This is a genomic window from Nocardioides sp., from assembly GCF_050699375.1.
Taxonomy (GTDB): Bacteria; Actinomycetota; Actinomycetes; order Propionibacteriales; family Nocardioidaceae; genus Nocardioides.
Window position 1 is genome coordinate 1 of the sequence record NZ_JBOHDN010000039.1, and the last position, 56627, is coordinate 56627.

A 56627-nucleotide genomic window follows, 5' to 3' on the forward strand; every position below is an offset into this window, starting at 1 on the left:
GCGTACGCACCGCCGGCGAAGACCACGCCGGCCACCTGCTGCTCCAGGAGCAGGTCGACGTACTCCGACTCGGTCACGCCGCCGGCGGTCTGCGTGCACAGCACCGGGGTGAGCCCCTGCTGGGCGAGGTTGGCCCCGAGTGCCTCCGCGAGCGCCGGGAAGATCGGGTTCTGCAGCTCGGGCAGCACCAGGCCCACCAGCCTCGCCCGCTCTCCCCGCAGTTTCACCGGCCGCTCGTAGCCCAGCACGTCGAGCGCGGTCAGGACCCGTTCCCGGGTCGCCGCCGAGACTCCCGGCTTGCCGTTGAGCACCCGGCTGACCGTCGCCTCGGAGACCTTCGCCCGGACAGCCGCGTCGGCAAGACGTCTACTCATGCGCACAAGAATACAACTGATCTACGCAAGCGCCCCGCAAACTCTTCGTCGTCGCTCGTCAGCGGAGTCGTTCGGAGAGGTGAACCCTGACCACCTCACCGGTCTCCCTTCCGATCTGATGGAGCAGCTCGGCCTTCATCGGCAGCTTGTGGGTGCCGTCGCCGAGAGGCATGAAGGAGCTGCGGAAGGGCTGCCCGTCTACCGTCCCGGCGACCTTGACGAGGCCGCGGGTGCCGAAGAACTCGGCCGTCCAGTCGGTCACGAGGTAGGTCCATCCGCCCTTGGCGTCGCTCTTCCGTACGGCGGCGGTGAACGTCTTGTCCAGGACAGTCATCGTGACTCCTCGATGATCTCGAACCCGTTGCCGTCAGGGTCCCGGAAGGCGTACATGGTCGGGACACCGTCCCAGCGGAGCAGGTCGCCGACGTCGACCCCGCTCTCGCGCATGGCGGCGTGCTCGGCCTCGGCATCTGGCACCGTGAAGCGGACGCCGGTCTCGCCGGCCGCGGCGGGCGTGTCGTCACCGGCGATGAGGGCGATGGTCGTCGTCGCGCCGGGCGGCGCGACCTCGATCCACCGCATCGTGTCGCTGATCGGGGCGTCGAGCCGCTTCTCGAACCCGAGCGTCTCGACGTAGAACTCGACGGCTTCGTCCTGGTCGGCGACGTGCAGGCCAACGGTGTGGACATCGGTGATGGTGGTCGTCTGCATGCTGGTTCTCCTTCGGTGTCGGTGGTGCGTTCAGCGATCTCCGTACATCTGTGATCCGGGGGTGGTGAGCTGCTCGCCGGTCTCGAGCCAGGTCTTCAGGCCGGACAGGATCATCGGCCAGCCGCCGTAGAGCTCGTCGGGAGCGTCCGGCGAGAGCTGGTCATGGGTCACCGTGAGACGGCAGGAGTCGCCGACCGGTTCGATCTCCCAGGTGACGCGCGAAGTGCCGGCGGCGGAGGCGCTCTCGCCCCAGACGGCGTGCATGGACTGGACCAACCGCCTCGGCGGGTCGACCTCGAGGTTCTCGCCCTCGACCAGCGGGTCCTCGGTGGCCGGGTGCTTCAGCACGTAGGGCGAGCCGGGCGTCCAGTCGGACTCGACGCCGGCCCCGAAGTGGTATTTCGCGCGGATCGCCGGGTCGGTGATCGCTTCCCAGAGTCGCTCCGGGCTGGTGCGAATGTAGATCTCGAAGATCTTCTCCATGGTCTGCTCCAGTTCGGACTTCAGGTCGACCAGGCCGGCCGTCCATCCCTCGGTGTACTTGCTCACCCAGCGGTCGTGGATGAGGCGGATCGGCACCGCGTTGAGGAAGTGCAGCTTCTCCCGGCCCCGGCGTCGTGTCACCACGAGGCCGGCCTCCTCGAGGAGCCGCAGGTGCTTCGCAACGGCGATCCTCGTCATGTCGTGCGGCGCCGTCAGTGCCACCAGGGTCTGACCGTCCTCCCTGAAGAGCGCGTCGAGAAGCGCTCGTCGGGTCGGGTCGGCCAGCGCCCGGAACACGGTTTCCATTCCGCCACAATAGGAAACCAAATGGTTTCCTGTCAAGAACCTTGACCTAGCCGTTCCTTGACGACTAGATCAATAAGTGATTAAGTCACTTGCTGTGACCAGTACCACACCCTCTCTCTCTGAACGCATCGCCGACGGGATCGTCGCCATGATCGAGGCCACGGGCCTGGAGCCGGGCGACGCCCTGGTCTCCTCCCGCGAGCTCGCCAAGCGGTTCGAGGTGACCACACCCACCATCCGCGAGGCGCTGCGTCGCCTGGAGGCGACCGACGTGATCCGCTTCCGGCACGGATCGGGGACGTACGTCAGCGGCGGCGTGAACCGGCGCCTGCTGGTCAACCCCCATGTCTCCCAGTCGCGCAGCGAGTCGGTCCTGGAGCTCCTCGACGCCAGGCTCGTCCTGGAGCCGCCGGTCGCGGCAGCGGCGGCCGCGAAGCGTACGGAGCTCGACCTGGCCGCGCTGACGCGCTCTGCCGACAACTCCCTCAAGCCGCAGCAGGGCGACGAGCGACCGGAGCTGCACTTCCACGTCGCACTCGCCGGCGCCTCCGGCAACCACCTGCTGCGCGAGACCGTCGAGGCGCTGCTCCAGGTCAGGGCCCGCGACCAGATCGAGATCCGGCACCGCTACACCGACCGCGATCGCGACCACGCCGACCACGTCCGGATCGTCGAGGCCGTACGCGACGGGGACCCCGCCGCCGCCGAGACCCTGACCCGCGAGCACCTGCTCGCGATCCGGGAGGCGCTCGCCGCCACCATCGACACCACGCTCGACATCAACGACCTGGAGCAGCGCCGATGACCGCGAAGCTGGCCGAGATGACCACCCTCGAGGCGGCGCGGGCCGCCGAGGACGGGACGGTGGTGGTGATCCCCGTCGGTGCGTTCGAGCAGCACGGCGCCGGGCTGCCGATGGCCACCGACCAGATCCGCGCCGAGGCGCTCGCCGACGCCGTCGCCGAGGCACTGCCCGGCAAGGTGATCATCGGCCCCGGCGTCCCGGTCGGCGTCTCGCCCCACCACCAGGCCTTCGCCGGCACGGTGAGCCTGCGCCCGGCGCTGTTCGCCGCCGTCGTACGTGAGTACGTGGAGTCGCTGGCCGCCCACGGCTGGCGAAGGTTCCTGGTGATCACCGGGCACGGCGGCAACAACACCACGCTCAGCACCCTGGCCCTGGATCTGCTGCGCGACCGGCCAGACATCGAGTTCGCCTGGGCACCGGTGACCGCGCTCGCCAAGGACGCGGTGAGCAACATGGAGCTGAGCGCGATCTCCGGTCACAGCGGCGAGGCCGAGACCTCCCAGATGCTGCACGTCGCGCCCCGTCTCGTACGCCACGACCTGCTCACCCCGGGCACGACGACGCCCGACGAGCTCGACCCGTTCGCCCGGCTGGCCCGTTCGGTGAGCTATCCCGCCGTGGCCATCCCCTACGACCGCCTCTCCCCCACCGGCGTGCTGGGCGACCCCCGTCGCGCCACCGCCGAGGACGGGCGGGCGATCTTCGCCGAAGCCACCGACCGCATCGTCGCCTTCATCAAGGAGTGGCTCGACACCTAGGCCACCGGCCCACCCATGAGCTCGGGACCCGACCGGGACGCACACCGCGTCGCCGGGCGATCCAGCACACCCGAAATTGCCCCGAAAGGAGCACGACATGTCCCCCAGACACCTCCGCCTCCTGGCGCCGGTCATCGCCGTCACAGCCGTGGCCGCAGTGTCCATGGCCCCCAGCGCGGTCACCGCCCTGACTCCCGCCTCTTCCAAAGCCGGAGCCGAAGCCGGACCCGAGGCCACCGCGAGCAGGACGCCGTGTGAGAAACCCACCGAGCAGGAGTCCGACAGCAGCCAGAAGCACGAGCTGACCAGCGGCGACCTCGAGCGCAGCTATGTGCTCCGTCTTCCCGAGGGCTACGAGAAGCGTGACGACTGGCCGCTGATCGTCGCCTATCACGGCCGTGGCAGCACCGGGGTCGAGATCGAGGGCTTCTCCGAGCTCTCCGACCTCCCCGCCGTGGTGGCCTACCCGCACGGCGAGATCGGCACCGGGTCCGGCTATCGCAAGGCCTGGCAGGGCGCACCGTACGAGGCCCCGGGAGTCGACGACGTCGCCTTCACCGCCGACCTGCTCGCCGCGATCGAGGCCGACCACTGCGTCGACTCCTCTCGGGTCTACGCCACCGGCAAGTCCAACGGCGCCGGCCTGGCCGTCCTGCTGGCCTGCCAGCTGCCCGACACCTTCGCCGCCGTAGCCCCGGTCGCGCCCGCGCTCTACCCCGGCACCCGGACCGGCTGCGCCGAGGCGGATCCGACCCCGATCCTGGAGATCCACGGGGTCGCCGACGCGACCATCCCCTACGCCGGTGACCCCGATCGGGACCTGCCCGCCATCCCCACCTGGGCGCAGGAGTGGGCCGACCACAACGGCTGCACCGAGACCAGCGCCAGCACCAGACGTGACATCGAGACCACCCGCTGGACCGGCTGCGACCAGGACGCCGAGGTGCAGCACGTCGCCGTCGAGGGCGGCGGCCACGTCTGGCCGGGCGGTGACATCTACTCCGGTGGCGGCCACGTCACCCACACCATCGAGTCCGCGACTGTGATCTGGGACTTCTTCTCCCGCCACCGCCTCACCAACGAAGGATGACCCCATGACCAGCACCGCAACCACCACCGGACCAGGTGGAACAGGCGGCAGCCCCGACAAGCTGCCGTGGATCATCCGCGCGATGGGCGTCATCGAGCGCGCCGGCAACGCCCTGCCCCACCCGTTCTGGCTCTTCTGGATCCTCGCCGGCATCCTCGCGGTGATCAGCGCGATCTGCTCCGCCGCCGGGGTCTCGGTCATCTCCCCCGGCGACGGCGAGCGAGTCGTCGTGCAGAACCTGCTCAGCGGCGACGGCCTGGCGATGGCCGTCTCGACGATGGTCTCCAACTTCGCCGAGTTCCCGCCGATGGCCACCATCGTCGTGGTCATCATGGGCGTCGCGGTCGCCGAGCGCACCGGGTTCCTCACCGCGGCGATGAAGATCGGCATCTCCCGCGTGCCGGTCGGCTGGGTCGTCTTCGCCGTCGCGTTCACCGGCACGGTCTCCCACGTGGCCTCCGCCGCTGCGTACATCATCCTGGTCCCGCTCGGTGGCCTCGCCTTCCGTGCCGTCGGCCGCTCCCCCATCCTCGGGATCGTGGTCGCCTACACCTCGATCGCGAGCGGGTACGACGCCAGCCCGATCCCCACTCCCAACGACGCGATCTTCGCCGGCATCACGACCGCCGCGGCCCAGATCGTCGACGAGAGTGCGTACGTCTCGCCTGTCAGCAACTGGTTCTTCAACATCGCCTCCTCGCTGCTGCTGGCCACGGTGATCACGCTGATGACCAAGTTCGTCCTCTCCAAGCGGCCCGACCTCGACGCCGACCTGGACGCCGACGACGGCGACTTCGGGACCCTGGAGCTCTCCGGTCGCGAACGCCGCTCGCTGCGCTGGGCGATCATCACCCTGGTCGGCGCGATCGTGGTCCTCGCCGCCATCGTGATCCCGGGCGGCTCGCCGCTGCGTGGCGAGGACGGGTCGCTGACCGAGTCACCGTTCCTGACCGGCATCGCAGCGGTCGTCGCGCTGCTCTTCGGTCTGGCCGGCATCGTGTACGGCTCCCTGTCGGGGTCGATCACCAAGGCCGGTGACGTGCCGGCGCTGATGGGCCAGGGGATCAAGCAGATGGCACCGGTGCTGGTGCTGTTCTTCGCGATCGCCCAGTTCCTGGCGTACTTCGAGTGGTCCCACCTCGGCGACGTCCTCGCGGTCAACTCCGCCCAGGCGCTGGAGACCAGCAACATCCCGGTCTGGGTGGTCTTCCTGCTCGTCCTGGCGCTGCTCAGCGTCGTCAACATCATGGTGACCAGCGGCTCGGCGATGTGGTCGATCGCGGCGCCGGTCCTGGTGCCGATGCTGATGCTGCTCTCGGTGCCGCCGGAGACCACGCAGGCGCTCTTCCGGATCGCCGACTCCGGCTCCACCGCGATCACCCCGATGAGCCCCTACTTCGTGATGGCCCTCGGCTTCCTGCAGCGCTACCGCAAGGACGCCGGCATCGGCACCCTCGCCTCCTACACGCTGCCGCTGGCGGTCGCGATGACCATCGCCTGGACCGCGCTGTTCTTCCTCTGGTGGGCGCTCGGCATCCCGCTGGGACCGGGACCTCCGGTCCGCTGACCTTCCTCCTCCCCCACAAGCAGGGCCGGGCTCACCTCAGGTGAGCCCGGCTCTGCTCGCGCTCAGCGGATGCCGGTCTGCGCGACGCTCTGGACGATGCGGCGCTGGAGGAGCAGGAAGGCGGCGAAGAGCGGGAGGATGCCGAGGATCGAGGAGGCCATCGTCTCGGCGTACTGGATCGCGGACCCGCCGATCAGGCTGCTCAGCCCGACGGGGATGGTCTGCGACTTGGTCTGGGTCAGCACGAGCAGCGGCAGCAGGAAGGCGTTCCAGGTGCTGATGAAGGTCAGGATCGCGACCGCGGAGGTGGCCGGCCGGCACAGTGGCATGCAGATCTGCAGGTAGATACGCCACCAGCCGACGCCGTCGATCCGGGCGGCGTCGATGAGCGACTCGGGGATCTGGCGGAAGAACGCGCGGAAGATGAAGACCGCGACCGGCGCCGCGATGGCCGGCAGGATCAGGGCCCAGTACGTCCCGAGCAGATGGAACGCGCGGAGCTGCATGAACTGGGGCAGCACCAGCGACTCCATCGGCATCATGATCCCGGCCAGCACCACCGCGACCAGGACCGGCTTCCCACGGAAGTCGAGGTGTGCCAGAGCGAAGCCGATCATCGAGCAGACCGCGACCGTGAAGACCACCGCGAGCATCGAGATGAGCAGGCTGTTGACGTACCACCAGCCGATCGGGTTCGCGTCCCAGGCCTTCGAGTACGCATCGAGGGTCCAGCTGCTCCCCCAGAAGTCGACCGGGTTGGCCGTGATCTCGTCGTTGGGCCGCAGCGAGGTGATCAGCGCCCAGGCGAACGGCACCAGCCAGATCAGCGCGAACACCACCAGGCACGTGGTCGCCAGCCGGTTGAACGCCTTCGTGGCGAAGTCCGGACTGATCGTACGTCCCGCCCTCGGCGCGCTCAGTGCACTCATGCCTCCACCTTTCGTCCGCGGCGCAGCAACGCCCAGATCACCGCGACGAGCACCAGGGCGAGGAAGTAGACCATCGTCGCGGCCGCTGCGTACCCACCGCGATAGGAGGTGAAGCCGGTGTCGTAGATGTATTCGATCGCCGGTCGGGTCGCCTTGTCCGGCCCTCCCGCCAGCAGCAGGTAGATCTGGTCGAACACCTTCAGCGAGGCCAGCACCTGCAGCAGCACCACCAGGCTGATCGTCGAGCGCACCATCGGGATCGTCAGGTGCCGCATCTGCTGCAGCGGCGAGGTGCCGTCGAGCGCCGCGGCCTCGTAGATGTCCTCGGGGATGTCCATGATCGCGGCCAGGTAGAGGATGAAGTTGAAGCCGAAGGTCCACCACACGGTCAGCATCACCACCGAGAACCAGGCGCCGTTCACGCTGCCCAGGAAGTCCGGAGCGGTCAGGCCGACCCACCCGAAGGCGTGACTGATCAGCCCGGTCTCCGGCGTGTACATGAACGCGAAGATCAGGCACACGATCGAGGACGGGACGACGTACGGAGCGAAGAACGCCAGCCGGAAGAACCACTGGTTGCGGCTGACCCGGGCCGCGAGCATCGCCGCGACCAGCGGGAGGACGACCAACAGCGGTGTGGTCAGCAGCGTGAACAGGGTCGAGTGCCACATCGACGCCCAGAACTCGCCGTCGCCGAGCACCTCGGCGTAGTTGTCGAGCCCGACCCACTCCCCCAGCCCGGGCGCGACCGTGGCGGTGTTGAAGAAGCTCACCACCAGGCCGACCAGCACAGGACCGACCAGGAAGATCGCGTAGATCACGAGGAACGGCGTGGAGAAGATCCAGCCGGCGCGGTTGTGCTCGGCACGAGCCGATCGTGTGGGTCGAGCGACGGCGGAGGGCGCTGGTTCGGCCCGCGTGATCGTGGTCAACGACATTCCGTTCCTCCTCAGCCGACCGGCGGCTTGGCCGTGGCGTACGTCCTCAGGGAGGCGACCATGTCGCTCACCGCCGCGGCCGGCTCGGCCTGGCCGGCGAGGACCCTGGAGATGACCCCACCCATGGAGTTCTGGAAGTCCGAGCCTGCGCCGGTGTACCACCCCGGCGGGTCATAGACCGCGTCGAACGCGGCGCGTACGTAGTTGCTCTGCGGCTTCTTGCTGGTGAACTCCTCGCTCTCCTGGGTCGGCAGCCAGGCCGGTACGTGACCTCCGTCGGCCCAGGTCGCGGAATCCTCGAGCAGGCCCTTGACGAACGAGACGGCGTGGCGAGAACGCTCCCCCGAGCGGCCCTCGGCGCGCGGGATGACGAGCGCGTGCGAGTCGGCGTACGACCTCGGCTCCTCGCCGAGGATCGCGGGGAACGGCACCACGTCGAAGTCGAGCGGGTCGCCGGAGGGCAGCTTGACGCCGCTGTAGGTCGGGATCTGCCAGACGCCGTCAAAGAGGAACCCGACCCGCCCCTGGCCGAACAGCGTGGACGCCGTCGTGATCGTGGCGCTGCGCGGCATCAGCTTCTTGCCCACCGTCAGCTCCCGCATCAGCGCGAAGGTCTCCTCGGCCGCGTCGCGGTCCAGGGTGATCCGGGTGCCCTGGTCCTCGAGGATCGCTCCGGCCAGGCCCGAGTAGAGAGTCAGGAAGAACCGCCAGGTGGTCGACGGGTCGGCGGTGTTGGACGCGACGGCACCGAAGTCGCCGCCGACCTCCTTCATCGCGGTGAGAGCGCCGACGAACTCGTCCCGGCCGGCCAGCTGCCTCAGCTTTCCCTCGCTGTCCAGGAGGCCGGCCCTCTTCGCGAGCGTGCGGTTGTAGAACATGACGAACGGATGGGTGTCCAACGGGACGGCGTACGTCTCGCCGCCGACGGTCGCCTTCGACCAGGCGGCCGGAGTGAACCTGTCCTCGGTGACCCCGGCGGCGGTGAGCCCGGCCTCGTCGACCGTCTCGAGCAGCCCGGCCTCGGCGAGCAGCGGCAGCCGGGAGAGGTGGGCGACGGCGACGTCGGGCGGTCGACCGCTGGACGCGGCCAGGGCGAGCTTCGTGTAGTAGGGATTGCCCCACGAGAGCAGCGTCGACTCGACGCTGATGCCGGCCGAGGCCTGCACGTTCTTCACCATCGTGGCCATGTTGGCGCCGTCGCCGCCGCCGAACAGGTGCCAGAAGATGACGTCCGCGGTCGCGGGCTGGGCGCCGGTGAGGCTGGAGACGACGGGCGAGGCGCAACCCGAGGCCAGACCGGCCACGACGAGGCCGCTGGAGAGGCGGAGAAAGTCGCGCCGTGTGGGGGAACCTGCCACGTTCATCTCCTCCGGGAGTGACGGTGTGATGTGCGTCACCGAGTGACTGTGGCACAGTGTTTGCAACGATGCAAGAGATCGAGGGAGAGAACGTGAGAGCCACAGCCCCAGACGGCACCCACCCGCGCCCGATGATGTGCCGCGAGCACTGGACCAGCCTCGACGGCACCTGGGAGTTCGCCTCGGACCCCACGGACACGGGGCTCTCCGAGCGCTGGTTCGACAGTGCCGAGAGCCTGCCCGAGCGGATCGAGGTGCCGTTTCCACCGGAGTCCCCGGCCTCCGGCCTCGGACGTACGCAGTTCCAGCACGTCGTCTGGTATCGACGCGGTCTCGACGTCGATGCGATCGCCCCCGACGGCCTCGACGGTCGCCGTCTCCTGGTGCACTTCGGAGCAGTCGACCACCGCGCCCAGGTCTGGTGCGACGGCCGGCTGGTCACCACCCACGAGGGCGGCCAGACCCCGTTCACCGCGGACCTCACCCACACCCTCTCCGGAGGCGGATCCCACGTCATCGTGGTGCGCGCCGAGGACGACCCCGTCGTCCCCGACCAGCCTCGTGGCAAGCAGGACTGGCGCGAGCGCCAGCACGGGATCTGGTATGACCGCACCACCGGCATCTGGCAGTCGGTCTGGGCAGAGTGCGTACCCGAGGACCACATCGCCGAGGTCTCCTGGACCCCAGACCCGGCCAAGGGCATCAGCGGCGAGATCACCCTGTCGCGGGTGCCCCGCGAGACGGCGGCCGTGGAGGTCAGCGTCCGGCTCGGCGAGGAGCTGCTCGCCGAGCAGTCGACCCTGGTCAAGGCCGGGATGGTCAGCCTCGACATCCCCATCGACGCGCTGCGCAACGCCCAGGACCGGGACCGGCTGCTGTGGTCGCCCGAGCACCCGACCCTGATCGACATCGAGGTCCGGCTGCGCGAGCGCGCCTCGGGCGCCGAGCTCGACTCGGTCACGAGCTATGCCGGGCTGCGCAGCGCCGGGGTCGACCACGGCGTCTTCCGGCTCAACGACCATCCCTACTACGTCCGGTCCGTCCTCAACCAGGGCTACCGGCCCCAGACCCACCTGGCCGCCCGCGACACCGACGAGCTCCGCCGCGAGGTCGAGATCATCAAGGAGCTCGGGTTCAACAGCGTACGAATCCATCAGAAGTGCGAGGACCCGCGCTGGCTCTACTGGGCCGACCGGCTCGGCCTGCTGGTGTGGGGCGAGGCGGCCAACGCGTACGCCTACTCCGCCTCCGCGGTCTCGCAGTTCGTGCCGGAGTGGACCGAGATCGTGCGGCGCTACCGCTCGCATCCCAGCCTGGTCGTCTGGGTGCCGCTGAACGAGAGCTGGGGCGTGAGCGACATCGCCGCCACCCCCGCGCAGCGCAGCTACAGCCATGCCCTCTCCGAGCTCACCCGGGCGCTCGACCCGAGCCGACCGGTGCTCTCCAACGAGGGCTGGGAGCACGTCGACAGCGACATCCTGGGGCTCCACGACTACAGCGCCGCCGAGGAGATGCGCGCACGTTATGTGGACCGGGAGGCACTCGATGACGTCGTGCTCCGCGCGCGCACTCCCCATGGCCGCCGCCCGCTGCTCAGCGACGCCCAGGAGGATGCCTATCTGGCTGGGGACACCCCCGTCATGATCACCGAGTTCGGCGGGGTCTCGCTGGCGCGCGAGGGCGACGAGGCGGAGTCGTGGGGCTACTCGAGCGTCACCTCGGACCAGGCGTACGCCGAGGCACTGCGGGCGCAGTTCGACGCGCTGCGAGCGAGCTCGGAGCTGGCGGGGGTGTGCTACACACAGCTCATGGACACGGGGCTGGAGACCAATGGTCTGATCTTCGCCGACGGCACGCCGAAGCTTCCCGTGGAGACGATCCGCGCGATCGTGACGGGCGAGCCGCCGCGGTGAACGACAGGGCGGCGGAGAGGGCGGCGGAGAGGGCGGCGGAGAGGGCGCCGGAGAGGGCGCCGGACAGGGCGCCGGACAGGGCGGTCACGCTTCGCGACGTCGCGACGCACGCCGGCGTCTCGCCGCGCACGGTCTCCAACGTGGTCAACGGCTTCGCCCACGTCTCCCCCGCCATGCGCGCCAAGGTGCAGGCCTCGATCGAGGCGCTGCGCTACAAGCCCAACCTGCTCGCCCGGAGCCTGAGACAGGGCCGCACCGGCCACATCCTGCTGCTGGTACCCGACCTGACGGTCGCCTACTTCGCCGAGCTCGCCCACGAGGTCGTCGAGCGCGCCGGCGAGCTCGGCACCACCGTCATGGTCGACGAGACCGGCGGCGACGCCGAGCGGGAACGGGCGATGTTGGACGCCGCCGCCGAGTCGAGCTGGGTCGACGGCGTACTGCTGAGCTCCCTCGGCCTCGGCGGAACGGATCTGGCGGGCATGGATCTGACCTGCACGGACAGGCGGATGCCGATCGTCCTTCTCGGCGAGCGCACCGCCGGGTCCTCCCTCGACCATGTCGGCATCGACAACGTCGCCGCGGCCTACGACGCCACCACGCACCTGATCGAGTCCGGCCGGACCCGGGTGGTGGCGCTCGGCGGCAACGGCGGCCCGCTCGACGCCACCTCGGCCCTGCGCCTGGAAGGATTCACCCGCGCGATGACCGCGGCCGGGCTTGCTACCGAGGGTCGCCACGTCGGCACTCCGGACTACTCCCGCGCGAGCGCCCGGACCGCCGTCGCCGAGCTGATGGACGGCCCCGAGGCGCCCGACGCGCTGTTCTGCTTCTCCGACGATCTTGCGGTCGGCGCGCTCCGGGCGTTGTACGACCGCGGCATCCGGGTCCCGACCGACGTCGCGATCGCCGGCTTCGACGACGCAGCCGTCTCGGCGTACCTCACGCCTGGTCTCACCACCATCCGCCAGGACCGATCCGCGATCGCCCGAGGAGCTCTGGAGATGCTGACCGAGCGAAAGGCCGGCCGCGACCTACCGCCCCGAGACCTGGCGGTCTCCTACGAGCTCGTTGTGCGCGAGAGCACGAGCAGCGCACATGTAACACGTCGTTCGTAGGACTATCCGGTCGTTCAGATAGGGCGAGTAGTACTACGAACGACGTGTTACAGCTCGCGGCGGCCGCCAACTCCGACCACCTTCACGACATTTCAGAACTAAATTTGACACTTCCGCACATCTTTGGACTCTCGAGGGCTACCCTGCCGGTAGTTGTGTCCCAGGTCACATCCTGTGTCGGCTCGTTTGCCCGCGGCTATGGCGCGGCAGTCCTTGGTCGGCCAGCGAGTCTCAATGAGGAGTCAGCATGACGATCACACTCCGGTCCCGGTTCGTGGCGGCTGGTGCGGCGCTCGCGCTCGCCGGAACGCTAGCGGCGTGCGGGAAGAGCGAGGAGGCGGCGACGTCGCCGTCCGGCGGCGGATCAGCCGCCGCCCAGCAGGTGGCCGATCAGAACGGCGGCGACTGCACCCCCGACGCGTACGGCGCGAAGGAGATGGACCTGAGCGGCGCGACCGTCGGGTTCTCCCAGTCCGAGAAGGAGGCGAACCCCTTCCGCATCGCCGAGACCGAGTCGATGAAGGCCGAGGCCGAGAAGCGCGGGATCACGCTCGAGACCACCAACGCCAACTCCCAGCTGCCCAAGCAGATCGCCGACATCAAGACCTTGCTCACCAAGGGCGTCGATGTGCTGATCGTGGCGCCACTGAACTCCTCCGGCCTCGAGCCCGCTCTGGACGCGGCAGCCGCGAAGGGCGTTCCGGTGATCACCGTGGACCGCAAGCTGGAGACCGGCTTCTGCGAGAACTGGGTCTCCTTCATCGGCTCCGACTTCGTCGAGCAGGGTCACCGGGCGGCGAAGCTCCTCATCGAGACGACCGGCGGCGAGGGCAAGGTCGCGATCCTGCTCGGCGCCTCCGGCAACAACGTGACCACCGACCGCACCAAGGGCTTCGTCGACGAGCTGGAGGCAAGCGCTCCAGGTCTGGAGATCGTCGCCCAGCAGACCGGCGAGTTCGCCCGCGACAAGGGCCAGCAGGTCACCGAGCAGCTGCTCCAGTCCAACCCCGAGATCACCGCGATCTACGCCGAGAACGACGAGATGGCGCTCGGCGCCCTCACCGCCATCCAGGACGCGGGCAAGGAGCCCGGCAAGGACGTCCAGGTGGTCTCGGTCGACGGCACCCGCAACGCGGTGCAGGAGATCGTCAACGGCCGGATGAACGGCGTCGTCGAGTCCAACCCGCGCTTCGGTCCGCTGGCCTTCCAGGCCGCCGAGGACTTCCTGTCGGGCGAGACGCTGAAGGAGAACATCGTGATCAGCGACAGCCAGTACGACGAGTCCAACGCCAAGGCCGACGTCGGCTCCGCCTACTGACCGAGCGAGCACCGCAGATGACCACGACAGTGGCGAACGGAGACGAGTCCGCGCCGGTGGCCGACCACGGGTCGGTCACCGGTGTCCCCGGAAGGTCACCCGACGACGCACCGGTCCTCGAGGTCCTCGGGGCCAGCAAGTCGTTCGCGGGTGTGCAGGCCCTCGACGATGTCACCTTCCGGGCGCGGGCCGGCAGCGTACATGCGCTTGTCGGTGAGAACGGTGCCGGCAAGTCCACCCTGATCAAGGTGTTCACCGGCGTGCACCAACCCGACTCGGGACAGGTGCGTCTCCTCGGCGCGCCGGTCTCCTTCGCCGCACCGGTCGACGCCCAGCGGGCCGGCATCAGCACCATCTACCAGGAGGTCAACCTGGTGCCGCTGATGACGGTCGGGCAGAACCTCTACCTCGGCCGCGAGCCCAAGCGCTTCGGCATGGTGGACAGGCGAAGGATGTACGCCGACGCCCGCGGGCTCCTCGCCGAGTACGGCGTCGACATCGACCCGGCTCGCCCGCTCCGTACGCTCGGCCTGGGGCTGCAGCAGATCGTCGCCGTCGTGCGTGCGGTCAGCGTGGACGCATCGGTGGTCGTCATGGACGAGCCGACCTCGTCCCTGGAACCACGAGAGGTCGACCAGCTGCTCGACCTGGTCGCCTCGTTGCGCGACCGGGGCGTGGCCGTGGTCTACGTGAGCCACAAGATGGACGAGATCTTCCGGATCTGCGACGAGGTGACCGTGCTGCGCGACGGCCGCGTCGCCCACACCGGCCCCGTCGCCGGCCTGACCCGAGGACGGCTCGTCGAGCACATGCTCGGCCGTCAGGCCGAGGAGCTCCAGCGGCTGCGGGAGAAGGCGGCCGACCAGGCCGCCGACACCGAGCCGGTGCTCCAGGTGCTCGAGCTGTCCCGGCGCGCCCAGCTGGCCGGAGTGAGCTTCGAGGCCAGACCCGGCGAGGTCGTGGGCCTGGGCGGACTGCTCGGCAGCGGCCGTACCGAGACCCTGCGCGCTCTCTTCGGTGACCTCTCGCTCGACGGCGGCAGCGTCGCCGTCGGCGGCAGGACGCTGCGCCGGCACACCACGGGCGCCTCGGTGCGCTCCGGGATCGCCCTGCTCCCCGAGGACCGCAAGGCGGAAGGGATCGTCCCCGACCTCTCCATCCGCGACAACATCGCACTCGCCGCCCTCCCCCGGCTCAGCCGCCTCGGCCTGGTCTCGGAGCGGCGGATCGACGCCGTCGTACGCACCTTCATGGACCGCCTCAAGATCAAGGCCTCCGGCCCGAACCAGCGGGTCGGCGACCTCTCCGGCGGCAACCAGCAGAAGGTGGTCCTGGCCCGCTGGCTGTGCACCGAGCCGCGGGTGCTGCTCCTCGACGAGCCGACCCGTGGGATCGACGTCGGCGCCAAGACCGAGGTGCAGGCGCTCGTCGCCGACCTCGCCCAGCAGGGCCTGGCGATCGTCCTGGTCTCCTCGGAGATGGAGGAGCTCGTCGGAGGGTCCGGCAGGATCGTCGTCCTGCAGAACGGCCGCTCCATCGAGGAGCTCTCCGGTGAGCGGGTCACAGAGGGCTCGCTCATGGACGCGCTCGCCTCGGACCGGCCAGATACTCAGCCAGATGATGACGGAGAGGGTGATCCGGCATGAGCATCGCCTCCACAGCCACCCTGCGCCTGCGTACCGACTGGCGCGGCTGGCTGCGCGACAACGGCGTCTACGTGGCCATCGTGCTCGTCCTCGCCTACAACGCCGTGGGAACGGCCAACTTCATCACGGTCGACAACTTCCGCACCCAGCTGATCCAGGCCGCCCCGATCATCGTCGTGGCTCTCGGCATGGCGCTCGTCATCGGCACCGAGGGCATCGACCTCTCGGTGGGCGCGGTGATGGCCCTGGCCGCGGCGATGATCCCGTTGTGGCTGGGCTATGGACCGGTGGTCGCCATCCTCGTCGCCCTCGTCGGCGGTCTCGTCGCGGGGCTGGTCAACGGCACCCTGATCGCGGTGGTCGGGGTGCAACCCATCGTGGCGACTCTGGCTCTCTTCGTCGGCGGCCGCGGGGTCGCGCTCCTTCTCGCCGACGGCCAGCTCAAGGCCGTCCACAACCCGGCCTTCATCGGCATCGGGACCAACTCCCTGCTCGGGATCCCGTACGTCGTCATCATCGCCGCCGTCGCCGCGCTCCTGGTCCTCTTCCTGGTCCGCAAGACCGTCTACGGCAGGCGCCTGGTCGCGATCGGCGGGAACCGTCGCGCCGCCGAGCTCTCCGGGCTGCCGGTGCGGCGCGTGCTGATGACCACGTACGTCCTCTGTGCCCTGCTGGCGACCGTGGCCGGGGTCATGGCGACGGCGCGGCTCCGCGCCGGAGACCCGTCCAGCATGGGTCTGCTCTTCGAGCTGTACGCGATCACCGCCGTCGTGGTCGGCGGCACCCCGCTCTCGGGCGGGAAGGTGCGCATCCTCGGCACGATCGCCGGTGCGCTGCTCATGCAGCTGATCGACGCGACGCTGATCAAGCACAACATCGCGGACTCCTGGTCGCAGATGACCCAGGCCGTGATCATCCTGCTCGCCGTCTACCTCCAGCTGGGCCGCAACCGCAGACCGGGCAAGAGCCTGGGGAGCCTGTTGACAAGGAGCCGCCGATGACCGCCACGATCGCGACCGAGTCGGTCCGGACGCGACATCTCGAGGACGTCGCCGGAGTCCTGCAGCGCCACGGAGCGCTGGCGGTCCTGGCGCTGCTCACCATCGTCTCGAGCATCGCGTTCCCTCGGTTCGGCAGCGTCGACAACCTCTCCAACATCGTGGTCGACCAGTCGTTCCTGGCGATCGTCGCGCTGGGCATGACGTTCGTGATCATCAGCGGCGGCATCGACCTCTCGGTGGGGTCGGTCTTCGCCCTCGGCGGCGTCGTGGCGGCCTGGGGTTCGCAGTACGGCCTCGTGGTCGCGCTGGCCGCACCGCTCGCGCTGTGCGGGGCGATCGGCCTGCTCAACGGCCTGCTCGTCGCGCGGCTGCGGATGGCGCCCTTCATCGTCACGCTCGCCTCGCTGCTCGGTGCCCGCGGGCTGCTGCTGGCGCTGAGCGACGAGGGCCGGACGACCTATCAGGTGCCCGAGGGCAGCCTCTTCCGTTATCTCGGGCGCGACCTGGCCGGGCTGAACGTCTCGGTCTGGATCGCGGTGCTGCTCGTCATCGTGCTCGGTGTCGTGCTCACCCGCACCACCTTCGGCCACACCGTCTTCGCGGTCGGCGGCAGCGAGGACGCCGCCTCGTTGATGGGGCTCCATGTCGTACGCACGAAGACCGCCGTCTACGTCCTCAGCGGACTGCTGGCCGGGCTCGCGGGCGCGCTCAACGCCGCCTGGGTCTCCTCCGGGGTCACCATCCTGGGAGCCGGGATGGAGCTGGACACGATCGCGGCCGTGGTCATCGGCGGCACCCTGCTCGTGGGCGGCGCCGGGTCGGTGGTCGGAACCGCCGCCGGCGTACTCCTGCTCGGCGTGATCCAGAACGTGATCAACCAGGTCGGGTCGTTGAACTCCTCGGTCCAGGCGGTGGTCAGCGGCGCGTTCCTGGCCGCGGTGGTCGTGCTCCAGACCGTGCTCAGCCGGACCAGGCGCCTCTGAACCGGGCCGTCTTAGGAGGGATCCTCATGAGCGACCTCGGCGACGATCAGCTCCTCGGACGCCTCCTCCAGCACCGACCGCGCGTCGGCGGGGATGCCGGAGTCGGTGACGATCACGTCCGCGTCGCCGAGCGGGGCGATGCTGCTGAGCCCGATCGTGGACCACTTGGTGTGGTCGGCGAGCACCACGAGACGGCGGCCGGCTGCGACGAAGGCACGGTTGGTCTCGGCCTCGAGGAGGTTGGGCGTGGTGAACCCGGCCTGCACGTCCATGCCGTGCACCCCGAGGAAGACCAGGTCCAGGTGGAGCGACTGCAGCGAGGCCAACGCGATCGGGCCGACCAGCGCGTCCGAGGGCGTGCGCACCCCGCCGGTGAGAATGACGCTGGTGCCGCGCTTGTCCAGCTCCTCGGCGATGTGCATCGAGTTGGTCACCACCGTCAGGTCGAGGGAGGCAGGGATGGCGCCGGCAAGGGTCCAGGTGGTGGTGCCCGCGGAGAGCCCGATCGCGGAGCCCGGCGTGATCAGCTCGAGCGCCGCCTGAGCGATCGCGCTCTTCTCCTCGACCTGACGCACGCCCTTCGCCTCGAACCCGGGCTCGTCCGTGCTGGGCAGACGCTTGACGGTCGCACCGCCGTGCACCTTGTCGATGCGGCCCTGCGCCGCGAGCGAGTCCAGGTCGCGGCGGATGGTCATGTCCGAGACGTCGAGGAGCGTCGCGAGCTCGGCCACCCGTGCGGCGCCACGGCGCTCGATCGCCTCGATGATCCTGCTCTGTCGCTCGGCCGCCAACATGTTCAGAACCTTCTCACTTCCACAGCAGGGCGCCGCGTACGACACCGGGAGTTGTGGTCAAGGTTCGCACCATCAACGAATCAGTGTCTATATCTGTTCACTTTGTGCTCGATTCTGTTGACACTCGTTCGAGCATGTGTGTGAAATAGATCACTCGTCTGGGCTCGGTCTCCGTTTCGGTACGCCGGGCCGAGCCCGGAACGGGGAGTGCGGATCCCCTCCCGCGCGCTCGTCGAGAAAGGCTCAGACAGTGACACCGAAGTCTCCTCGCCCCGCCGCGGCCAGACCGCGCCCGGCACTCCGCTCCCTGCCCCTCAGCATCATCACCGCCCTCGCTCTGGTCACGACGATGGTCGCCGCGTTCGGCAGCCGCGCCGAGGCCGACGACGCGTCCCAGCCGGCCGGTCTGTCGATGACCACGCCGTGGACGGACGACGTCTCCCCCGACAACGCGCTGCCCGAATATCCCCGTCCGCAGCTGGCCAGGACCGAGTGGCGCAGCCTCAACGGCACCTGGGAGTTCTCCGGCGCCGCGGCCGATGAGCAGCCGCCCTTCGGCTCGGCGCTGGACGAGGAGGTGCTGGTTCCCTACCCGATCGAGTCGGCCCTTTCCGGCATCGGTCGCCATGAGGACCGGATGTGGTATCGGCGTACATTCGAGGCGCCGAAGTCCTGGAACATCGGCTCCAAGAGCAGGCTCGTGCTCAACTTCGGCGCCATCGACTACGACTCGACCGTCTACGTCAACGGCGTCGAGGTGGCCACCCACCGCGGCGGCTTCGACAAGTTCTCCGCCGACGTCACCGACGCGCTGCGCGAGAACGGTCCGCAGGAGCTGGTCATCGGCGTCACCGACCTCGGCGACCAGACCTGGCAGCCGCTGGGCAAGCAGCGCAACGTACCGGACCGCGGGATCTTCTACGAAGGCGCCTCCGGGATCTGGCAGACGGTCTGGATGGAGCCGGTCTCTGCTCAGGGCCACGTTCAGAGCCTGCGTACGACACCCGACATCGACACCTCCACGCTCGCCCTCACCGTCGACGCCGCCGCCGCGGAAGGTGCGACAGTCGAGGCGGTCGTCAAGGCGGGCAAGAAGACGGTCTCCGTCACCCGCGGAGCGGCCGCGAGCAAGCTCACGGTGCCGGTGCCGAAGGCACGGCTGTGGTCGCCCGACGACCCCTATCTCTACAAGCTCCAGGTCACCCTCAAGCGCGGGAACAGAGCCGTCGACACCGTCGGCTCCTACTTCGGCATGCGCGAGATCGGGACCAAGAAAGGAGCGGACGGGAAGCTCCGGATCACGCTCAACAAGAAGATCACCTTCCTGATGTCCACACTCGACCAGGGCTACTGGCCGGACGGGATCTACACCGCACCGACCGACGAGGCGCTGCGCTGGGACATCTCGGAGACCAAGAAGCTCGGCTTCAACACCATCCGCAAACACATCAAGGTCGAGCCCGATCGGTGGTACTACGCCGCCGACCAGCTCGGGATGCTGGTCTGGCAGGACATGCCCTCGATGAAGACCGGTGGCACTCCCCCGCCCGAGGCGCAGACGGAGTTCAAGCGGCAGCTGGAGACGATGGTCGACCAGCACGACTCGTGGACCTCGATCATCGGCTGGGTGCCGTTCAACGAGGGCTGGGGCGAGTGGGACCGCACCGAGACCGGTGAGATCGCGGACGCCGTCAAGGCCCAGGACCCCAGCCGCCTGGTCAACGCCCACAGCGGCGTGAACTGCTGCGCCTCCCTCGGCGACAGCGGGCGCGGCGACGTCATCGACTGGCACGCGTACACCGGGCCGGCCCAGAACATGCCGTCCGAGGACCGCGTCGCCATGGACGGTGAGCACGGCGGCTACGGCCTCGAGGTCGATGACCACATGTGGTTCGGCGAGGGCCACGCCTACCAGATGGCGGCGACCAAGGAGGAGTTGACCAGTCTCTACGTGGAGAACCAGGAGGCCGTGCTCGCCTCCGCCCAGCGCTGCGGCATCAGTAGCGCCGTCTACACCCAGACCACCGATGTCGAGCACGAGGTCAACGGCTTCTACACCTATGACCGGCAGGTCAAGAAGATGGACTTCGCCCAGGTACGCGCCGTGAACCGCTCGATCATCGACGGCGCCGACGGCTCCGGCACCCCGCCGGGCGAGGTCGACCCCGGCACCCCGGGCCTCGACGGCGTGCACGCCTACCCGTTCTCCGAGGGCAGCGGTACGACCACCGCCGACTCGGTCGGGGACGCGGACGCGACCCTCACCGACGCCGAGTGGGTGACCGGCGTGGAGGGGAACGCGCTCTCGTTCGCCGGGACCGGCGCGGCGGACACCGGAGAGACGCTGATCAAGACCGACGGCAGCTACAGCGTCTCGGCATGGGTCAAGCTCGACGAGGCCGGTGGCGCCTTCCAGACCGCGGTCAGCCAGGACACCGGCCGTGACAGCGCCTTCTTCCTGCAGTACAGCGGCGCCGACGAGCGTTGGTCGATGAGCTTCAGTGGCGTTCGGGCCCTCTCCTCCGAGAAGCCCGTCCCCGGCCAGTGGTACCACCTCACCGGGGTCCGCGACGCGGCCACCGGCAGCCTGGCGCTCTACGTCGACGGCCAGAAGCAGGGTGAGCAGCAGGTCTGCACCGCACCCGCCACGACCGGCCACACCGTCATCGGCCGCGGCCAGTTCGGCGGCAACCTGGTCGACTACCTCGGTGGCGACATCGACGAGGTCCGCGTCTTCGACCGCGCCCTCTCGCCGGAGGAGGTAGCCGAGGTCGCGGGGCGGTAACCCCCTCGCACCGGCCGGCGTGATTGCGGGGTAACACGTCGTTCGTAGTACTGGTCGCCCTATTGGAACGACCGGATAGTCCTACGAACGACGTGTTACCCCTGGCTGGCCGGCACGCCTGAAAGAATCGATCCGTGAACGTACTCATCAGCGCCGACGAGCTTGCGACCGCACTCGGCTCCGACCACCCGCCTGTTCTCCTCGACGTACGCTGGCAGCTCGGTGGCCCGCCGGGACACGAGTCCTATCTCGAGGGCCACGTCCCCGGTGCCGTCTACGTCGACCTCGACACCGAGCTCGCCGGCCACGGTGAGCCCACCGACGGCCGCCACCCGCTCCCGGCACTCGAAGACCTGCAGGCGGCCGCGCGCCGCTGGGGGATCTGCGAGGGTGACACGGTGGTGGCCTACGACGCGGTGGGTGACACCGCCGCCGCTCGCGCCTGGTGGCTGCTGCGTTGGGCAGGGATCGCCGACGTACGCCTCCTCGACGGCGCCCTCGGCGCCTGGACCGAGGCCGGGCACCCGCTGGTCACCGACGACGTCGTGCCGACGCCGGGCACCGTGACGCTGACGCCCGGGCACCTGCCGGTGCTCCCGTTCGAGCAGGTCGGAGCGTACGAGGGTGTCCTGCTCGACGCCCGCGCCGGCGAGCGATACCGAGGCGAGGTCGAGCCCATCGACCCGAAGGCCGGGCATATTCCCGGCGCCACCTCCGCGCCCACCGGCGACAACCTCGCCGCCGACGGCAGGTTCCTGCCGGTCGAGGAGCTCCGCGCCCGATTCGCCGCGCTCGGCGTCGAGGCAGGCTCCCCCGCCGCCGCCTACTGCGGGTCCGGGGTCACCGCCGCCCACCAGGTCGCCGCCCTCGCCGTCGCCGGCCACGACGCGGCACTGTTCCCGGGCTCGTGGAGCCAGTGGAGCAACCACGATCTCCCGGTCGCGACCGGCCGGCAGGCCGACGGGTGACACTCACCAGGACACGGGCCCGCTGGCGTCGACGAAGGTTCCCGTCGGCTCGTCGGTAGAGAGATTCGCGGCGCGGGCGATGACCTCAGCGGCCTCGTCGGGGGTGAGCGGTGCCTGCTCCATGTTCCCGGGAGCCAGGTCGGTCTGCACCCATCCGGGGCACACCGAGGTCACCTTGATCGCGGTGTCGGCCAACGCCTTGGACAGCACGATCGTGATGGCGTTGAGCGCGGCCTTGGACGACTGGTAGGCCGGGACCACCATCGAGTGCCACGGGGAGCTCGGGTCCGTCTGGTGAGCGAGCGAGCCCATGGCGCTCGAGACGTTCACGATGCGCCCCTCCGCACTCTTGCGGAGCAGTGGCAGGAACGCCTCGGTCACGGCGACCGGCCCCAAGACGTTCGTGGCGTAGGTCTGCTCGAACATGGCCAGGTCGAGAACCTCCTTGGGATCCTGATTGGTCGCCTCCGGCAGGATCCCGGCGTTGTTGACCAACACGTCCAGCTGCCCGTGCCGCTCGGCCACCTCGGCCGCGGCCGCACTCACAGACGCGGGGTCGGTGACATCCAGCTGCACGCTGCCCACCGAGAGCCCCTCGGCCGCGAGCTCGCCCGCGACCTCCTCGGCGGCCTCGACCTTGCGCGCCGCGACGATCACGTGCACGCCGTCACGGGCCAGGCGGCCGGCGGTCGCCAGGCCGATCCCCTTGTTCGCACCGGTGATGAGGGCAATCCTCATGACAGTTCCTCTCTGATGACTTCGCGGCCCTCCTGTTCGAGCCGCATGTGTGAATCACATCAGTTCGAGGCGGAGCTTTCTGGCGAGAATCAGACATCGCATGGAGGCGAGCGATCGGGCCCCTTGACCTCAAGTTCACTTCATCTTCAACCATGGTTGGACCACGACGACAGATGGAGTTGAAACATGACTGAGAGCACCGATCGGCCCGCCGTCACCGTGATCGGCCTGGGCAACATGGGCTCAGCGGTCGCACGGGCACTGCTCGAGCGCGGCTACCGGACCACGGTCTGGAACAGGACCGCGGACAAGGCCGACGCGCTCTTCGAGGCAGGGGCCGAGGTGGCGTCGACAGCGGGGAAGGCGGTGGCCGCCAGCCCGCTGACGATCCTCAGCCTCCTGGACAACACCGCCGTCGAGGACGTGCTCGAGGCCGTCGGCGAGGCGGCCGCAGGCCACACTCTCGTCAGCCTGACCAGCGGCTCCCCCGACCAGGCACGAGCCAACCAGTGCTGGGCACTCGCCCACGGGGCGGCGTACGTCGACGGGAAGGTCATGGGCGACCCGCCCGACGTGGGCACACCGAAGATGTCACTGGCCTTCAGCGGCGACCGCGACACGTACGACGCCGTCCAGCCGACGCTTCGAACCCTCGGCTCCGCCGCCTACTACGGCCCTGACGCCGGGCACGCGGCCGTCGAGTTCAACGCCCAGGTCGCGATGGGTTACGAGTTCCTGGTCGGCTTCCTGCACACGCTCAGCCTGGTCGAGGCCGAGGGTATGGACCTGGAGGCGTTCACCGACCGCCTCGCCGGGTCGCTGGCCGGCTACGCCGGGCTGCTGAAGATGATGGCGAGCGCGATCAAGAGCGAGACGTACGGCCCCGACCTCGGCTCGCTCGACGTCCAGGCGGCCCTGATGGACGATCTGATCGGACATCGGGAGTCGGCAGGCGTCGAGGCCGTACGGATGCGGGAGGTGAAGGCGCTCATGGACCGCCGCATCGCCGACGGCCACGGCGATCAGGGCTTCTCCAGCCTGTATGCGCTCCTACACCCCTGAGGGTTGCGCCTGGGCGGCGACCTCGGCCTTGGAGCGCAGCACACAGAACTGGTTGCCCTCGGGATCGGCGAAGATCACCCAGCCGGTCCCGGGACCATACTTCCCACGGTGATCGGCGACCTGGGTCGCGCCCTCTCCGAGCAGCCGCTCGACCTCCTCGTCCTGCGTCGCATCCCGCGGGCGTAGGTCGAGGTGGATGCGCTTGGCCGGCAGCGGGTCGTCGGAGACCTCGATGAACAGCAGCTGATGGCCGGTCTCCGGGTCGAGGATCATGCACTCCTCGTGTCCGGGGAGATTCGGGTCGCCCTCCACATCGACATAGCCGAGCAGCGCCTTCCACCATTCGGAGAGCGCGTACGCGTCATGGCAGTCGATGGTCGTGTGCGAGACGAGAAGGGTCATGCCCAACATCGAAGCCCATGGTCGCGTCCCCGTCCACCGGGTTACGGCCGGCTGGTCGGTGGACCTCAGGCCGGCTCGACGACCTTCTCCTCCATGAACTGCGGGAGCAGTTCGATCGCGATCGGCGCCGCGGCTTCGATCTTCTCCTGGTCGACGCCACAGATCCGCAGCGCAGAGGCCGCGATCGCCCACGCCTCCGCGCACGGGATCCGGCGGGACGGGTTCTCGGTGCGCATGTTGATCACGCCCTCGACCATCTGAATGAGCAGGTCACCCAGCTGTTTGTAGCTGATGGCCGAGCGCACGGTCTTCGAGGTCACCTCGCCGGCAAGGCGCGCGTAGTGACCGGCCAGCTCCTCGTGCTCGGTGCGGAACTCGTCGTAGATCTCGCACTTGGCCACATCGGGCAGCTGGTAGAGCATGCCGACGTTGTGCGGCACGTCCGCCAGCGTGCGTACGTCGACCAGCACCAGCAGGTACAGCGCCGTCTCGTAGTCGAGCGGCGGCACCTGGGCGAGGATCTTCTCCACCTTGTCCGTGGTCGGGCGGACCGACCTGCGGAGCAGCTCGGCGAGGATCTCGTCCTTGCCCGCGAAGTGGTAGTAGAGCGATGCCTGCCGGATTCCGACCATGTCGGCGATCTCGCGGGTGGACGTCGCGGCGAAGCCCTGGGAGACGAAGAGCCGAGAGGCTGCGTCCAGGATCTGATCGCGTGGAGAGGTCGTACCGGAGTCGGGAACATGCCTAGGGCGGCCGGGCCGAGAACGCCTAGTTGTCATGTGGCCCATCTAACTCCCGTCTTTCCTTTCAAGGAAGTCTTGAAAGGACTTTGTCCTCTACTTTTTTCGGGCACTATGGCCCGCTTGACATAGCTAGATCAGGCTATTGCCACGGTGCGCGCGTTTATGCCTGTTTGGACAGGTGCGCCAGCACCGGAAAGCCCCCAGGACGACATCGGTGGGCCGAGATCAGCCTCCACCTGCCGTCACCAAGGCCTAACGACGCTGTAGATGACAGGTCACGCATCTGTAGGTGTTTCGTGTCTCAGCTGCCAGGACCGGGTGCGCCTCGGACGGCACCTGCCTAGAGTCATCGCGTGGGAACACAACAGAGTCGCACCCGCGGCGACGCGGATCCGACCGGACAGCTCGGCACCGCGCTGCGGCACTTCGTGCACCTGGAGTCGACGAGCGCCGCACTGCTCGTCGTCGCCTCGCTGCTGGCGCTGGCCTGGGCCAACTCGGCGTGGTCCCACGGCTATGAGCACCTGTTGGAGACGGTCCTGTCGGTCCGGTTCGGTGACGTCGGGCTCTCGATGAGCCTGCACCACTGGGTCAACGACGGCCTGATGGTGGTCTTCTTCTTCGTGGTCGGCCTGGAGGTACGCCGCGAGCTCGCGGTCGGCGAGCTCACCGACCGCCGCCGCATGGTGGTGCCGCTCGTCGCCGGGACCGGCGGGCTGATCCTGCCCGCCCTGATCTACCTGATCTTCAACCACTCGGGCGAGGCGGCCCGCGGGTGGGGCATCGTGATCGGCACCGACACGGCGTTCCTGCTCGGCATGCTCGCGCTGGTCGGGCCGGCGGTCTCCACCCAGCTGCGCATCTTCCTGCTCACCCTGACCGTCATCGACGACATCGTGGCAGTGAGCGTCATCGGGGTCGCCTACACCGAGCAGCTGCAGATCGGCCCCCTGGTGGCGGCCGGGCTGGCCCTGGTCGGGATCTTCGTGCTCGACCGGGTCAAGGTGTGGCGGGCCGGGCCGTACGTCCTGCTCGTCCTCATCGCGTGGATAGCGACCCTCGGCGCCGGTCTGCACGCCTCGATCGCGGGGATGCTCGCCGGACTGCTGGTCCCCGCCGCGGAGCCGACCCGGGCCCAGATGGAGGTCGCGACCTCGCGGTTCCGGGCGTTCCGGCAGTCCCCGCTGCCCACGCTGCAGCGCGAGACGCGCGACGAGCTGACCCGTACGATCTCGGTCAACGAGCGCCTCCAGGAGACGCTGCACGTGCCGACGAGCTATCTCATCGTGCCCGTCTTCGCGCTCGCCAACGCCGGCGTCGACCTGCGTGACGGCGTCCTCGGGGAGGCACTCACCTCACCGGTGACCTGGGGCGTCGTGGCCGGGCTGGTCCTGGGCAAGACGCTCGGCATCGGCGGCGCGGCCTACCTCGCCACCCGGCTGCGCATCGGACGGCTCCCGCAGGGAGTGGGCGGCGGTCACGTCCTCGGCGGCGCCGCCCTGTCGGGGATCGGCTTCACCGTCTCCCTGCTGATCACGACCCTCGCCTTCGACTCCGAGACCCTGCAGCGCGACGCGATCGTCGGCGTGCTCATCTCCGTCGTCCTCGCCTCCGCGCTCGGCTGGGTGATCTTCCAGGTCGCCGCGCGCTATCTCGGCCAACGCGACGCGGCCCTGCCGAAGGTGCTCTCGCCACCCGTGGACCCGGCGCGCGACCACGTCTTCGGTGCCGAGGACGCCGAGGTCACCCTGGTCGAGTACCTCGACTACGAGTGCCCCTTCTGTGCCCGCGCCACCGGCACCGCCAACGAGGTCCGCGACTACTTCGGGCCACGGATCCGCTACGTCGTACGCCACCTGCCCCTCCCCCAGCACCCGCACGCCGAGCTGGCCGCGGTCGCCGCCGAGGCCGCAGCGCGGCAGGGCAAGTTCTGGGAGATGCACAAGCACCTCTTCGCCCACCAGAGCGAGCTCGAGCACAAGGACCTCGCCGGCTATGCCGGCGAGCTCGGCCTCAACATCGAGGAGTTCCTCCGCGACCTCGAGGACCCCGAGCTCGCCCAGCACGTCCGCGACGACATGGACTCCGCCACCGCGAGCGGCGCCCGCGGCACCCCGACGTTCTTCGTCGGCACCCACCGCCACGAGGGCCGCTACGACGCCCGCACCCTCATCGCCGCGCTCGAACGGACCGCCACCGGGGAGACCGCCCGGCTCGGGATGCGCTCGCGACGCTGACCGTGCCCTAGCCTCGCTCAGCGTGGAGCCAGGATCCGCAGCTGGAGCATCGCCGCGAAGCGCTGCTCCGGGTCGGAGAGGTCCAGGCCGCTGACCTGCTCGAGCCGGCGCAGCCGGTAGCGCAGCGTGTTGGGGTGGATGAAGAGGGCGCCGGCAGCGGAGCGTACGTCGCCGTTGGCATCCAGCCAGGCGTCCAGGGTCTCGGCCAGGCCGGAGTCGTTGCGCGCGTCGTAGTCGAGCAGCCGCGCGATCGGGCCGACCGGGCGCTCGCCGCGAGCGGCCGCGAGGTCGCGCAGCTCGAGAAGCAGCGACTGCGTGTAGACGTCGGAGAGTCGTGCCACCGAACGAGACGCCGTCCCTGGAGCGACGCCGTCGCGGAGCACCCGCAGCGCTCGGTTGGCGGCCTCACGCGAGGCGACGATCGCGCTGACGTCGGAGCCGACGCCACCGATACCGACGACGACCGGCAGCCGAGATCCGAGGCGCTCGCAGAACTCCCGGCCCAGCCTGGTCGCCCGTTCCTCGGGCTCGGAGCCGTCGCCGGGCAGCGGGACCAGGGCGTACGCGATGCCGCCGACGACCGCGACGGCCGAGGCCGGCACGGCGGCCGAGAGGTGCGCCGCGAGCGCGTCGGCCGCGCGCTCGAGGCTGCCGGCGCCGCCGGGGTCCGGCTCGTGCTCGTGCTCCGCTGAGACCTCGTGGCGCTGCGCCATGGCGAGCACCACCACCGGACGTCCGGCGAGGCCGAGCCGGCCGAGCGCGTCCCGCGCGCCGGCGCCGCCTTCGAGCACCGAGCTGACCAGGTCGGTACGCAGCCGCCGCTGCACGTCGGCACCGGCCCGCACGCGCAGCATGTGGAGCGCGACCAGGCTGGCGGCGTCGCGCAGGGCCGCGCTTCGCTCGGGCGTGACCTCACCGTCCATCGCGGCCCAGATCGAGCCGAGCACCTCGTCGCCGGCGCGTACGGCGATCGCCACGCGTTGCTTGCTGATCCTGTCCTCGTCGAGCCGGGCCGGGTCGACGACGACGGGCCGGTGCTCGCGGTAGAGCTCGCGGAAGACGCCGAGGTCGGTGAGCATCCGGGCGTAGCGTTCGGGCACCTGACGGCCGATGACCGTCTCGACCCGGGAGGCGTCGGCCTCGTCCTGGCGGCCCGAGAAGGCGAGCACCCGGGAGCTGCGGTCCTCGATCGTCACCGGCGCGTCCAGCAGCGCACCGATCGCGTTGGCGACGGCGAAGAGGTCGCCCGAGGGCAGACCGCCGAGCGTGTCGGCCTCGGCCGGGCCGATGTCGCCCTCGGCCAGCAGCGAGCGCAGCAGCGCGGTCAGCTGCGTCCAGGTCGCCCCGCGACGCAGCCCCAGCAAGGCGATCCCGGCCTCGTCGACCGCGGCGGCCAGGGCCGCGCTCAGCACGACGGGAGCGCGTACGACCAGCCCGACCGCGCCGCGCCGGCCTACATCGCCGACGAGCTCGGGCAGATCGCCCGGCGGCACCCCGACGGCCAGGACCAGCGCTCCGGCGGGATGGACCGGCTCGTCGTCGGGGTCGTGGATGACCGCTCCCCCGATCTCGCCCTCGTGGGCCGGGTCGCCGGCCAGCAGCTCGAGGAGCGAGTCGCCGAGGTCGTCGAGGACTCGGCCCAGGCTCGCGCGCGGACGCTGGCTCACGCCCGGAATCCTAGGCCGAGCCCGGGGCGAGCGGGATCCATTCGGTCGAGTTGGTGAACGACTCCAGGATCTCGGGGACGGGGGTGACCCCGAGGCCCGGTCCGGTCGGGACGGTCATGTGGCCGTCCTCGATCGTGAGCGGTTCGGTGATGTCGGTGCGGTAGAACCGGTCGGAGGCGGAGATGTCGCCGGGCAGCGTGAACCCCGGCAGCGCCCCCAACGCGGCGTTGGCGGCGCGGCCCAGGCCGGTCTCGACCATGCCGCCGCACCAGACCGCGAGCCCGTGCGCCGCAGCGAGGTCGTGGATGCGCACGGCCTCCAGATAGCCGCCCACGCGACCCGGCTTGATGTTGATGATCGAGCAGACGCCGAGGCTGATCGCGGCGGCCGCGGTCTGGGCGGAGACGATCGACTCGTCGAGGCAGACCGGGGTGCGGATCTGGCGGGCGAGCGTCGCGTGGCCGAGCACGTCCTCCTCCTCCAGCGGCTGCTCGATGAGCAGCAGGTCGAAGGGATCCAGCTTGGCCAGGTGGCGGGCGTCGCGCAGCGTGTAGGCGGTGTTGGCGTCGACCTGCAGCGGGACGTCACCGAACCGCTCCCGGACCGCGGCCACCGGCTCGACGTCCCAGCCCGGCTCGATCTTGAGCTTGATGCGTACGTAGCCGGCGCCCAGATAGCCGCCGACCACCTCCAGCAGCTGCGGGATCGAGTCGAAGATGCCGACCGAGACACCGCTCGGCACCCGCTCGTGCACGGCGCCGAGCTCACGGGCCCACGAGCGTCCGGCCGCGCGCAGCTCGGCGTCCAGCACCGCCATCTCCAGCGCCGCCTTCGCCATCCGGTGCCCCTTGAACGGATGCAGGACCTTCCCGACCGCGTACGCCCCGTGCCGTTCAATCTCGCCGGGGGCGGCGGCCAGGGCCGGGAGCAGGAATCGGCGGAGCACGTCGGCGGTCGCCTCGACGTACTCGGAGGAGTAGAGCGGGTCGGCCATCGCTACGCACTCGCCCCACCCTTCGCTCTGCGAGGTCACCGCGCGCAGCAGCAGGATGTCGCGCTCGGTCTGGGTGCCGAAGGAGGTCCGGAACGGCGACACCAGCGGCATCGACACCCGGCGCAGCTCCACGCCTTCCAGCTTCATTCGATTCCTTCCTCACGGTTCGTGCCGGTCAACAGATAGCCCTTGTCGCGGTCGAAGCCGGCCACTCGGCCCGATTCCAGGCCGCTCAGCAGCTGCTCGCGGACCTTCGTACGCCACTCCCTTGCCTGGGCGGGGTCGGAGATCCGCAGCGCCTCGATGTCGCGAGGCACCTCGACCCACGACCCATCGTCCACATCGGCGACCCTGGCCGGGTGGCCGTCGCAGGCGGCCGCCACCTCCGGCGAGTCCAGGTCCCAGTGCACCAGGATCCGGTCGCTGGCGTCCTCGGCGTCGTTGATGCCGTCGGCCATCGAGCCGTAGAAGTCGGTGAGATACTCCGCGCCGCGGGCGCCCAGCTTGCCCAGGTTGAAGTAGGCGTTGCGTGCCACCAGCGGGTCGAAGGTCCACTCCACCAGCGTGATCCCTCGCTCCAGGCACCAGGCCCGCTGGTGCAGCTTGAGCGCGAAGCCGGCGTGCCGGCCGGCCATCTCCGGGACCACGCCGGCGATGTGGCTGTGCATCGTCCGGGCCGCCGGCACCGAGTGGAACCCGACGCAGACGCCGACCAGCTCCCCGCCGGGCCCGTCGGCCGTGTCGAACGCCCCGGCGACGTAGCCCTCGGCCTTGCGCATCGCGAGCATCAGCTCGGACCCGAGCGGCGGGTTGTCGGATACGCCCCAGATCCTGCCGAGCACCTGCTCGGCGCGCTGCAGCTCGGCGATCCCGTCGAGCTCGCGGACGGTGATCCGGGCAGCCGCGGCGGCCCGCTCGTACGCCCCCCATGCCTTTGTCACGGCCGGCCTCCTGGAACGCCGGCCGGAAGATCAGCCAGCAGCTCTTCCAACAGCCCGTGCAGCAGCAGCGTGCGGTCGACGACCCGGTCGACCAGGACATGCTCGTCCTCGGCGTGGGCTCCGCCACCGACCGCGCCGAGCCCGTCGAGAGTCGGCGTACCCACCCCGGCGGCGAAGTTGCCGTCGGAGGCTCCTCCGACCGCCGCCTCCCCCGGCATCGGCAGCCCGAGCCGGGTGGCCACCGAGACGGCGCGCTCGAACAGCGCGCCCGAGAGCGCCTCCTCCAGCGGTGGCCTGTTGATGCCGCCGTGCACGACCAGCTTCGCGCCCGCGAGCACCGGCTCCAGCGCCCGGATCCCGGAGTCGACCCGCTCCTGCTCGGCCGCGCTCCAGGCCCGTACGTCGACCGTGAACCGCGCCGCGCCCGGCACCGTGTTGAGCGTCGTGCCCGCCGATGCGGACGTCGGCGTCGCCGTCGTCCCCGCGGCCGGGTCGGAGAGCGCGGCCACCGCCGGCACCTGATGGGCCAGCTCGAGGGTCGCGTTGACCCCCTTCTCCGGCTCCAGGCCGGCATGGGCGGCCCGCCCGACGACCTCGACCTCATACATCGAGGTGCCCTTGCGGGCCGTCTTGAGCGCGCCCCCGTCCGCGGAGGCCTCGAGCACGAGCACTGCCGACGCCTCGCGGGCCTCGGCCTCGATCAGCGCGCGTGAGGACGGCGAGCCGAGCTCCTCATCACCCGTGACCAGGAGGCTGACGCCATCGGGCGAGGGCAGCGCGGCGACCGCGTGGAAGGCCATGACCAGCCCGGTGAGCATGTCGAAGCAGCCCGGGCCGCGCAGGACACCGTCGGTGACGGCGTACGGGATCCGCTCCAGGGTGCCGTGCGGCCAGACCGTGTCGTGGTGGCCGAGCACCAGGACGCGCGGCCCGGGCCCGAAGCGCCAGCGCAGGTGGGTGACCCCGTCGACGACCAGACGCTCCGGCGCAGCGCCGAGATGGGCGGCGCCCAGGCGGGCCACGACCTCGGCCGAGCGTGCGACGGCATCCAGGTCGGCGGACGGTGACTCGATCTCGACCAGCTCCCGGACGTCGGCCAGGAGCCGGTGGAGGTCGATCTGAGGTTGACTCATTCAGGCCTTCTTCGGGGTCGCGCGGGCGCCGAAGTGGAGGTATTCCTCCCCGGTCGGCAACGTGTAGAAGCGTACGGGGAAGTAGGCCGAGGACTTGTCGGGCTTGACGGCGAAGAGCGCCTCGGCGACCGGCACCAGCTCGTGCACCTCCGGCTCGGAGGCTCCCTCGAGCTCGGCGACGGGTCCGGAGACGGTCGTACGCATCACCGGCCTGCCGTCGAGGACCAGGATCTCCGACAGGACCGACTCGCGTGAGTACTCGCCGAGGAACGGCGTGATGTCGACCTCGGGCGCGTCGGCGGGGACCTCGAAGCGGTCGGGGAGGCGTACGTCGGCGAGCTCGGCGAAGATCTCCTCGAAGAGGTCCTGGTAGAGCGCGATGGCGCTGGCGACATTGGTGTTGAGCGAGACCGCGATGCCTGCCTCGGGAAGCAGCCGCAGGAACGCGGCCTGGCCGATGGTGTTGCCGTCATGGCCGATCGCGCGCTCGCCGTGCCAGTCGCAGCGGAACCAGCCCAGGCCCCAGGAGTCGCCGAGCAGGTCCTTCTCCGGGCACTCGACCTGGAAGTCGGCCATCGCCGCAACCGAGTCGGCCGAGAGCACCCGGGCCCCGTCCTTCGCCAGACCGCCACTCAGGTGCATCCGGGCGAAGGCGAGAACGTCGGTGGCGGTCGCGGTGATCAGCCCGGCCGGTCCGCACGAGCGCGGCAGCCCCCAGACCGGTGCGACGACGATGTCCTCGCCGCTGCCCATGTGGCCCATCGCGTGGGCGAAGACCATCGCCTCCTCCGGCAGGGTGCTGGTGTGGGTGAGGCCGAGCGGGGCGAAGACCCGCTCCTTCATGGCCTGGTCCCAGGTCTGTCCGGTGATCGCCTCGATGACCCGGCCGAGCAGCACGTAGCCGGAGTTGCAGTAGGACCAGGTGGCGCCCAGCGGGTGGTTCTGGGCGGCCTCGCCGAGGCGGGCGACGTACTTCTCCAGCACGTCGTCACCACGTCCGGTGTCGGTGAAGACGTCGCCGTCGATGCCGCTGGTGTGGGTGAGCAGGTGGCGGATCGTGACCTTCTCGGTGACCCCGGGATCGCGCAGGTCGAGGTCCTCGAGGATCTCCTTGACCGGGCTGTCGAGGGCGAACCTTCCCTCGTCGACCAGCTGCATCACCACGGTCGCGGTCCAGACCTTGGAGATCGAGCCGATCTGCCAGACCGAGTCGGTCGTGGCGGGCTGGCCGGTGGCGGTGTGGAGCACGCCGGTGGCGGTGGTGAAGAGCTCGTCGTCGGCGCCGTCGCGGCCGACGCGGAGGATGCCGAGCTGGGCTCCGGGAACGCCGTGCTTCTTCGTCAGCTCGGTGAGCCTGGTCTCCCAGTGGGCGGTGTCGATGGTCATCGGATCTCCTTCTCGAGGGTGTGCGGAGCGCCGCCCCCGCATGTTTAAACCGTAGGGAGTCTCGGAGGCGTCCGTGCTCGTCCCATCGGACAGTCAACCGACCATGCTGTTGTCCGATCTCACAATGGCCCGCCGTGGCTGGGGACGGTTTGATGGCGGAGTGCTGATTCTCCGTGGTGGCCTGGTGACCGACCCCCGAGCAGGGACAGAGCAGGTGGCCGACGTGGCCGTCTCCGACGGGTCCGTGGTGGCCGTCGGGAGCGTGCCCGAGGGCCCGGCGGACGAGGTGATCGACGTGACCGGATTCGTCGTCGGCCCCGGGTTCGTCGACCTGCACAGCCACGTCCACTCGATCGCCGGGCAGCGGCTCCAGGCGATGGACGGGGTCACGACCACCCTCGACCTCGAGTCGGGCCTGCTTCCCCTCGACCTCGCCTACGAGCGGGCCGCGGCCGACGGCCGGGTGCTCCACTACGGCTTCTCCGCCTCCTGGGGTGACGCGCGCGCCGTCGCGCACCTGGGGATGGTGCCGGGCGCCGACCTGGAGGCCTCGCTGTCGATGCTCAGTGACCCTGCCTGGCAACGTACGTCCTCGGCCGCGGAGCGGCACGCGTGGCTCGAGCTGCTCGAGTCCGAGCTGGCCGCGGGGGCGCTCGGGATCGGCGTGCTGATGGGCTACGCCCCACGATCCGACCCCGCCGAGTTCCTCGACGTCGCCCGACTGGCCGCCACAACCGGCACCGCGACCTTCACCCACGTGCGCGAGATCGTCGAGGCCGATCCCACCACCCCGGTCGACGGCTCGGAGGAGATCACTCGCGCCGCCGCCGAGACCGGCGCGCGGATGCACCACTGCCACGTCAACAGCACCTCCCGACGCCACGTCGACCGCGTCCTCGGCCTGCTGGAGGACTCGCGCACGGCCGGTTCCGACGTGACCGTCGAGGCCTATCCGTACGGCGCCGGCTCCACCGCGGTCGGCGCATTCTTCCTCGCCCCCGAGCGGCTGGGCGCCTGGGGTCTGGTGCCGTCCTCGATCACGATGGTGACCACCGGCGAGCGGATCGGCTCGGTCTCGCGCCTGGCCGAGCTGCGGGCCACGGATCCCGGCGCCGTCTGCGTGGTCCACTTCCACGACGAGGACTCCCCCGCCGACAACGCGATGCTCCAGCGCGCCCTGGCCTTCCCGGACGCGATCGTGGCCAGCGACGCCATGCGGGTGGAGTGGCCCGGGGGCATCATCGACACCCGCGAGTGGCCGCTTCCGCCCGGTGGCCACACCCACCCCCGCACCGCGGGCACCTACGCCCGTTCGCTGCGCCGGATGGTCCGCGAGAGCGGCGCCTGGACCTGGCCGGAGGCCTTCCGCCGCTGCGCCTATCTGCCGGCTCAGGTGCTCGCCCCGTTCACCCCCGCCATGCGCACCAAGGGCTATCTGGCCCCGGGCGCCGACGCCGACCTCGTCGTGCTCTCCCCCGACCAGGTCACCGACCGGGCCACGTACGTCGACCCGACCCGCCCCTCGGCCGGCGTCGTCCATCTCCTGGTCGACGGCACCTTCGTCGTCCGCGACGGTTCTCTCGACCCGACCGCCTATCCCGGCCGGCCGGTGCGTCGCTGAACGCGGGCCCTAGGACTTCGCCAGCACCATCGGCAGCAGCCCGACCACCTGGGCACGCAGATCCTCCAGCGCGTGGTCGCGGCCGGTGAGGTGGCCCAGCAGCCCCTGCTGGAAGATACCGTCGAACATCCCGTAGGCCACCGGTGAGTCGATCGCGGGCTCGGACCCGGCGAGCTCGGCATAGCGGCCGAGGACCCGAGCGACCATGTCCTCGAGGCTCTGGTCGATCTGGGTGACCGCCTCGCGCAGGCTCTCCTCGAACATCGACTGCGAGCGCAGGTCGTACCAGAGCCGGTGCATCGGCGCTTCCTCGACGATGGTCTCGACGAGCTTGTCGCCGAACCGCTCGGCCAGGTCGTCGGGCGAGGTCGCCTCGGCGACGACGCCGTCGTAGCGGTGGACGCAGGTCTCCTTGTAGTGGCGCACGCAGTAGACGATCAGCTCGAGCTTGTCGTTGAAGTAGTAGTGCACGACGCCATGACTGAACTCGGAGTTGTTGGCGATCTCGCGAAGGCTGGAGCGTGCGTAGCCCAGCTCCCCCAACGTACGCAGGGCCGACTCGGCGAGCGCCTTGCGGCGTTCGTCGTGCTTGTCGGCAGGCGTGCGTCGAGGCGCTCTGGCAGCGGCGACCTGGGTCATGGGCCGAAACCATACCCCCTCCCGTGCACGTATCGGCGTCCGTCGGATCATTTTTTGGTCAATCGTCAAGAGAAATCTTGACAGTCGTCAAGATCCGCGATTACCTGTGGTCCACATCACAGCGACGAAGGAGTCACAGATGACAGATCTGAGTGGACGTACAGCACTCGTCACCGGCGGAGCCCAAGGGCTGGGTGAGGGCATGGCCCGTGCGCTCGCCGCGGCAGGGGCGAAGGTCGCTGTCGCCGACGTGCAGGACGACCTGGGCACCAAGGTCGCCGAGTCGATCGGCGGCGTCTTCGTGCACCTCGACGTCACCGACGACGCCGGCTGGGAGTCCGGGCTGGCGGCAGCGGTCGACGGTCTCGGCGGGCTCGACGTGCTGGTCAACAACGCCGGCGTGGAGATCACCAGCCTGATCACCGAGCTCGACCCCGCGCACGTCAAGAAGATGCTCGAGATCAACGTCCTCGGCACCGCCCTCGGCCTCAAGCACGGCCTGCGTACGATGCGGCCCGACGGCGCCGCCGGCAAGGGCGGTGCGATCATCAACGTCTCCTCGGTCGCCGCCACGATCGCCTTCCCGGGCATCTCGGTCTACTCGGCCACCAAGAGCGCCGTGGACCGGCTGACCCGGGTCGCGGCGATGGAGAGCGGCAAGCTCGGCTACGGCGTACGCGTCAACTGCATCTACCCCGGGCTGGTGCCGACCGCGATGGGGGCCGGACTGGCCAACGACGTCGCGCAGCTCGGCCTCTTCGAGTCCCCGGAGGCCGCCGTCGGCGGCGTCGTCGAGCTGACCCCGTCGGGACGCCTCGGCACGGTCGAGGACATGGCCAACGCCGTGGTCTTCCTCGCCTCCGACCAGGCCGTGTTCGTCAATGGCGTCGGCCTCCCGGTCGACGGCGGGATGGGGATGTGACGATGAGCGACAACAAGCCTGTCGTCGTCTACGGCGCCTCCGGCTACACCGGCCGACTGGTCTGCGAATACCTCCGCGAGCTCGGTGTGCCGTTCGTGGCAGCCGGTCGCTCCAAGGACAAGCTGGTCGCCTCGATGGGCGCCAACGTGCCCGGCATCGAGACCGCCGACTTCGAGGTCGCCGAGGTCGAGCACTCCGTCGAGGCCCTCACCGAGCTGCTCACCGGCGCGAGCGTCGTCCTCAACACCGTCGGACCGTTCTCCGCGCACGGGCCCGAGGTGGTCCAGGCCGCTCTCGCCGCCGGCGCCCACTACACCGACACCACCGGTGAGCAGGACTGGCTGATGACCTGCGAGGAGAAGTACGGCGCCGACTTCGCGGCCAAGGGGCTGCTGCTCGCGCCGGGCATCGCGCAGATGTACACCACCGGTGAGATCGCCGCCGAGCTCTGCCTCGAGGAGCCGGGACTCGACACCCTCGACATCGCGGTCTTCTGGGGTGGCTCGCCGACGATCGCCTCGACCCGCACGATCCTGGTCAACGCGGCCACGGCGAAGGCGCACTACCTCGAGCAGAACGCGTACGTCGAGTTCGACCCGGCCGCCGGGCTCGTCCCGCTCGTGGTGCCGGGCCAGCACGAGCTGGCGCTCTCGCTGCCGTGGGGCGGCACGTCTCACCCGGTGTGGTACCGCCGCGACCCGCGGGTGGCCAGCTGCAAGGCCCAGGGCGGTGTCTTCAACAATGCACTGATGAACGGGGTGCCGCAGATCGTCGCGGGCGCCCTGGAGGCGACCAAGGACATGGACGCCGAGCAGCGGGACGAGGCACTGACCGCGACGGCCGCGCAGGTGATGAACGAGATGCCTCCCCGCGAGAACCCGCGCCTGAACAAGTCGCTCGACTCGGTGCACGCCTCCGGGCCCCTCGGACGCGCGCACTGCGTCATCCACGGCAACCAGAACTACAAGCAGACCGGGCTGATGCAGGCCTTCGCGGCCTACTCCCTGCTCCAGCAGCCGCCCCGCCGGGTCGGCTTCGCATCGGGCTGCCAGGCGTTCGGCCACCGTGAGCTGCTCGGCCAGCTGCGGGCGTTCGGACTGGTCTCGGAGCCGGTCATCACCCGGCAGCGGGGCTGAGGAGACACCGATGCGGCTCGTCGACTACCTGGACAAGGGTGCCTCGCTCGGCGGGGACGCTCCCTGTCTCGAATGCGGTGAGGACACCTGGTCCTACGCCGAGGTCGTCGACCTCTCCGTGCGGGTCGCCGCGGGCCTCCGGGCCCGCGGCGTCAAGCCCGGTTCAAAGGTGGCCATCTTGTCGGCCAACGACCCGGTCGCCTTCGCCTCCGTCTTCGGCATCAGTCGCGCAGGGGGCGTCTGGTGTCCGATCAACCCACGCAGCGAGGCCGCGGAGAATCGAGAGCTTCTCGACCTCTTCGGCTGCTCCGCCCTGATCTTCCAGGCATCCTTCGCCGACCTGGTCGACCAGATCCGATCAGACCTTCCGGAGCTGACCACTCTGGTCTGTCTGGACGGCTCGCTCGAATGGGCGCTGACGTGGGATGAGTTCGTCTCGACGGCCGAGCCCGGCCAGACCATCGAGACGAACGCAGGTGACGCCGGTGCCGACGACCTCGCGATGGTCGTCGGCACCGGCGGGACGACCGGTCGACCCAAGGGCGTGCAGCTCACCGGCACCAACCTGGAGACGATGTCGGCCATCACCTTGATGGCCTACCCCTGGCCGGACCCACCGGCCCGCCCGACCTACCTCGCGCTCGCACCACTCACCCACGCCGCCGGCGTGCTCTGCTTCCCGGTCCTGTGCCTGGGCGGCAAGATCGTGGTGATGCGTACGCCCGACGTCGGCGCCTTCCTCGAGCACGTCGAGCGCTACCAGGTCACCCACACGTTCCTTCCGCCGACGCTCATCTACCTCGTCCTGGACCACCCGGCACTGGCGTCGACCGACCTGTCCACGTTGCGCTGCTTCTGGTACGGCGCGGCCCCGATGTCCGCGACCCGTCTCGAGGAGGCATTGACCCGGATCGGGCCGGTGATGGCGCAGCTGTTCGGGCAGACCGAGGCGCCGATGATGATCACCACGATGGCGCCCCGCGACCACTTCCACGAGGACGGCACCATCGCCACCGAGCGACTCTCCTCGGCCGGCCGTCCGGCGCCGCTGGTGACGGTGTCGATCATGGGCGAGCATGGTGAGCTTCTCGGCTCCGGCGAACGCGGCGAGATCGTCGTACGCAGCTCGCTGGTCATGCGCGGCTACCTCGACAACCCCGAGGCCACCGCGGAGGCGAGCGCCCACGGCTGGCACCACACCGGCGACATCGGCTACCTCGACGAGGACGGCTTCCTGCACATCGTCGACCGCGCCAAGGACATGGTGATCACCGGCGGCTTCAACGTCTTCTCCACCGAGGTGGAGCAGGCGCTGATGACCCACCCCGCCATCGCCGACTGCGCGGTGATCGGGCTCCCCGACGAGAAGTGGGGCGAACGCGTCACCGCCGTCGTCCTCCCCCGCCCCGGGGCCGAGGTCGACATCGCCGACCTCAAGGCGTACGTCAAGGAGCGGATCGGCGCCGTCAAGACCCCGAAGCAGATCGAGGTCTGGCCCGACCTGCCGCGCTCCAAGGTCGGCAAGGTACTCAAGACCGAGATCAAGAAGGAACTGACGAGCTGACGAGCCAACTCGTGGGGCCGAGTCGGCGGATCTGCCCCCGTGCCTCGCGAAGCGAAGCAAGCGAGAGGGGGCGGATGCGCCGACTCGGCCGTAAGTTGTTTCAGCCCGCCGGAAACGCGGAGGCCCCCGCCGCATAAGCCACCATCCAGCCCGGCTCGATGGTGGCGTAGACGACCCCGGCCTCGTCCCAGCTCTGCGGGTCGGAATCGTAGAACTCGGTGAAGTAGGCGTTGTGGGCCTCGAACTCCGGCCCCTCGGTGAACACCTGCGCCCTGCCGTGGGTGAAGACGCCGATCCGCTCCCCGTCGACATGGGTCGCGCTGACCGCCGGCCGGGCGATCAGGTGCTTGGCCTTGACCGCGGTGGGAGCGGTCCCGAACAGCCAACGACCGTGTCGGAAGTGCCCGTCTACGCAGCTCGTCCGCGGCTCGCCGTGAGCGGTCACGGTGGCCAGCACCAGCACCTTCATGCCCGTCAGCTCGGTGACGAGCTGACGGGCATCGAGACGGCTCTCGTCGCTGACGATCCCGGTCAGATGGCCGCCCGCGCGACTGATCGAGGCATCCAGCAGGTGTTGCAGGTCGGCGATCTCTTCTTCTGTCTCGAGCACACGACGAGTCTCACACCGACGAGCCCCACGCTGCTTGACCGTTCTTGCTCGGGACTCACTCGATCGCGGCGATGATCTCCGGCGGGATGGCGGTCGACCCAGAACCGTCGGCCGCGACGACCACGTAGACGACCGACACGGCGCAGGTGACCTCCTCGCCGCGGCGGAACTCGAACTCGAGCGTGAAGCTCTTGGTGCCGATCCGAGAGGTGCGCACCGGCACCTGGACCCTGTCGCCGAAGCCGATGCCACCCTTCCAGTCCAGGTCCGCGTGGGCGAGCTGGACGTCGACGCCGAGCTCCTGCCAGCGGGTGTACGGCACTCCGCGGGTGTCGATGAAGTGGGTCATCGCCTCGTCGACGTAGGTGAGGTACCAGCCGTTGAACACCACCCCCTGCATGTCGACCTCGACGTAGCGGGGCGTGAACTCATAGACCGTCGTCACGGGCGCTCCTTCGCGGGCAGGATCCGCCCGCTGACCTCGCCGAGCGCGATCCGGCCACCGCCGGGCGCGGGCGCGGTGGCGGTGATGGTGACCTCGTCGCCGTCCTCCAGGAACGTACGCACCGACCCGTCGTCCAGCTTGAACGGCTCGGCCCCGGACCAGCTGATCTCGAGGAGCGAGCCGCGCTGGCCAGGCTCGGGTCCGCTGATCGTGCCGCTGGCGAACAGGTCACCGGCGCGCAATGAGGCGCCGTTGGCGGTCATGTGCGCGAGCATCTGCGGGGCGGTCCAGTACATCGTGGCGTACGGCGGCTCGGAGACCAGCGACCCGTTGACCCGCACCTCGAGAGCGAGGTCGAGGGCCCAGGGGTCCAGAGCGGAGTCGTCCAGGTAGCCGACCAGCGGAACGTCTCGGTCCGGAGGCTGCACGCGTGCCGCCTCGAGCGCCGCGAGCGGGAGCACCCACGGCGAGATCGAGGTGGCGAACGACTTGCCGAGGAACGGCCCCAGCGGGACGTACTCCCAGGCCTGGATGTCGCGCGCGGACCAGTCGTTGAGGAGCGTGACCCCGAAGATGTGGTCTGCTGCCTCCGCGAGCGGAACCGGGGTGCCCTGATCCGAGCCCGAACCGACCACGAACCCCAGCTCGGCCTCGATGTCGAGCCGGATCGAGGGTCCGTCGACGATCCCCTCGGGTGTCTTCCGCAGTCCGCGAGGACGTACGACGTCCGTACCGGAGACCACCACCGTGCCCGCGCGGCCGTGGTAGCCGATCGGCAGGTGTTTCCAGTTGGGCGTCAGCGGCTCGGAGTCGGGGCGGAACATCTTCCCGACGTTGGAGGCGTGGTGCTCGGAGGCGTAGAAGTCGACGTAGTCGGCCACCGTGAACGGCAGCAGCAGCTCGGCCTCCGCCAGCGGGACCAGATGCGGTCCGACCTCGGCCTCGCAGGCCGGATCGCTGAGCAGCCGGGTCACCTCCGCGCGCACCTGAGCCCACACCTCGGGCCCGGCCGCGAGCAGCCCGTCGAGCCCGCCCTCACAGTGCTCGGCCAGGCCCTCGGCCGCGGCGGCGACATCCAGCACGAGGTCACCGATCCGCGCCCCGAGCCGCGGTGCAGGATCCCCGGCGGTGCGGAAGGTGGCGTACGGAAGCGCCTCGAGGCCGAACTGACTGTCCTTGATGTCCAGCCACAAGCTCACTTGCGACCCCCTGCCCAGGTCCAGGCGTACTTGCCGTCATCGACCGCGGCACCTGCCTCGCCGACCTCCAGTGGCCGGAAGGTGTCGACCATGACCGCGAGCTCGTCGAAGAACTCCGCGCCCAGGCTGCGCTCCATGGCGCCGGGCTGCGGCCCGTGGGCATGACCGCCGGGGTGGAGGGTGATCGAGCCGATGCCGATCCCGGAGCCCTTGCGGGCCTCGTAGTCGCCGCCGACGTAGAACATCACCTCGTCGGAGTCGACGTTGGAGTGGTAGTAGGGCACCGGCACCGCGAGCTCGTGGTAGTCGACCTTGCGCGGCACGAAGTTGCAGATCACGAAGTTGTTCCCCTCGAAGACCTGATGCGCGGGCGGCGGCTGGTGCACCTTCCCCGTGATCGGCATGTAGTCGGCGATGTTGAAGACGTAGGGATAGAGGCAGCCGTCCCAGCCGACGACGTCGAACGGGTGCTGCGGGGTGACGTGGATCGAGCCGGCGATGCCGCCGGTTCCGGGTCCGCGGTGCTTGATGTAGACCTCGACCTCGGCCCCGTCGGTGATCCGCGGATCGGTCGGGAGCCGGAGGTCGCGCTCGCAGTAGGGCGCGTGCTCGAGGAGCTGGCCGAACCGGGAGAGGTAGCGCTTCGGCGGGGCGATGTGGGAGTTCGCCTCGATCGCGTAGACGCGCAACGGAGCGTCGCCGCTCGGCACCCACCGGTGTGTGGTGGCGCGCGGGATCAGCACATAGTCGCCCTCACCGACCTCCAGGTTCCCGAAGACGGTCTCCACGACACCGCTCCCGGCCTCGACGTAGACACACTCGTCGCCGATCGCGTTGCGGTAGAGCGGCGAGGTCTCCCCCGCCACCGCGTAGTGGATGCGTACGTCGCCGTTGCCGAGCACCAACCGGCGCCCGGTCACCGCGTCGTGCCCCTTCCAGTCCTCACCGTCGACGAGGTCGTGCAGCCCGAGGTGCATCGGGCGCAGCGGGTGGTTGGGAGTCGTGCCGTGGTCGGGCAGCTCCCAGATGCGTACGTCCGTCACCGCCGAGGGGATATGGCGGTGGTAGAGCAAGGAGGAGTCCGAGGAGAACCCCTCCTCACCCATCAGCTCTTCGTAGTAGAGATTCCCTTCTCCGTCGCGGTGTTGGGTGTGCCGCTTGGGCGGGATGTGCCCGCGCTGTTGGTAGTGCGCCATGCCCCGAATCGTACGTGACCTGGACCACACCGACGGCGCCGGAGTGGGTCCGCTCAGTCCTTCTCGGACGCCGCGGTGACGTCCTCGGGCGAGGCGTCCTCGACGGGCTCCTCAGCAACCGCGGCCTCCGCGGCGGCAGGCTTGCCCGGGCGCCAGAAGGCAGCCAGCAGCAGAGCCGCACCGAGCACTCCGGCACCGAGCGCCACCGCGCCACCGATCCAGCCGTCGTAGACGATCCCGATCGCGGAGTCCAGGGAGATGACGCCGGGTCCGGTCACGCCGAGCACGCCACCGGCCACGATCAGCACCATGACGTACTCCCAGCCGCTGTTGAAGATGAAGAAGCCGTTCCCACGGTGCGCCAGGATCATCGCGACGAGCATCACCCCGACGAGGCCGGCGGCGGCGAGCGGCGTGATGAGACCCAGGATCAGGAGTACGCCGGCACCGATCTCGGTCACCACGCTCGCCCACGCCTGGAGCTTGGGCTGACGCAGGCCGAGACTCTCGAACCAGCCGGCGGTGCCGGCGATCTTGCCTCCGCCCCGCCAGTGGTTGACTCCATGGGCGACCAACGTTGCCCCGAGGGCGACGCGCAGGATCAGCAGGGCCAGGTCGACGGGCTCCATCGTGGGGCTCCTTCGTGTTGGGGATCCGCCCACCCTAGGGAGGGGTGCCCAACCGCTCGCACCTGCGGGGGTCTCGATCGCGCAAGACGGCTCCACGGACGTCGGCGCTCCACTACTCTCGGCGCGTGATGTCGACCGAGACTCCGGAGACCCTCTTCGTGGCACACGCCACCGGGCGTCTCCTCCACGTCCGGGCGTGCCCCCAGCTTCTCGGTCTGGATGCCCCGGTTATCGCCTCCCCAGAGCAGGTCGCCTCCCTCGGCACCTGCACCTGGTGCGCCAACGAGCTCTCCGAGACGGGTCGGAAGTACTTCGACTCCGTCGAGGAGGCCGTACGCACCCTCGACCCCTCCGACGATGTCGTCCGCGCCACCGCGGAAGCCCTCGGCAACCTCGCCTACGACCTCGTCTGGGTCCCACCCAGCTACTCCCACATCGCCGTCGGCGACAAGGACCACGCCGTCGCCTGGATCGGCCGCGGCTGCGTCATGCACCAGGACGGCCGCCTCATCGAGTTCGACTGAGCCCACCCCCGCCGTCTCAGCCCGCTCGACCTCGCGGGTCGCGGGTCACGCGGCGAGCGCGTGGACGAACAGCACATCACGCACCCTGAGCTCGGCTCGGGACGGGAGCCCCGATACAGGCGAGAAACAATCAAGGACCGGGTCGGCGGCGAACCCCCAAAACGAAGCACAGTCGCTATGCGAGGTTTCCGCATAGGTGGTCTCGACAAGCTCGACCACCCGCAGCCGAAGCACGCGGTATCCTCGAAGCATGACCGCGTTGCCCGCCTGGATGCACCCTCCCCGCGAGGAGGGTTGGTTCTCCGAAGACCTTGACATGCTCGTCGAGGCACCGCGTCATACCGAGCTTATCGACGGAGCGTTGGTCTTCAATATGTCACCGCAGCGCCGCTGGCACAGCCGACTCGTGACGGCGCTGACTAACGCGCTGACTGCTCAGGCACCCGATGGGTTCGAGGTGGACCGTGAGCTGACGGTGGTGCTGGACCGCCGCAACCGACCTGAGCCGGACGTGCTGGTCAGCACGGCGCGGATCGCCGACGAGGCGTCGTTCTATCACGCCGACACGGTGGCCCTGGTCGTCGAGGTCGTCTCGCCCGAGTCCGAGCACCGCGACCGGGCGGTGAAGCCACAGAAGTACGCAGACGCGGGCATCGACCACTACTGGCGCATCGAGAACGAGGACGGCGCGCCCGCGATCCATGTCTACGAGCGCGACGATCTGACCGGTGCGTACGTCCCGATCGGGATCTTCCGGGACCGTCTCGACGTGCCGCTGCCCTACCCGGTCAAGATCGACCTGACCGACCTGCTTCGCTGAGATCCTCCTCCGTACAGGCCCTCGGACGACAACTGCTCCTGCCTCACATAGCACGGGTTTGACCGGGCGGGTGTTCGGATGCTGCCGACACGTCATAGTCTTTCGCATTCCAGCGCTACACACCCCGTGGCGCCACGAGAACTGTGAGGAGCGCAATGACGCGATCACCGAACACGAACGCTGCCGTGCCCGAACGCGAGCAGTGGACGGGCCAGATCGGCTTCATCCTGTCCGCTATCGGATCCGCGGTCGGACTCGGAAACATCTGGCGATTCCCAGGAGTCGCCTATGAGTCGGGCGGCGGGGCGTTCCTCATCCCCTACCTCGTCGCCCTGATCACCGCGGGAATCCCGATCCTCTTCCTCGACTACGCGATCGGACACCGCTACCGCGGGTCGGCCCCGCTCGCGCTCCGCCGCCTGGCGGGCAAGTTCGGTGAGGGGCTCGGCTGGTTCCAGGTCGTCATCGCGGCCGCCATCGCCGTCTACTACGCAGGCGTGCTCGCCTGGGCGGCCAGCTACTTCATCTTCTCCTTCGACCAGCGCTGGGGCGACGATCCCACAGCGTTCTTCGTCGGCGACTACCTCAAGGCCTCGAGCTCTCCGTTCACCCTCGACTTCGTTCCTGGCGTGCTCATCCCGCTCGTGCTCATGTGGGTCGTGCTTCTCGTCGTCCTCGGCGCGGGCGTGGTCAAGGGCGTGCAGCGGGCGAACGTCATCATCATGCCGGCGCTCATCTTCTTCTTCCTCGCCCTCGTGATCCGAGCGCTGTTCCTGCCGGGCGCGGTCGACGGGCTGAACGCCTTCTTCACCCCTGACTTCGGGGCCCTGGCGGACCCGAGCGTGTGGGCCGCTGCGTACAGCCAGGTGTTCTTCTCGCTGTCGATCGCCTTCGGCATCATGCTGACCTACTCGTCCTACCGGAAGCGTCGCTCGAACATGACGGGCGCGGGTCTTGTGGTCGCCTTCGCCAACTCCTCGTTCGAGATCGTGGCCGGCATCGGCGTGTTCGCGACCCTCGGCTTCTTCGCGCACCAGCAGGGCGTGGCCGTCGGCGAGCTCGAAGGGCTGACCGGAGTGGGGCTTGCGTTCATGACGTTCCCCGCGATCGTCAGCGAGATGGCCGGAGGTGGCTTCTTCGGAGCCCTCTTCTTCGGCACCCTCGCCCTGGCCGGTCTGACCTCCTTCATCTCGATCCTGGAGGTCGTCATCGCGGCGATCCGCGACAAGTTCGGCCTCTCCCGCATCCAGGCGACCGCCTGGATCGGCGTGCTCCCGATCATCTCGATCGTGCTGCTCGGCACGACCTCCGGGCTCACGGCGCTCGACACGATCGACCAGTGGGCGAACAACATCGGCATCGTCGTCTCGGCGATCGTGATGACCGTCTTCGTGATCTGGGTCCGTCGCGACGGCAACCAGCTCGCCAGTCACATCAACGCCGTCTCGACCTTCCGGATCGGCAAGCTGTGGTTGTTCTTCACCGGCGTCCTCTCGCCGGCCGTGCTGGCCTACATCCTGGTCGCGAAGATCATCGAGCTGATCACCGAGGGCTACGCTGGCTACGACACCTGGTATCTCGTCGTCGCCGGCTGGGGCACGATCGTGCTCGCCGTCGCGGGCGCTGTCCTGCTGCCCATGCTGGCGTGGCGTCATGACCCCGACAAGTTCGAAACCTGGCCGACGTCCGAGCAGCTCCTCGAGAAGGGAGGCGCCCGATGAGCGCCACCGCAATCCTGTTCCTGGTGATCTCGGCCGTGCTGGTCTGGGGCGGGCTCATCGCCAGCATCGCCTTCCTCGTGGCACGCCCCGAGATCGCGTCCTACCCCGACGGCGGCGACGACCCCGAGGGCAGCTGACCGACCTGCGTCGATGAGTTGTGAAGCTGAGAGTGGCCCATAGACCACTCTCAGCTTCACAACCTCAGGCCTTGTCCTCCTCGAGCGGCAGCTGCTCCTGCTGGACGAGGTGCAGGTAGGACAGGTGGCGCTCGTACTGGTCGAGCACGTCACCCATCAGCTGCTCGCGGGAGTAGCCGTTGACGTCGTAACCCTGGGTGCCCTCGGCGAGATGGACCTCGGTGCGGAAGTAGACCTCGCCCGTGACCCGGCCGACCGCGAAAGTGGGCGCCGGGCAGGGCATCGGAGTGACCTTGTAGACGAACGCCGGCGCGTCCTCCAGATCGGTGTGGATCAGGACGCCGGCAACACCGCGTACGGCCTTGGTCTCGCTCACCTCCGAGGTCAGGCCGTGCGAGGAGAGCTCGGTGGCGACCTCCTCGAGGACCGGCTTCGCCACGGTGGCGACGAACCGCTCGGTGTCCTTGGCGGTCGGATAGGTGACCGAGCGGCGCAGCCGCTGCGAGAGCGAGGGACGTACGCCGCCGTCGGCCGCCCCGGCCATCCGAGCCGAGGAGATGGCGGCCGGCAGGGCGTAGCGCACGCTGTCGGTCTTGAACGACTCCAGCCGTAGCGATCGATAGAGCCCGACCGCCACCAGGGCCAGCACGACCGAGAACGGCAGCCCCATGATGATCGTCGCATTGGTCAGCGTCGTCAGCCATGCGTCACCGCCCGCGAACATCAGCGCCAGGGTCAGCGCACCGATCGCGAAGGACCAGAAGATCCGCACCGGGATCGAGCAGTCGGCCATCGGGTGCGGCAGCCGCGAGGTGAAGTTGCCCATCACCAGCGCGCCGGAGTCGGCCGAGGTGACGTAGTAGAGGAACCCGGTCAGGGTGGCGACCGCGATCACCAGCGTCGCCGCCGGGTAGGCGTCGAGGAAGGCGTAGAAGCCCTGCGCGTAGTCGCCGTTGGTCAGCTCGCCGAACTCGGCGTCCCCGCCACGGATCCGGCCCAGGGCGCTGTTGCCGAAGATCGAGACCCACAGCAGGATGAAGCCGAACGGGATCATCATCACGCCGACCAGGAACTGCCGGATCGTCCGTCCGCGCGAGATCCGCGCCAGGAACAGCCCGACGAACGGCGACCAGGCCACCCACCAGGCCCAGAAGAAGAGGGTCCACAGGTTCTTCCAGACCCCGACGTCCGGGTTCTCGGCGGTGGCGTACGGCATCGTGTCGAAGCTCATCCCGGGCAGGTGCACGAGATAGTCGCCGAGGTTCATCACCAGCGAGTTCAGCAGGAACGCGGTGTCGTCGGAGAAGAGCACGTAGAGCATCAGCGCCAGCGAGAGCAGCACGTTGAGCTCGGAGAGCCGGCGGATGCCCTTGTCGACCCCGGAGATGGCCGAGATGGTGCCGAGCAGGACCGCGACCAGGACCAGGCCGGCCTGCGCCCCGCGACCCTCGGGGATGTCGAAGAGGACGTTGAGGCCCGCGTTGAGGAGAGCGATCGAGATGCCGAGCGAGGTGGCGATGCCGAAGATGGTGCCGAGGACCGCCGCCAGGTCGATGCCGTCACCGAGCCGGCCGTGGACCCGTTTCCCGAAGATCGGGTAGAGCGCGGAGCGGATCGAGAGCGGCAGCCCGTGGCGGAAGGAGAAGTAGCCGAGCGCCATGCCCATGACGGCGTACATCGCCCAGCCGGACAGCCCGTAGTGGAACAGCGTCCAGCTCACCGCCTGCTCGGCGGCGGCGATGGTGCTGCCCTCGCCGGTGGGCGGGGTCAGGTACTGCGAGACCGGCTCGGCGACCGAGTAGAACATCAGGTCGGCGCCGATGCCGGCCGCGAAGAGCATCGCGGTCCAGGTGAACAGCGAGTATTCCGGCCTGGACTCCTCCGGGCCGAGGCGGATCCGCCCGTAGCGGGACAGGCAGATGAACAGGACGAACGCGATCAGCCCCGCGGCCAGCGCGAAGTACCACCAGCCGAAGTAGTCCGAGATCCAGCTGACCACGGTCCCGATCGCGCTGCCCGAGGTCTTTGGGGCGAGCAGCGTGAACAGCGTGAACGCGATCACCACCGCGGCGGAGCCGAAGAAGACGGTCTTGTTCAGCTCCGGCTTCACATTTCGGGCATCCTCCGGGTCGGCTGCGGGCTCACCCAACGTCGTACGCATCGGGTCGGTCGTATCCGGCATGAGCTGTCTCCTCCGGGTTCAGGGTGCCTGGCAGCCTAGACCCTCGGCGCCCGGCTCGGATGTCGGTCAGGTCTGGTTGCGCGGATCCCCGGCCGGCCACAGCGGCGAGTCGTCGCGGTGGCGGTAGTAAGGCGCATCGGAGGGCGCGAGCGGGGTGTTGCCCGCGATCAGGTCGGCCGCCTTCTCCGCGACCATCATCACCGGCGCGTAGATGTTGCCGTTGGTGACGTAGGGGAAGACGCTCGCGTCCACGACCCGCAGCCCGTCGACACCGTGCACCTTCATCGAACCCGGATCGGTGACGGCCATCTCGCCGGTGCCCATCGCGGCGGTGCACGAGGGGTGCAGCGCGGTCTCGGCGTCCTTGCGGACCCACTCGAGGATCTCCTCGTCGCTCTCCACCGACGGCCCCGGCGACATCTCGCCGGCGTTGAACGGCGTGAAGGCCGGCTGGTTGAGGATGTCGCGGGCGACCCGGACCGCCTCGACCCACTCCTTGCGGTCCGTCGCGGTCGAGAGGTAGTTGAACAGCATCGAGGGGTGCTCGTAGGGGTCGTCGGACTTGATCCGGACATGACCGCGGGTGTCGGCGTACATCGGCCCGATGTGCACCTGGTAGCCGTGCTGCCCCTTCTCCTGCCCCGGCGCCATCGAGCCGTCGTAGCGGATCGCGATCGGCAGGAAGTGGAACATCAGGTTGGGCCAGTCCACGTCCTCGTTGGACCGGGCGAAACCCCCGCCCTCGAAGTGGTTCGTGGCCCCCAGTCCCTTGTTCTGGAAGAGCCACTGCCAGGCGATCTTGGGCCGCTGGTGCCACACCAGACCGGGGGCGATCGAGACCGGCTGCTTGGAGGCGTACTGGATGTAGACCTCGAGGTGGTCCTGGAGGTTCTCCCCCACCCCGGGAAGATTGTGTACGACGTCGATGCCGTGCTGGCGCAGCAGCGACTCCTCCCCCACGCCGGAGAGCTGGAGCAGCTGGGGCGTGTTGATCGCGCCGCCGCAGCAGATGATCTCCTTCGCCTGGACCGAGTGGTTCTTGCGCGCCCGGCCGACGCCGCGTACGTAGTCCACGCCGGTCGCCCGCGGCACGTCGCCGGAGGTGTCGAAACGGATCTTGGTGGCGTACGCGAACGTCTCGACGCTCAGGTTGGGGCGGTCCATCACCGGGTGCAGGTAGGCCCGCGCCGCCGACCAGCGGCGGCCGTTGTTCACGTTGCGGTCGAAGGGGGCGAAACCCTCCTGTCGGTAGCCGTTGACGTCGTCGGTGAGCGGGTAGCCGGCCTCCTGCGCGGCCTCGAAGAACGCCGAGAAGAGCGGGTTGGAGGCGGGTCCGCGCTCGAGGTGGAGCGGGCCGGATCCGCCGCGCCACTGGTCGGCGCCGGAGGTGCCGTCCTCGAGGAAGCGGCTCTCCATCCGCTTGAAGTAGGGCAGGCAGTGGCGGTAGTCCCAGGCCTCCATGCCCGGGTCGGCCGCCCAGCGCTCGAAGTCCATCGGGTTGCCACGCTGGAAGATCATCCCGTTGATCGAGCTCGACCCGCCGAGCACCTTGCCGCGGGCGTGGTAGACCTTGCGTCCCCCCAGGTCAGGCTCGGGATCGGTCTCGTAGCCCCAGTCGTAGAGCTTCGACCCGATCGGGAACGGCAGCGCCGCCGGCATGTGGATGAACGGGTCGATCTTGAAGTCGCTGTGCCCGGCCTCGAGCACCAGCACCTTCGTGGACGGGTCGACGCTGAGCCGGTTGGCCAGCGCGGATCCGGCCGATCCGCCGCCGATGATGACGAAGTCGTACGTCGTAGACATCTCAGTTCTCCTTCGCGGTGGCGGTGTCGGTGCCGGTGCTCGGGGAGCGCGGCGCGAACCAGTGCTGTGGGCTCGGGTCGATGTTGTGCCAGATGTGCTTGGTCTCGCGGTACTCCTCGAGCCCGGCCTGCCCCAGCTCGCGTCCGATCCCGGACTGCTTGTAGCCGCCCCACTCGGCCTGGGCGACGTAGGGATGGAAGTCGTTGATCCACACGGTGCCCATGCGCAGGCGGGCGGCGACGCGCTCGGCCCGTCCGGCGTCGCGGGTCCAGACCGCCCCGGCGAGGCCGTAGATGGAGTCGTTGGCGATGCGGCAGGCGTCGTCCTCGTCGGTGAAGGTCTCCACGGTGAGCACCGGCCCGAAGGACTCGTCCTGGGTCACGCTCATCGTGGTCGTGCAGTCGTCGAGGATCGTGGGCAGGTAGTAGAAGCCATCGGCGAACTCGGCTCCCTCGGGGCGCTTCCCGCCGGTGCGGAGGGTGGCGCCCTCGGCCAGACCGGCCGCGACGTACGCCTCCACCTTGTCGCGATGGGCGCTGCTGGTCAGCGGGCCCGCCTCGGCGTCGGTGTCGAAGGGGCCACCCAGCCGGATCTGCTCGGCGCGGGCGACGAGCTCGTCGACGAACTCGTCCTTGATCGAGTCCTGGACGATGAGGCGCGCGCCGGCTGAGCAGACCTGACCGGAGTGCAGGAACACCGCGGTCAGCGCGAAGTCGAGCGCGGCCTCGCGGTCGGAGTCTGCGAAGACGATGTTGGGGTTCTTGCCGCCGAGCTCGAGGGCGACCTTCTTCACCGTCGCCGCGGCGTTGGCCATCAGCCGGCGACCGGTGGCCAGGCCGCCGGTGAAGGAGACCAGGTCGACACGTGGGTCCTCGGACAGCGGCGCGCCGGCGGTCGGGCCCTCCCCGAGAACGAGGTTGGCGACGCCCGCGGGCAGGCCGGCCTCGTCGAGCACCTTCATCAGGTGGATAGCGCTGTGCGGCGTGATCTCGCTCGGCTTGAGCACGAAGGTGTTGCCCGCGGCCAGGCACGGAGCGACCTTCCACGCCACCTGGAGCAGGGGGTAGTTCCACGGGGTGATCAGCCCACACACCCCGACCGGCTCGTGCACGATCCGGCTCTTGACACTGTTGGAGCCGGTGTCGACGACACGTCCGGCGTCCTCGGCGGCGATGTGCCCGAAGTGACGGAAGACCGAGATCACGTCGGCGACGTCGTACTCGCCCTCCACCAGCCGCTTCCCGGTGTCGAGCGACTCCGCGCGGGCCACGATCGCGGTGTCCCGTTCGAGCAGGTCGGCGACCTTGAGCAGCAGGTCACCCCGCTCCCTGGCCGGTGTCCCCGGCCAGGGGCCGTCGTCGAAGGCCTCCCGCGCTGCCGCGATCGCGGCGCGGGCGTCCTCCGCGCCCGCCTCGTCGACCTCGCCGACCCTTCGACCGTCGGCCGGACAGAGGATCGTCCGAGTGCCGCCGCCGCTTGCCGATTGCCATTCCCCACCGATGAACAGGGTTTCCATGGCGTTAACACAACGCGGGTTTCCGGGCCAGGTCAAACCCCGATCGGGCATTATCACGACACCGAACCGCCCGCGCCGCTACCCTCGAAGGTCCCACCGAGCACACGAACCGTGGAGGTACGTGCATGTTTCGTTCAGGCCCCTTCCATATTCTCGCGAGAACACTGGCGGCCGGAGTCGCCGGTGTCCTCACCATCGCCGCCACGACGTCGGCCGTCTCGGCGAAGCCCGGGCCGGAGTCACATGGCGACACCGCCATCCCCGGCCTGGTGCCGAAGCCGCTCCAGGTGACCGCGAAGGGCGGCGCCGACTTCACCCTCACCGAGGACACCCGGATCGTCGTACGCGGCGCCGAGCGTGCGGCCGCCGAGGAGGTCGGCGAGCTGCTCGCCACGACCCTCCGCCCAGCTACCGGCTTCGAGCTCCCGGTCGTCGCCACCCAGCCCTCGGGTCGCGACATCGTCCTGAGCATCGACCCCGACGCCGACTACGGCGCGGCCGAGGGCAACCCGGAGGCCTATCGGCTCTCCTCGAGCTCCGCCAGGGTCCGGGTCACCGGCGCGACCCGCCAGGGGCTCTTCGACGGCACCCAGACGCTGCGGCAGCTGCTGCCGGCGTTCGCCGGTTCGGACGTACGTGTCAACGCGGACTGGCGCGTGCCGGCCGTCGCGATCCTGGACGCCCCGCGGTTCGGCTACCGCGGGATCATGCTCGACGTCGCCCGCTCGTTCCTCGAGGTCGACGAGGTGAGGAAGGTCATCGACGCCGCCTCGGCCGCGAAGCTGTCGGTGCTGCACCTGCATCTGGCCGACGACCAGGGCTGGCGCATCGAGATCACCAACTCCGGCCGCGCGGCCGGTGACGACATCGACTACACCGCGTTGACCCGGGTCTCGGGTGCGACCGCGGTGCTCGGCAACCCCTACCAGTCCGCCGACGGGCACACCGGCTACTACACCCAGGACGACTACCGCGACCTGATCGACTACGCGGCCGAGCGCGAGGTCGAGATCATCCCCGAGATCGACATCCCCGGGCACACCAACGCCGCGTTGGCCGCGATCCCGCAGCTCAACACCGCGGGCTCGAGCCACCCGGCGACCGAGGCCGAGCCGACCGCGCCGCACAACGGCAGCATCGACGTCGGCTACTCCTACCTCGATCCCGGCTCGGAGGCGACGTACACCTTCATCGAGCACGTCTTCGGGCAGCTCGCGGCGATGACGCCGAGCGACTATCTCCATGTCGGCGGCGACGAGTCGCATGCGATGACGCAGCGCTATGGCCACGAGGGCTACGTCGAGTTCGTCGAGCGTGCGGTCGGGATCGTCCACGGTCTGGGGAAGCGGACGATCGGCTGGAACGAGTACGCCGAGACCGTCCTCGAGCCGGGTGACGGTGTGCAGTACTGGGCCGGCGCCACCGACCACGCGAAACGGGCGGTCGCCGAGGACGGCGCGAAGCTGCTGGTCTCGCCGGGCAACATGTCCTATCTCGACATGAAGTACCACCCCAAGACGCCCATCGGCCTGTCCTGGGCATGCTCGGGCGACTGCGACGTCCAGCACTACTACGACTGGAGCCCGCAGGAGGTCGTGCCGGGCGTCGGCGACGAGGACATCCTCGGCACCGAGGCGCCGTTGTGGTCCGAGACCGTACGCGGCGTCGAGCAGGCCGAGTTCATGATCTTCCCGCGCGCGCTGGCGCACGGCGAGGTCGGCTGGACCGCCGAGTCGCTGCGTTCTCCTGCCGACTTCGCGGACCGGCTCGCCTCGGTCGGCACCCGTCTGGCCATCGCCGGGACCAACTTCTACGACGGCCCGCAGATCCCGTGGTCGACGGCGCTCGCGGGGACCGACGCGACGGCTTCCGCTGGCGGATCGACCGACATCGCTGTCGGCCAGCTCGCCGCGCCCGGGACCAAGGCCGCCGAGGACGGCACCGAAGTCGCCGTCGACTCCGTCGACGACGCCGACAGCACCGGCGGGTCGTCCCTGACCGGCCCGCTGACCGCGGTGGTCGACTTCGGCGACGGCTCGGCTCCGGTCCCGGCGCGCTTCGCCGCCGAGGTGCCCCGCGGCGCCCTCGACGCGGCCGGGGTCTATGCGGTCACGGCACCTCACGCGTACGCCGCTCCGGGGACGTACCGCGGCACGGTCACCGCCTCCGACGGCACCGTCGCCGCGTTCACCGTCACGGTCTCGGGCGACTGACCTCGGCGGAGTCGGGCAACGGCCGGTTGCCCGACTCCCCGCCGCCGAATCGGACGGCGCTGTCACAGATCGCCGACCTCTGGGGTCCTAGGGGTGTGAACATCGACAAGCAGGAACATCCCATGAGCAAGCCCCACGTGGTGGTCGTCGGCGGAGGGTACGCCGGGGTGATGGCGGCCAACCGTCTCACCAAGCGCGACGACATCGCCATCACCCTGGTCAACCCCCGCGACCACTTCGTCGAGCGGATCCGGCTGCACCAGCTCGCCGGCGGCTCCGATGACGCCGTGGTGGCCTACGCCGATGTCCTCGCTCCGCGGGTGCGTCTGGTCGTCGGCTCCGTCTCCTCGATCACCGCGCCCGCGCGGACGATCCTGCTCGCGGACGGGCAGGAGATGACGTACGACTATCTGGTCTACGCCGTCGGCAGCACCGGCGCGATGCGGGTGCCGGGCGCGGAGGAGCATGCGTGCGGGATCGCGTCCTTCGAGGAGGCGACCCGGCTCCGGTCGGTGCTGGACGCGACACCGGCCGACGCGCCGGTGGTCGTCGTCGGTGGCGGTCCGACCGGGATCGAGGTCTCCTCCGAGCTCGGCGATCTCGGCCGGAACGTCACTCTGATCTGCGGAGACAGGCTCGGCCCGTGGCTGCACGAGAAGGGCCGGGTGGATGTCGAGCGTGCCCTGCGGCGCCTCGGCGTCGGCATCGTCGAGGGCGCTCCGGTGGCGGAGGTGATGGACGGCCGCGTACGCCTCGACAACGGTCGCGAGCTGACCAGCTCGGTGACGATCTGGACCGCCGGCTTCGCGGCGCCGGACCTGGCGCGGGCGAGCGGCTTGTCGACCGACGGGCTCGGGCGTCTGGTCACCGACGAGACCCTGACCAGCGTCGACGACGACCGGATCATCGCGACCGGTGACGCCGCGGCGCCTTCGGGTTCGGCGTACCGGATGAGCTGTCAGGCCGCCAACCAGCTCGGGCCGCTGGCCGCGGATACCGTGCTGGCGCGTCTCGCGGGCACCACACCGGAGCCGGTCAGCGTCGGGTTCGTCGGGCAGTGCATCAGCATCGGCCGCGGGCTGGGTCTGGTGAACTTCGCCCGTCGCGACGACTCCGCCGTCGGCGGCCGTCTGCGCGGCGCCCCCGCGGCGAAGGTCAAGGAGCTGGTCTGCCGCGGCACGATCTGGGCGCTCGCGATGGAGTCCCGGCGCCCCGGGTCCGCCGTCGTCTTCAAGGACAGGTCGCGCGCCGCCCGCGTTCAGACTAATGCGGTGACGCCACGGGTGGGCGCCACTAGTGTCCCGCACCTCAATTCCGCACCGTAAGTCGCACGCTGCGCACGCACCTCGCTGCGTTGGCATCGCTCGGAAGACACCCGGTATGCCGTCGCGACGCCGCCTTGCGATGCACGCACGCATCGCACGACTTACGGCACGGACTCTCGGCGCGGGACACTAGCCTCTGAGCGTGGATCTTCTCGAGGTTGCTGTCATCGTCGCCGCCATCGTGCTGGCCGTGCTCCTGCTGGTCGTCGGCATCGCCCATCTGATCACCCCGGGCAAGGTCGAGCCGCTCGTCCCCGAGTGGTGGCCGGCCAAGCGGCTGACGGTGTATGCGTCCGGGGTCGCCGAGGTGGTGATCGGGGTCGGTCTGCTGGTCCCGTCCACCCGCCCCTGGGCGGCCGGTGTGGCGGTGCTCATGTTCCTCGTCTACACCCTCGTCCACCTCGACGACCTCCGCCACACCTCCGGTGCCACCCGTCGAAGCGACACCACCGGCGGCGTCGTGACGCGGGGCGTCGTCAACCTCGCGTACGCCGGTCTGGCGCTCTTCGTCTGCCTCGGCGGATAGCCCGACGCTAGAAGGCGTACGGTCCGAACCGGCCCCACGCGACGAAGGCCGCCAGCGCCCAGAAGACCAGATCGCCGCCGGCGGCGCCCCACTCCCGCCGGATGATCCGGGTGGTGGTCGCGCCGGTCATCAGCAGCACGAGACCGAGCGCGGCCATCGGCACCAGCCAGGTCGCTACGTCGAGCACCACCGGCAGGATCAGCCCTGCCGCGGCGGCGACCTTCGCCGCTCCGATGGCCTTGAGCATCCAGGCCGGGAAGTCGTCGGCGTAGTGCCACCCGTCGAAGGCGTTGCGGAATCTCTCCTTGGACAGCGAGAGCATGGCGATGCCGCCGGCCAGGTATCCGGCGGTCAGGAAGATGGTCACGATCCACAGTGCGATGTTCATGCTCCCCAAGACGTACGGGGCTCGTGGTCTGTGACATCCGGGCCGATGTCACAGATCCCGGCGCCACCTCGTCCCAGGGGGCAAGATGTCTGTCGAGGAGGACCACCGTGACGCCTGAAGCCGAGTTCGAGGAGCTGCGCCCCCTGCTGTTCTCGATCGCCTACCGGATCCTGGGCAGCGTGGGAGAGGCCGAGGACGCGGTGCAGGAGACCTGGCTCCGGTTCGCGGCGACCTCGACCGAGCCCGACTCGCTCAAGGCCTATCTCTCCACGGTGGTCACCCGCATCTCGCTCGATGTGCTCCGCTCCGCGCGGGTTCGTCGCGAGACGTACGTCGGGCCCTGGTTCCCCGACCCGCTGCCGA

Annotated in this window: 52 protein-coding genes (1 of these 52 running past the window's edge); 26 read left to right on the forward strand and 26 right to left on the reverse strand. The window is 69.6% G+C overall.

The genetic code is table 11. The features are described 5' to 3' along the window. The 4 genes from ACRDPS_RS02030 to ACRDPS_RS02045 form a co-directional block, all read right to left on the reverse strand. A partial coding sequence (locus ACRDPS_RS02030) for a LacI family DNA-binding transcriptional regulator (protein ID WP_431499946.1) occupies positions 1-374 on the reverse strand: 374 nt, incomplete at its 3' end. 58 nt (positions 375-432) lie between these two features. Beyond that, positions 433-708 (reverse strand): DUF1905 domain-containing protein, encoded by a 276-nt coding sequence (locus ACRDPS_RS02035; RefSeq protein ID WP_431499947.1) that lies wholly within the window; start codon positions 706-708, stop codon positions 433-435. Next, positions 705-1085: a VOC family protein gene (locus tag ACRDPS_RS02040; protein ID WP_431499948.1), complete on the reverse strand. Its 381-nt coding sequence runs from the start codon at positions 1083-1085 to the stop codon at positions 705-707. Before ACRDPS_RS02040 ends, ACRDPS_RS02035 begins: the two co-directional genes overlap by 4 nt. Before the next feature lie 30 nt (positions 1086-1115). Next, complete coding sequence (locus ACRDPS_RS02045) at positions 1116-1874, reverse strand: ArsR/SmtB family transcription factor (RefSeq protein ID WP_431499949.1); 759 nt, start codon at positions 1872-1874, stop codon at positions 1116-1118. 94 nt (positions 1875-1968) lie between these two features. Here ACRDPS_RS02045 and ACRDPS_RS02050 point away from each other — a divergent pair, with 94 nt between their 5' ends. The 4 genes from ACRDPS_RS02050 to ACRDPS_RS02065 all read left to right on the forward strand — a co-directional run bounded on the left by ACRDPS_RS02050 (position 1969) and on the right by ACRDPS_RS02065 (position 6094). Continuing rightward, positions 1969-2679 carry a FadR/GntR family transcriptional regulator gene (locus ACRDPS_RS02050; protein ID WP_431499950.1) on the forward strand — a complete coding sequence of 237 codons (711 nt, stop codon included), beginning with the start codon at positions 1969-1971 and terminating at the stop codon, positions 2677-2679. Beyond that, on the forward strand, positions 2676-3437 hold the full coding sequence (locus tag ACRDPS_RS02055; protein WP_431499951.1) for a creatininase family protein: 762 nt from the start codon (positions 2676-2678) through the stop codon (positions 3435-3437). The genes ACRDPS_RS02050 and ACRDPS_RS02055 overlap by 4 nt, the downstream gene beginning before the upstream one ends. Before the next feature lie 97 nt (positions 3438-3534). Further along, positions 3535-4527: an alpha/beta hydrolase family esterase gene (locus ACRDPS_RS02060; protein ID WP_431499952.1), complete on the forward strand. Its 993-nt coding sequence runs from the start codon at positions 3535-3537 to the stop codon at positions 4525-4527. A gap of 4 nt (positions 4528-4531) precedes the next feature. Beyond that, a complete protein-coding gene (locus tag ACRDPS_RS02065) occupies positions 4532-6094 on the forward strand; it encodes an AbgT family transporter (RefSeq protein WP_431499953.1) in 1563 nt (520 codons plus the stop codon). A gap of 62 nt (positions 6095-6156) precedes the next feature. Here the strand turns inward: ACRDPS_RS02065 and ACRDPS_RS02070 are convergent, their stop codons facing one another. Genes ACRDPS_RS02070 through ACRDPS_RS02080 form a run of 3 tightly spaced genes read right to left on the reverse strand, consistent with a single transcriptional unit; the run spans position 6157 to position 9319 of the window. Further along, positions 6157-7023, reverse strand: coding sequence for a carbohydrate ABC transporter permease (locus ACRDPS_RS02070; protein ID WP_431499954.1), 867 nt, complete (start codon positions 7021-7023; stop codon positions 6157-6159). Continuing rightward, on the reverse strand, positions 7020-7961 hold the full coding sequence (locus ACRDPS_RS02075) for a carbohydrate ABC transporter permease (protein ID WP_431499955.1): 942 nt from the start codon (positions 7959-7961) through the stop codon (positions 7020-7022). Before ACRDPS_RS02075 ends, ACRDPS_RS02070 begins: the two co-directional genes overlap by 4 nt. An 11-nt stretch (positions 7962-7972) precedes the next feature. After that, entirely contained in the window at positions 7973-9319 is a 1347-nt protein-coding gene (locus ACRDPS_RS02080) for an extracellular solute-binding protein (protein WP_431499956.1), read from the reverse strand. A gap of 92 nt (positions 9320-9411) precedes the next feature. On the opposite strand from ACRDPS_RS02080, the gene ACRDPS_RS02085 reads away from it, so the two are divergent. The 6 genes from ACRDPS_RS02085 to ACRDPS_RS02110 all read left to right on the forward strand — a co-directional run bounded on the left by ACRDPS_RS02085 (position 9412) and on the right by ACRDPS_RS02110 (position 17298). Next, positions 9412-11232, forward strand: coding sequence for a glycoside hydrolase family 2 protein (locus tag ACRDPS_RS02085; protein WP_431499957.1), 1821 nt, complete (start codon positions 9412-9414; stop codon positions 11230-11232). Continuing rightward, a complete protein-coding gene (locus tag ACRDPS_RS02090; RefSeq protein ID WP_431499958.1) occupies positions 11229-12350 on the forward strand; it encodes a LacI family DNA-binding transcriptional regulator in 1122 nt (373 codons plus the stop codon). Before ACRDPS_RS02085 ends, ACRDPS_RS02090 begins: the two co-directional genes overlap by 4 nt. 247 nt (positions 12351-12597) lie before the next feature. Further along, positions 12598-13668, forward strand: coding sequence for an ABC transporter substrate-binding protein (locus ACRDPS_RS02095; RefSeq protein ID WP_431499959.1), 1071 nt, complete (start codon positions 12598-12600; stop codon positions 13666-13668). Between the two features lie 17 nt (positions 13669-13685). After that, positions 13686-15314, forward strand: a complete 1629-nt coding sequence (locus tag ACRDPS_RS02100; RefSeq protein ID WP_431499960.1) for a sugar ABC transporter ATP-binding protein — start codon at positions 13686-13688, stop codon at positions 15312-15314. After that, on the forward strand, positions 15311-16315 hold the full coding sequence (locus ACRDPS_RS02105; RefSeq protein WP_431499961.1) for an ABC transporter permease: 1005 nt from the start codon (positions 15311-15313) through the stop codon (positions 16313-16315). Before ACRDPS_RS02100 ends, ACRDPS_RS02105 begins: the two co-directional genes overlap by 4 nt. Continuing rightward, positions 16312-17298 (forward strand): ABC transporter permease, encoded by a 987-nt coding sequence (locus tag ACRDPS_RS02110; RefSeq protein ID WP_431499962.1) that lies wholly within the window; start codon positions 16312-16314, stop codon positions 17296-17298. The genes ACRDPS_RS02105 and ACRDPS_RS02110 overlap by 4 nt, the downstream gene beginning before the upstream one ends. An 11-nt stretch (positions 17299-17309) precedes the next feature. On the opposite strand, the gene ACRDPS_RS02115 is transcribed toward ACRDPS_RS02110, so the two are convergent. Beyond that, positions 17310-18092 carry a DeoR/GlpR family DNA-binding transcription regulator gene (locus ACRDPS_RS02115; protein ID WP_431499963.1) on the reverse strand — a complete coding sequence of 261 codons (783 nt, stop codon included), beginning with the start codon at positions 18090-18092 and terminating at the stop codon, positions 17310-17312. A 250-nt stretch (positions 18093-18342) separates the two neighbouring features. Here ACRDPS_RS02115 and ACRDPS_RS02120 point away from each other — a divergent pair, with 250 nt between their 5' ends. Both ACRDPS_RS02120 and ACRDPS_RS02125 read left to right on the forward strand, forming a co-directional pair. Continuing rightward, positions 18343-20877, forward strand: a complete 2535-nt coding sequence (locus ACRDPS_RS02120; RefSeq protein ID WP_431499964.1) for a LamG-like jellyroll fold domain-containing protein — start codon at positions 18343-18345, stop codon at positions 20875-20877. Between the two features lie 134 nt (positions 20878-21011). Further along, on the forward strand, positions 21012-21845 hold the full coding sequence (locus ACRDPS_RS02125; protein ID WP_431499965.1) for a sulfurtransferase: 834 nt from the start codon (positions 21012-21014) through the stop codon (positions 21843-21845). Between the two features lie 3 nt (positions 21846-21848). Here ACRDPS_RS02125 and ACRDPS_RS02130 read toward each other — a convergent pair whose 3' ends face one another. Next, a complete protein-coding gene (locus tag ACRDPS_RS02130) occupies positions 21849-22583 on the reverse strand; it encodes an SDR family NAD(P)-dependent oxidoreductase (RefSeq protein WP_431499966.1) in 735 nt (244 codons plus the stop codon). Positions 22584-22769: 186 nt separating this feature from the next. Here ACRDPS_RS02130 and ACRDPS_RS02135 point away from each other — a divergent pair, with 186 nt between their 5' ends. Continuing rightward, the gene (locus ACRDPS_RS02135) at positions 22770-23645 is read left to right on the forward strand and encodes an NAD(P)-dependent oxidoreductase (protein WP_431499967.1); all 876 of its coding nucleotides are present in this window, start codon (positions 22770-22772) and stop codon (positions 23643-23645) included. Here ACRDPS_RS02135 and ACRDPS_RS02140 read toward each other — a convergent pair. Together ACRDPS_RS02140 and ACRDPS_RS02145 are read right to left on the reverse strand one after the other, a co-directional pair. Next, a complete protein-coding gene (locus ACRDPS_RS02140; protein WP_431499968.1) occupies positions 23634-24047 on the reverse strand; it encodes a VOC family protein in 414 nt (137 codons plus the stop codon). The two genes, ACRDPS_RS02135 and ACRDPS_RS02140, sit on opposite strands and share 12 nt — an antisense overlap. 65 nt (positions 24048-24112) lie before the next feature. Next, a complete protein-coding gene (locus ACRDPS_RS02145; RefSeq protein ID WP_431499969.1) occupies positions 24113-24826 on the reverse strand; it encodes a TetR/AcrR family transcriptional regulator in 714 nt (237 codons plus the stop codon). A 317-nt stretch (positions 24827-25143) separates the two neighbouring features. Here ACRDPS_RS02145 and nhaA point away from each other — a divergent pair, with 317 nt between their 5' ends. Continuing rightward, positions 25144-27027 carry a Na+/H+ antiporter NhaA gene (gene nhaA, locus ACRDPS_RS02150; RefSeq protein ID WP_431499970.1) on the forward strand — a complete coding sequence of 628 codons (1884 nt, stop codon included), beginning with the start codon at positions 25144-25146 and terminating at the stop codon, positions 27025-27027. A gap of 17 nt (positions 27028-27044) precedes the next feature. Here the strand turns inward: nhaA and ACRDPS_RS02155 are convergent, their stop codons facing one another. The 5 genes from ACRDPS_RS02155 to ACRDPS_RS02175 are packed head-to-tail and all read right to left on the reverse strand — an operon-like array spanning position 27045 to position 33148. Beyond that, positions 27045-28694 (reverse strand): PucR family transcriptional regulator, encoded by a 1650-nt coding sequence (locus ACRDPS_RS02155; RefSeq protein ID WP_431499971.1) that lies wholly within the window; start codon positions 28692-28694, stop codon positions 27045-27047. 10 nt (positions 28695-28704) lie between these two features. After that, positions 28705-29835, reverse strand: coding sequence for an o-succinylbenzoate synthase (menC, locus tag ACRDPS_RS02160; RefSeq protein ID WP_431499972.1), 1131 nt, complete (start codon positions 29833-29835; stop codon positions 28705-28707). Next, positions 29832-30629 (reverse strand): GNAT family N-acetyltransferase, encoded by a 798-nt coding sequence (locus ACRDPS_RS02165; protein ID WP_431499973.1) that lies wholly within the window; start codon positions 30627-30629, stop codon positions 29832-29834. Before ACRDPS_RS02165 ends, menC begins: the two co-directional genes overlap by 4 nt. Continuing rightward, positions 30626-31762, reverse strand: coding sequence for a M20 family metallopeptidase (locus ACRDPS_RS02170; RefSeq protein WP_431499974.1), 1137 nt, complete (start codon positions 31760-31762; stop codon positions 30626-30628). Before ACRDPS_RS02170 ends, ACRDPS_RS02165 begins: the two co-directional genes overlap by 4 nt. Then, complete coding sequence (locus ACRDPS_RS02175) at positions 31763-33148, reverse strand: serine hydrolase domain-containing protein (protein WP_431499975.1); 1386 nt, start codon at positions 33146-33148, stop codon at positions 31763-31765. It lies immediately after the preceding gene. A 160-nt stretch (positions 33149-33308) separates the two neighbouring features. Between ACRDPS_RS02175 and ACRDPS_RS02180 the strand changes: the two genes are divergently transcribed. Continuing rightward, entirely contained in the window at positions 33309-34769 is a 1461-nt protein-coding gene (locus tag ACRDPS_RS02180) for an amidohydrolase family protein (RefSeq protein WP_431499976.1), read from the forward strand. A 9-nt stretch (positions 34770-34778) separates the two neighbouring features. On the opposite strand, the gene ACRDPS_RS02185 is transcribed toward ACRDPS_RS02180, so the two are convergent. Further along, positions 34779-35408 (reverse strand): TetR/AcrR family transcriptional regulator, encoded by a 630-nt coding sequence (locus tag ACRDPS_RS02185; RefSeq protein ID WP_431499977.1) that lies wholly within the window; start codon positions 35406-35408, stop codon positions 34779-34781. A gap of 139 nt (positions 35409-35547) precedes the next feature. Here ACRDPS_RS02185 and ACRDPS_RS02190 point away from each other — a divergent pair, with 139 nt between their 5' ends. Genes ACRDPS_RS02190 through ACRDPS_RS02200 form a run of 3 tightly spaced genes read left to right on the forward strand, consistent with a single transcriptional unit; the run spans position 35548 to position 39030 of the window. Continuing rightward, the gene (locus ACRDPS_RS02190) at positions 35548-36330 is read left to right on the forward strand and encodes an SDR family NAD(P)-dependent oxidoreductase (RefSeq protein WP_431499978.1); all 783 of its coding nucleotides are present in this window, start codon (positions 35548-35550) and stop codon (positions 36328-36330) included. A 2-nt stretch (positions 36331-36332) separates the two neighbouring features. Beyond that, positions 36333-37466, forward strand: coding sequence for a DUF5938 domain-containing protein (locus tag ACRDPS_RS02195; RefSeq protein WP_431499979.1), 1134 nt, complete (start codon positions 36333-36335; stop codon positions 37464-37466). Between the two features lie 10 nt (positions 37467-37476). Then, positions 37477-39030 (forward strand): acyl-CoA synthetase, encoded by a 1554-nt coding sequence (locus ACRDPS_RS02200; RefSeq protein ID WP_431499980.1) that lies wholly within the window; start codon positions 37477-37479, stop codon positions 39028-39030. Between the two features lie 100 nt (positions 39031-39130). Here the strand turns inward: ACRDPS_RS02200 and ACRDPS_RS02205 are convergent, their stop codons facing one another. The 5 genes from ACRDPS_RS02205 to ACRDPS_RS02225 are packed head-to-tail and all read right to left on the reverse strand — an operon-like array spanning position 39131 to position 43109. Continuing rightward, positions 39131-39640, reverse strand: a complete 510-nt coding sequence (locus ACRDPS_RS02205; RefSeq protein WP_431499981.1) for a pyridoxamine 5'-phosphate oxidase family protein — start codon at positions 39638-39640, stop codon at positions 39131-39133. A gap of 55 nt (positions 39641-39695) precedes the next feature. Next, positions 39696-40085 (reverse strand): acyl-CoA thioesterase, encoded by a 390-nt coding sequence (locus ACRDPS_RS02210; protein ID WP_431499982.1) that lies wholly within the window; start codon positions 40083-40085, stop codon positions 39696-39698. Beyond that, on the reverse strand, positions 40082-41284 hold the full coding sequence (fahA, locus tag ACRDPS_RS02215; protein ID WP_431499983.1) for a fumarylacetoacetase: 1203 nt from the start codon (positions 41282-41284) through the stop codon (positions 40082-40084). The genes ACRDPS_RS02210 and fahA overlap by 4 nt, the downstream gene beginning before the upstream one ends. Then, positions 41281-42480, reverse strand: coding sequence for a homogentisate 1,2-dioxygenase (locus ACRDPS_RS02220; RefSeq protein ID WP_431499984.1), 1200 nt, complete (start codon positions 42478-42480; stop codon positions 41281-41283). The genes fahA and ACRDPS_RS02220 overlap by 4 nt, the downstream gene beginning before the upstream one ends. Positions 42481-42533: 53 nt before the next feature. Continuing rightward, positions 42534-43109: a DoxX family protein gene (locus ACRDPS_RS02225; protein WP_431499985.1), complete on the reverse strand. Its 576-nt coding sequence runs from the start codon at positions 43107-43109 to the stop codon at positions 42534-42536. A 125-nt stretch (positions 43110-43234) separates the two neighbouring features. Between ACRDPS_RS02225 and ACRDPS_RS02230 the strand changes: the two genes are divergently transcribed. The 4 genes from ACRDPS_RS02230 (at position 43235) to ACRDPS_RS02245 (ending at position 46311) form a co-directional block, all read left to right on the forward strand. Then, positions 43235-43633, forward strand: coding sequence for a hypothetical protein (locus tag ACRDPS_RS02230; RefSeq protein WP_431499986.1), 399 nt, complete (start codon positions 43235-43237; stop codon positions 43631-43633). Positions 43634-43883: 250 nt separating this feature from the next. Further along, positions 43884-44453 carry a Uma2 family endonuclease gene (locus ACRDPS_RS02235; protein ID WP_431499987.1) on the forward strand — a complete coding sequence of 190 codons (570 nt, stop codon included), beginning with the start codon at positions 43884-43886 and terminating at the stop codon, positions 44451-44453. A gap of 155 nt (positions 44454-44608) precedes the next feature. Continuing rightward, a complete protein-coding gene (locus tag ACRDPS_RS02240) occupies positions 44609-46174 on the forward strand; it encodes a sodium-dependent transporter (RefSeq protein WP_431499988.1) in 1566 nt (521 codons plus the stop codon). Then, positions 46171-46311 carry a MetS family NSS transporter small subunit gene (locus ACRDPS_RS02245; RefSeq protein WP_431499989.1) on the forward strand — a complete coding sequence of 47 codons (141 nt, stop codon included), beginning with the start codon at positions 46171-46173 and terminating at the stop codon, positions 46309-46311. The genes ACRDPS_RS02240 and ACRDPS_RS02245 overlap by 4 nt, the downstream gene beginning before the upstream one ends. A 64-nt stretch (positions 46312-46375) precedes the next feature. Here the strand turns inward: ACRDPS_RS02245 and betT are convergent, their stop codons facing one another. The 3 genes from betT to ACRDPS_RS02260 form a co-directional block, all read right to left on the reverse strand. Next, positions 46376-48493: a choline BCCT transporter BetT gene (betT, locus tag ACRDPS_RS02250; RefSeq protein ID WP_431499990.1), complete on the reverse strand. Its 2118-nt coding sequence runs from the start codon at positions 48491-48493 to the stop codon at positions 46376-46378. 66 nt (positions 48494-48559) lie between these two features. Then, a complete protein-coding gene (betA, locus tag ACRDPS_RS02255; RefSeq protein ID WP_431499991.1) occupies positions 48560-50296 on the reverse strand; it encodes a choline dehydrogenase in 1737 nt (578 codons plus the stop codon). Between the two features lies 1 nt (position 50297). Then, positions 50298-51812 carry an aldehyde dehydrogenase family protein gene (locus tag ACRDPS_RS02260; protein ID WP_431499992.1) on the reverse strand — a complete coding sequence of 505 codons (1515 nt, stop codon included), beginning with the start codon at positions 51810-51812 and terminating at the stop codon, positions 50298-50300. 125 nt (positions 51813-51937) lie between these two features. Here ACRDPS_RS02260 and ACRDPS_RS02265 point away from each other — a divergent pair, with 125 nt between their 5' ends. From ACRDPS_RS02265 to ACRDPS_RS02275, 3 genes are all read left to right on the forward strand, one after another. Further along, positions 51938-54025, forward strand: coding sequence for a family 20 glycosylhydrolase (locus ACRDPS_RS02265; protein WP_431499993.1), 2088 nt, complete (start codon positions 51938-51940; stop codon positions 54023-54025). A 122-nt stretch (positions 54026-54147) separates the two neighbouring features. Continuing rightward, entirely contained in the window at positions 54148-55350 is a 1203-nt protein-coding gene (locus ACRDPS_RS02270; protein ID WP_431499994.1) for an NAD(P)/FAD-dependent oxidoreductase, read from the forward strand. A gap of 142 nt (positions 55351-55492) precedes the next feature. Then, positions 55493-55876 (forward strand): DoxX family protein, encoded by a 384-nt coding sequence (locus ACRDPS_RS02275; protein WP_431499995.1) that lies wholly within the window; start codon positions 55493-55495, stop codon positions 55874-55876. A 7-nt stretch (positions 55877-55883) separates the two neighbouring features. Here ACRDPS_RS02275 and ACRDPS_RS02280 read toward each other — a convergent pair whose 3' ends face one another. After that, entirely contained in the window at positions 55884-56264 is a 381-nt protein-coding gene (locus ACRDPS_RS02280; RefSeq protein WP_431499996.1) for a DoxX family protein, read from the reverse strand. 107 nt (positions 56265-56371) lie between these two features. Between ACRDPS_RS02280 and sigJ the strand changes: the two genes are divergently transcribed. Further along, positions 56372-56627: the start of an RNA polymerase sigma factor SigJ gene (gene sigJ / locus ACRDPS_RS02285; protein ID WP_431499997.1), read on the forward strand. The gene runs 692 nt beyond the window's last position; only the first 256 of its 948 coding nucleotides appear in the window; the start codon lies at positions 56372-56374; its stop codon lies off the right edge, out of view.

Bases quoted from the DNA above. Each gene is read 5' to 3' on its own strand.
- ACRDPS_RS02035 (WP_431499947.1), bottom strand. From the start codon at position 708: ATGACTGTCCTGGACAAGACGTTCACCGCCGCCGTACGGAAGAGCGAC.
- ACRDPS_RS02040 (WP_431499948.1), bottom strand. From the start codon at position 1,085: ATGCAGACGACCACCATCACCGATGTCCACACCGTTGGCCTGCACGTC.
- ACRDPS_RS02045 (WP_431499949.1), bottom strand. From the start codon at position 1,874: ATGGAAACCGTGTTCCGGGCGCTGGCCGACCCGACCCGACGAGCGCTT.
- ACRDPS_RS02055 (WP_431499951.1), top strand. From the start codon at position 2,676: ATGACCGCGAAGCTGGCCGAGATGACCACCCTCGAGGCGGCGCGGGCC.
- ACRDPS_RS02060 (WP_431499952.1), top strand. From the start codon at position 3,535: ATGTCCCCCAGACACCTCCGCCTCCTGGCGCCGGTCATCGCCGTCACA.
- ACRDPS_RS02065 (WP_431499953.1), top strand. From the start codon at position 4,532: ATGACCAGCACCGCAACCACCACCGGACCAGGTGGAACAGGCGGCAGC.
- ACRDPS_RS02070 (WP_431499954.1), bottom strand. From the start codon at position 7,023: ATGAGTGCACTGAGCGCGCCGAGGGCGGGACGTACGATCAGTCCGGAC.
- ACRDPS_RS02075 (WP_431499955.1), bottom strand. From the start codon at position 7,961: ATGTCGTTGACCACGATCACGCGGGCCGAACCAGCGCCCTCCGCCGTC.
- ACRDPS_RS02095 (WP_431499959.1), top strand. From the start codon at position 12,598: ATGACGATCACACTCCGGTCCCGGTTCGTGGCGGCTGGTGCGGCGCTC.
- ACRDPS_RS02100 (WP_431499960.1), top strand. From the start codon at position 13,686: ATGACCACGACAGTGGCGAACGGAGACGAGTCCGCGCCGGTGGCCGAC.
- ACRDPS_RS02105 (WP_431499961.1), top strand. From the start codon at position 15,311: ATGAGCATCGCCTCCACAGCCACCCTGCGCCTGCGTACCGACTGGCGC.
- ACRDPS_RS02110 (WP_431499962.1), top strand. From the start codon at position 16,312: ATGACCGCCACGATCGCGACCGAGTCGGTCCGGACGCGACATCTCGAG.
- ACRDPS_RS02115 (WP_431499963.1), bottom strand. From the start codon at position 18,092: ATGTTGGCGGCCGAGCGACAGAGCAGGATCATCGAGGCGATCGAGCGC.
- ACRDPS_RS02130 (WP_431499966.1), bottom strand. From the start codon at position 22,583: ATGAGGATTGCCCTCATCACCGGTGCGAACAAGGGGATCGGCCTGGCG.
- ACRDPS_RS02135 (WP_431499967.1), top strand. From the start codon at position 22,770: ATGACTGAGAGCACCGATCGGCCCGCCGTCACCGTGATCGGCCTGGGC.
- ACRDPS_RS02140 (WP_431499968.1), bottom strand. From the start codon at position 24,047: ATGACCCTTCTCGTCTCGCACACGACCATCGACTGCCATGACGCGTAC.
- ACRDPS_RS02145 (WP_431499969.1), bottom strand. From the start codon at position 24,826: ATGACAACTAGGCGTTCTCGGCCCGGCCGCCCTAGGCATGTTCCCGAC.
- menC (WP_431499972.1), bottom strand. From the start codon at position 29,835: ATGAAGCTGGAAGGCGTGGAGCTGCGCCGGGTGTCGATGCCGCTGGTG.
- ACRDPS_RS02170 (WP_431499974.1), bottom strand. From the start codon at position 31,762: ATGAGTCAACCTCAGATCGACCTCCACCGGCTCCTGGCCGACGTCCGG.
- ACRDPS_RS02175 (WP_431499975.1), bottom strand. From the start codon at position 33,148: ATGACCATCGACACCGCCCACTGGGAGACCAGGCTCACCGAGCTGACG.
- ACRDPS_RS02185 (WP_431499977.1), bottom strand. From the start codon at position 35,408: ATGACCCAGGTCGCCGCTGCCAGAGCGCCTCGACGCACGCCTGCCGAC.
- ACRDPS_RS02190 (WP_431499978.1), top strand. From the start codon at position 35,548: ATGACAGATCTGAGTGGACGTACAGCACTCGTCACCGGCGGAGCCCAA.
- ACRDPS_RS02195 (WP_431499979.1), top strand. From the start codon at position 36,333: ATGAGCGACAACAAGCCTGTCGTCGTCTACGGCGCCTCCGGCTACACC.
- ACRDPS_RS02200 (WP_431499980.1), top strand. From the start codon at position 37,477: ATGCGGCTCGTCGACTACCTGGACAAGGGTGCCTCGCTCGGCGGGGAC.
- ACRDPS_RS02220 (WP_431499984.1), bottom strand. From the start codon at position 42,480: ATGGCGCACTACCAACAGCGCGGGCACATCCCGCCCAAGCGGCACACC.
- ACRDPS_RS02225 (WP_431499985.1), bottom strand. From the start codon at position 43,109: ATGGAGCCCGTCGACCTGGCCCTGCTGATCCTGCGCGTCGCCCTCGGG.
- ACRDPS_RS02235 (WP_431499987.1), top strand. From the start codon at position 43,884: ATGACCGCGTTGCCCGCCTGGATGCACCCTCCCCGCGAGGAGGGTTGG.
- ACRDPS_RS02240 (WP_431499988.1), top strand. From the start codon at position 44,609: ATGACGCGATCACCGAACACGAACGCTGCCGTGCCCGAACGCGAGCAG.
- ACRDPS_RS02245 (WP_431499989.1), top strand. From the start codon at position 46,171: ATGAGCGCCACCGCAATCCTGTTCCTGGTGATCTCGGCCGTGCTGGTC.
- betT (WP_431499990.1), bottom strand. From the start codon at position 48,493: ATGCCGGATACGACCGACCCGATGCGTACGACGTTGGGTGAGCCCGCA.
- betA (WP_431499991.1), bottom strand. From the start codon at position 50,296: ATGTCTACGACGTACGACTTCGTCATCATCGGCGGCGGATCGGCCGGA.
- ACRDPS_RS02260 (WP_431499992.1), bottom strand. From the start codon at position 51,812: ATGGAAACCCTGTTCATCGGTGGGGAATGGCAATCGGCAAGCGGCGGC.
- ACRDPS_RS02265 (WP_431499993.1), top strand. From the start codon at position 51,938: ATGTTTCGTTCAGGCCCCTTCCATATTCTCGCGAGAACACTGGCGGCC.
- ACRDPS_RS02270 (WP_431499994.1), top strand. From the start codon at position 54,148: ATGAGCAAGCCCCACGTGGTGGTCGTCGGCGGAGGGTACGCCGGGGTG.
- ACRDPS_RS02280 (WP_431499996.1), bottom strand. From the start codon at position 56,264: ATGAACATCGCACTGTGGATCGTGACCATCTTCCTGACCGCCGGATAC.